The organism is Cellulomonas sp. P4_D11, from assembly GCF_056401915.1.
Genome location: NZ_JBFUIK010000019.1, coordinates 1 through 55,243 on the forward strand (window position 1 = coordinate 1; position 55,243 = coordinate 55,243).

At 73.3% G+C, this 55,243-nt stretch carries 55 protein-coding genes (1 of these 55 cut by a window edge); 28 read left to right on the top strand and 27 right to left on the bottom strand.

All coding sequences use genetic code 11. The features are described 5' to 3' along the window. Together AC1DT4_RS13025 and AC1DT4_RS13030 are read right to left on the bottom strand one after the other, a co-directional pair. A partial coding sequence (locus AC1DT4_RS13025) for a DUF222 domain-containing protein (RefSeq protein ID WP_477090217.1) occupies positions 1-752 on the bottom strand: 752 nt, incomplete at its 3' end. Between the two features lie 147 nt (positions 753-899). Continuing rightward, complete coding sequence (locus AC1DT4_RS13030; protein WP_477090218.1) at positions 900-1,856, bottom strand: helix-turn-helix transcriptional regulator; 957 nt, start codon at positions 1,854-1,856, stop codon at positions 900-902. 61 nt (positions 1,857-1,917) lie between these two features. On the opposite strand from AC1DT4_RS13030, the gene AC1DT4_RS13035 reads away from it, so the two are divergent. Beyond that, on the top strand, positions 1,918-2,325 hold the full coding sequence (locus AC1DT4_RS13035; protein ID WP_477090219.1) for a VOC family protein: 408 nt from the start codon (positions 1,918-1,920) through the stop codon (positions 2,323-2,325). Here AC1DT4_RS13035 and AC1DT4_RS13040 read toward each other — a convergent pair. The 3 genes from AC1DT4_RS13040 to AC1DT4_RS13050 form a co-directional block, all read right to left on the bottom strand. Continuing rightward, on the bottom strand, positions 2,311-3,789 hold the full coding sequence (locus AC1DT4_RS13040) for a putative protein N(5)-glutamine methyltransferase (protein ID WP_477090220.1): 1,479 nt from the start codon (positions 3,787-3,789) through the stop codon (positions 2,311-2,313). The genes AC1DT4_RS13035 and AC1DT4_RS13040 overlap by 15 nt on opposite strands. 19 nt (positions 3,790-3,808) lie before the next feature. After that, a complete protein-coding gene (locus AC1DT4_RS13045) occupies positions 3,809-4,198 on the bottom strand; it encodes a PPOX class F420-dependent oxidoreductase (protein WP_477090221.1) in 390 nt (129 codons plus the stop codon). A 69-nt stretch (positions 4,199-4,267) separates the two neighbouring features. Then, a complete protein-coding gene (locus AC1DT4_RS13050) occupies positions 4,268-4,684 on the bottom strand; it encodes a DUF5684 domain-containing protein (protein ID WP_477090222.1) in 417 nt (138 codons plus the stop codon). Positions 4,685-4,886: 202 nt separating this feature from the next. Here AC1DT4_RS13050 and AC1DT4_RS13055 point away from each other — a divergent pair, with 202 nt between their 5' ends. From AC1DT4_RS13055 to AC1DT4_RS13070, 4 genes are read left to right on the top strand one after another with little or no spacing between them, the layout of a single operon-like run. Continuing rightward, positions 4,887-6,347: an APC family permease gene (locus AC1DT4_RS13055; protein ID WP_477090223.1), complete on the top strand. Its 1,461-nt coding sequence runs from the start codon at positions 4,887-4,889 to the stop codon at positions 6,345-6,347. Then, complete coding sequence (locus AC1DT4_RS13060; RefSeq protein WP_477090224.1) at positions 6,344-7,264, top strand: universal stress protein; 921 nt, start codon at positions 6,344-6,346, stop codon at positions 7,262-7,264. Before AC1DT4_RS13055 ends, AC1DT4_RS13060 begins: the two co-directional genes overlap by 4 nt. After that, positions 7,261-8,055 (top strand): arylamine N-acetyltransferase family protein, encoded by a 795-nt coding sequence (locus tag AC1DT4_RS13065; RefSeq protein ID WP_477090225.1) that lies wholly within the window; start codon positions 7,261-7,263, stop codon positions 8,053-8,055. The genes AC1DT4_RS13060 and AC1DT4_RS13065 overlap by 4 nt, the downstream gene beginning before the upstream one ends. A 17-nt stretch (positions 8,056-8,072) precedes the next feature. Beyond that, complete coding sequence (locus AC1DT4_RS13070) at positions 8,073-8,897, top strand: SDR family oxidoreductase (protein ID WP_477090226.1); 825 nt, start codon at positions 8,073-8,075, stop codon at positions 8,895-8,897. On the opposite strand, the gene AC1DT4_RS13075 is transcribed toward AC1DT4_RS13070, so the two are convergent. Next, the gene (locus tag AC1DT4_RS13075) at positions 8,888-9,862 is read right to left on the bottom strand and encodes a diacylglycerol/lipid kinase family protein (protein WP_477090227.1); all 975 of its coding nucleotides are present in this window, start codon (positions 9,860-9,862) and stop codon (positions 8,888-8,890) included. The genes AC1DT4_RS13070 and AC1DT4_RS13075 overlap by 10 nt on opposite strands. Then, the gene (locus tag AC1DT4_RS13080) at positions 9,859-10,449 is read right to left on the bottom strand and encodes a GNAT family N-acetyltransferase (protein WP_477090228.1); all 591 of its coding nucleotides are present in this window, start codon (positions 10,447-10,449) and stop codon (positions 9,859-9,861) included. The genes AC1DT4_RS13075 and AC1DT4_RS13080 overlap by 4 nt, the downstream gene beginning before the upstream one ends. A 23-nt stretch (positions 10,450-10,472) precedes the next feature. Between AC1DT4_RS13080 and AC1DT4_RS13085 the strand changes: the two genes are divergently transcribed. Further along, the gene (locus AC1DT4_RS13085; RefSeq protein WP_477090229.1) at positions 10,473-11,021 is read left to right on the top strand and encodes an NUDIX hydrolase; all 549 of its coding nucleotides are present in this window, start codon (positions 10,473-10,475) and stop codon (positions 11,019-11,021) included. Positions 11,022-11,025: 4 nt separating this feature from the next. On the opposite strand, the gene AC1DT4_RS13090 is transcribed toward AC1DT4_RS13085, so the two are convergent. Together AC1DT4_RS13090 and AC1DT4_RS13095 are read right to left on the bottom strand one after the other, a co-directional pair. Then, positions 11,026-11,439, bottom strand: coding sequence for a hypothetical protein (locus AC1DT4_RS13090; protein ID WP_477090230.1), 414 nt, complete (start codon positions 11,437-11,439; stop codon positions 11,026-11,028). A 52-nt stretch (positions 11,440-11,491) separates the two neighbouring features. Next, the gene (locus AC1DT4_RS13095) at positions 11,492-11,827 is read right to left on the bottom strand and encodes a hypothetical protein (RefSeq protein WP_477090231.1); all 336 of its coding nucleotides are present in this window, start codon (positions 11,825-11,827) and stop codon (positions 11,492-11,494) included. Between the two features lie 61 nt (positions 11,828-11,888). On the opposite strand from AC1DT4_RS13095, the gene AC1DT4_RS13100 reads away from it, so the two are divergent. Genes AC1DT4_RS13100 through AC1DT4_RS13120 form a run of 5 tightly spaced genes read left to right on the top strand, consistent with a single transcriptional unit; the run spans position 11,889 to position 15,642 of the window. Next, positions 11,889-12,224 carry an ArsR/SmtB family transcription factor gene (locus AC1DT4_RS13100; RefSeq protein WP_456826165.1) on the top strand — a complete coding sequence of 112 codons (336 nt, stop codon included), beginning with the start codon at positions 11,889-11,891 and terminating at the stop codon, positions 12,222-12,224. Continuing rightward, a complete protein-coding gene (locus AC1DT4_RS13105) occupies positions 12,221-12,676 on the top strand; it encodes an SRPBCC family protein (protein ID WP_477090232.1) in 456 nt (151 codons plus the stop codon). Before AC1DT4_RS13100 ends, AC1DT4_RS13105 begins: the two co-directional genes overlap by 4 nt. Positions 12,677-12,729: 53 nt before the next feature. Continuing rightward, complete coding sequence (locus AC1DT4_RS13110) at positions 12,730-13,797, top strand: GNAT family N-acetyltransferase (protein ID WP_477090233.1); 1,068 nt, start codon at positions 12,730-12,732, stop codon at positions 13,795-13,797. Between the two features lie 31 nt (positions 13,798-13,828). Continuing rightward, the gene (locus tag AC1DT4_RS13115; protein WP_477090234.1) at positions 13,829-15,016 is read left to right on the top strand and encodes an MFS transporter; all 1,188 of its coding nucleotides are present in this window, start codon (positions 13,829-13,831) and stop codon (positions 15,014-15,016) included. After that, positions 15,013-15,642 (top strand): LysE family translocator, encoded by a 630-nt coding sequence (locus AC1DT4_RS13120; RefSeq protein ID WP_477090235.1) that lies wholly within the window; start codon positions 15,013-15,015, stop codon positions 15,640-15,642. The genes AC1DT4_RS13115 and AC1DT4_RS13120 overlap by 4 nt, the downstream gene beginning before the upstream one ends. Positions 15,643-15,648: 6 nt before the next feature. Here the strand turns inward: AC1DT4_RS13120 and AC1DT4_RS13125 are convergent, their stop codons facing one another. Genes AC1DT4_RS13125 through AC1DT4_RS13135 form a run of 3 tightly spaced genes read right to left on the bottom strand, consistent with a single transcriptional unit; the run spans position 15,649 to position 18,640 of the window. Continuing rightward, complete coding sequence (locus AC1DT4_RS13125; protein ID WP_477090236.1) at positions 15,649-16,509, bottom strand: DNA-3-methyladenine glycosylase family protein; 861 nt, start codon at positions 16,507-16,509, stop codon at positions 15,649-15,651. A gap of 39 nt (positions 16,510-16,548) precedes the next feature. Then, on the bottom strand, positions 16,549-17,634 hold the full coding sequence (locus AC1DT4_RS13130; RefSeq protein ID WP_477090237.1) for an AI-2E family transporter: 1,086 nt from the start codon (positions 17,632-17,634) through the stop codon (positions 16,549-16,551). Positions 17,635-17,686: 52 nt separating this feature from the next. Further along, the gene (locus tag AC1DT4_RS13135; RefSeq protein WP_477090238.1) at positions 17,687-18,640 is read right to left on the bottom strand and encodes a helix-turn-helix domain-containing protein; all 954 of its coding nucleotides are present in this window, start codon (positions 18,638-18,640) and stop codon (positions 17,687-17,689) included. 158 nt (positions 18,641-18,798) lie between these two features. On the opposite strand from AC1DT4_RS13135, the gene AC1DT4_RS13140 reads away from it, so the two are divergent. Next, positions 18,799-19,515 carry an alpha/beta fold hydrolase gene (locus tag AC1DT4_RS13140; RefSeq protein WP_477090239.1) on the top strand — a complete coding sequence of 239 codons (717 nt, stop codon included), beginning with the start codon at positions 18,799-18,801 and terminating at the stop codon, positions 19,513-19,515. Between the two features lie 39 nt (positions 19,516-19,554). Here the strand turns inward: AC1DT4_RS13140 and AC1DT4_RS13145 are convergent, their stop codons facing one another. After that, on the bottom strand, positions 19,555-20,151 hold the full coding sequence (locus AC1DT4_RS13145; RefSeq protein ID WP_477090299.1) for a DNA glycosylase AlkZ-like family protein: 597 nt from the start codon (positions 20,149-20,151) through the stop codon (positions 19,555-19,557). A 69-nt stretch (positions 20,152-20,220) separates the two neighbouring features. On the opposite strand from AC1DT4_RS13145, the gene AC1DT4_RS13150 reads away from it, so the two are divergent. The 4 genes from AC1DT4_RS13150 to AC1DT4_RS13165 are packed head-to-tail and all read left to right on the top strand — an operon-like array spanning position 20,221 to position 22,991. Then, a complete protein-coding gene (locus tag AC1DT4_RS13150; RefSeq protein WP_477090240.1) occupies positions 20,221-21,072 on the top strand; it encodes an alpha/beta fold hydrolase in 852 nt (283 codons plus the stop codon). After that, a complete protein-coding gene (locus tag AC1DT4_RS13155) occupies positions 21,069-21,410 on the top strand; it encodes a DUF488 domain-containing protein (protein WP_477090241.1) in 342 nt (113 codons plus the stop codon). The genes AC1DT4_RS13150 and AC1DT4_RS13155 overlap by 4 nt, the downstream gene beginning before the upstream one ends. A gap of 24 nt (positions 21,411-21,434) precedes the next feature. After that, positions 21,435-22,703 carry a low temperature requirement protein A gene (locus AC1DT4_RS13160; protein WP_477090242.1) on the top strand — a complete coding sequence of 423 codons (1,269 nt, stop codon included), beginning with the start codon at positions 21,435-21,437 and terminating at the stop codon, positions 22,701-22,703. Between the two features lie 18 nt (positions 22,704-22,721). After that, entirely contained in the window at positions 22,722-22,991 is a 270-nt protein-coding gene (locus tag AC1DT4_RS13165) for a DUF1905 domain-containing protein (protein ID WP_477090243.1), read from the top strand. 36 nt (positions 22,992-23,027) lie between these two features. Here the strand turns inward: AC1DT4_RS13165 and AC1DT4_RS13170 are convergent, their stop codons facing one another. Continuing rightward, positions 23,028-27,491: a CARDB domain-containing protein gene (locus AC1DT4_RS13170; protein ID WP_477090244.1), complete on the bottom strand. Its 4,464-nt coding sequence runs from the start codon at positions 27,489-27,491 to the stop codon at positions 23,028-23,030. Between the two features lie 262 nt (positions 27,492-27,753). Here AC1DT4_RS13170 and AC1DT4_RS13175 point away from each other — a divergent pair, with 262 nt between their 5' ends. Beyond that, positions 27,754-28,110, top strand: a complete 357-nt coding sequence (locus AC1DT4_RS13175) for an iron chaperone (protein ID WP_477090245.1) — start codon at positions 27,754-27,756, stop codon at positions 28,108-28,110. A 7-nt stretch (positions 28,111-28,117) separates the two neighbouring features. On the opposite strand, the gene AC1DT4_RS13180 is transcribed toward AC1DT4_RS13175, so the two are convergent. Next, complete coding sequence (locus tag AC1DT4_RS13180) at positions 28,118-28,996, bottom strand: RNA polymerase subunit sigma-70 (protein WP_477090246.1); 879 nt, start codon at positions 28,994-28,996, stop codon at positions 28,118-28,120. An 88-nt stretch (positions 28,997-29,084) separates the two neighbouring features. On the opposite strand from AC1DT4_RS13180, the gene AC1DT4_RS13185 reads away from it, so the two are divergent. The 5 genes from AC1DT4_RS13185 (at position 29,085) to AC1DT4_RS13205 (ending at position 33,018) form a co-directional block, all read left to right on the top strand. Beyond that, complete coding sequence (locus AC1DT4_RS13185) at positions 29,085-29,795, top strand: DUF899 family protein (RefSeq protein ID WP_477090247.1); 711 nt, start codon at positions 29,085-29,087, stop codon at positions 29,793-29,795. 78 nt (positions 29,796-29,873) lie between these two features. Then, positions 29,874-30,119, top strand: coding sequence for a BatC protein (locus AC1DT4_RS13190; protein WP_477090248.1), 246 nt, complete (start codon positions 29,874-29,876; stop codon positions 30,117-30,119). Next, the gene (locus AC1DT4_RS13195; protein ID WP_477090249.1) at positions 30,119-31,357 is read left to right on the top strand and encodes a cupin domain-containing protein; all 1,239 of its coding nucleotides are present in this window, start codon (positions 30,119-30,121) and stop codon (positions 31,355-31,357) included. Before AC1DT4_RS13190 ends, AC1DT4_RS13195 begins: the two co-directional genes overlap by 1 nt. Continuing rightward, on the top strand, positions 31,354-32,229 hold the full coding sequence (locus tag AC1DT4_RS13200; RefSeq protein WP_477090250.1) for a sucrase ferredoxin: 876 nt from the start codon (positions 31,354-31,356) through the stop codon (positions 32,227-32,229). Before AC1DT4_RS13195 ends, AC1DT4_RS13200 begins: the two co-directional genes overlap by 4 nt. A gap of 54 nt (positions 32,230-32,283) precedes the next feature. Continuing rightward, positions 32,284-33,018: a metallophosphoesterase gene (locus tag AC1DT4_RS13205; RefSeq protein WP_477090251.1), complete on the top strand. Its 735-nt coding sequence runs from the start codon at positions 32,284-32,286 to the stop codon at positions 33,016-33,018. An 8-nt stretch (positions 33,019-33,026) separates the two neighbouring features. On the opposite strand, the gene AC1DT4_RS13210 is transcribed toward AC1DT4_RS13205, so the two are convergent. From AC1DT4_RS13210 to AC1DT4_RS13220, 3 genes are all read right to left on the bottom strand, one after another. Further along, complete coding sequence (locus tag AC1DT4_RS13210) at positions 33,027-33,956, bottom strand: aldo/keto reductase (protein ID WP_477090252.1); 930 nt, start codon at positions 33,954-33,956, stop codon at positions 33,027-33,029. 77 nt (positions 33,957-34,033) lie between these two features. Beyond that, on the bottom strand, positions 34,034-34,501 hold the full coding sequence (locus AC1DT4_RS13215) for a hypothetical protein (protein ID WP_477090253.1): 468 nt from the start codon (positions 34,499-34,501) through the stop codon (positions 34,034-34,036). Positions 34,502-34,503: 2 nt separating this feature from the next. Further along, entirely contained in the window at positions 34,504-36,741 is a 2,238-nt protein-coding gene (locus AC1DT4_RS13220) for an exo-beta-d-1,3/1,6-glucosidase (RefSeq protein WP_477090254.1), read from the bottom strand. A 63-nt stretch (positions 36,742-36,804) separates the two neighbouring features. On the opposite strand from AC1DT4_RS13220, the gene AC1DT4_RS13225 reads away from it, so the two are divergent. Next, positions 36,805-37,428, top strand: coding sequence for a sugar O-acetyltransferase (locus AC1DT4_RS13225; protein WP_477090255.1), 624 nt, complete (start codon positions 36,805-36,807; stop codon positions 37,426-37,428). A 521-nt stretch (positions 37,429-37,949) separates the two neighbouring features. Beyond that, positions 37,950-39,371, top strand: coding sequence for an HNH endonuclease signature motif containing protein (locus AC1DT4_RS13230; protein WP_477090256.1), 1,422 nt, complete (start codon positions 37,950-37,952; stop codon positions 39,369-39,371). Between the two features lie 45 nt (positions 39,372-39,416). Here AC1DT4_RS13230 and AC1DT4_RS13235 read toward each other — a convergent pair whose 3' ends face one another. The 5 genes from AC1DT4_RS13235 to AC1DT4_RS13255 form a co-directional block, all read right to left on the bottom strand. Then, positions 39,417-39,719: a hypothetical protein gene (locus AC1DT4_RS13235; RefSeq protein ID WP_477090257.1), complete on the bottom strand. Its 303-nt coding sequence runs from the start codon at positions 39,717-39,719 to the stop codon at positions 39,417-39,419. Between the two features lie 205 nt (positions 39,720-39,924). Further along, the gene (locus AC1DT4_RS13240; protein WP_477090258.1) at positions 39,925-40,650 is read right to left on the bottom strand and encodes an SAM-dependent methyltransferase; all 726 of its coding nucleotides are present in this window, start codon (positions 40,648-40,650) and stop codon (positions 39,925-39,927) included. Then, entirely contained in the window at positions 40,643-45,751 is a 5,109-nt protein-coding gene (locus AC1DT4_RS13245) for an AAA domain-containing protein (protein ID WP_477090259.1), read from the bottom strand. The genes AC1DT4_RS13240 and AC1DT4_RS13245 overlap by 8 nt, the downstream gene beginning before the upstream one ends. After that, entirely contained in the window at positions 45,751-46,875 is a 1,125-nt protein-coding gene (locus AC1DT4_RS13250; protein WP_477090260.1) for a M48 family metalloprotease, read from the bottom strand. Before AC1DT4_RS13250 ends, AC1DT4_RS13245 begins: the two co-directional genes overlap by 1 nt. Positions 46,876-46,950: 75 nt before the next feature. Beyond that, the gene (locus tag AC1DT4_RS13255; protein WP_477090261.1) at positions 46,951-47,613 is read right to left on the bottom strand and encodes a DUF2306 domain-containing protein; all 663 of its coding nucleotides are present in this window, start codon (positions 47,611-47,613) and stop codon (positions 46,951-46,953) included. 169 nt (positions 47,614-47,782) lie between these two features. On the opposite strand from AC1DT4_RS13255, the gene AC1DT4_RS13260 reads away from it, so the two are divergent. Beyond that, complete coding sequence (locus AC1DT4_RS13260; RefSeq protein WP_477090262.1) at positions 47,783-48,016, top strand: TFIIB-type zinc ribbon-containing protein; 234 nt, start codon at positions 47,783-47,785, stop codon at positions 48,014-48,016. Between the two features lie 6 nt (positions 48,017-48,022). On the opposite strand, the gene AC1DT4_RS13265 is transcribed toward AC1DT4_RS13260, so the two are convergent. Beyond that, positions 48,023-49,765, bottom strand: coding sequence for a lipase family protein (locus tag AC1DT4_RS13265; protein ID WP_477090263.1), 1,743 nt, complete (start codon positions 49,763-49,765; stop codon positions 48,023-48,025). 60 nt (positions 49,766-49,825) lie between these two features. Here AC1DT4_RS13265 and AC1DT4_RS13270 point away from each other — a divergent pair, with 60 nt between their 5' ends. Then, positions 49,826-50,908 (top strand): serine hydrolase domain-containing protein, encoded by a 1,083-nt coding sequence (locus tag AC1DT4_RS13270; protein ID WP_477090264.1) that lies wholly within the window; start codon positions 49,826-49,828, stop codon positions 50,906-50,908. Here the strand turns inward: AC1DT4_RS13270 and AC1DT4_RS13275 are convergent, their stop codons facing one another. Beyond that, positions 50,909-51,211 carry a hypothetical protein gene (locus tag AC1DT4_RS13275; RefSeq protein WP_477090265.1) on the bottom strand — a complete coding sequence of 101 codons (303 nt, stop codon included), beginning with the start codon at positions 51,209-51,211 and terminating at the stop codon, positions 50,909-50,911. It abuts the gene before it with no gap. Positions 51,212-51,243: 32 nt separating this feature from the next. On the opposite strand from AC1DT4_RS13275, the gene AC1DT4_RS13280 reads away from it, so the two are divergent. Continuing rightward, positions 51,244-52,011, top strand: coding sequence for an isocitrate lyase/PEP mutase family protein (locus AC1DT4_RS13280; protein WP_477090266.1), 768 nt, complete (start codon positions 51,244-51,246; stop codon positions 52,009-52,011). Positions 52,012-52,018: 7 nt separating this feature from the next. Here AC1DT4_RS13280 and AC1DT4_RS13285 read toward each other — a convergent pair whose 3' ends face one another. Together AC1DT4_RS13285 and AC1DT4_RS13290 are read right to left on the bottom strand one after the other, a co-directional pair. Next, the gene (locus tag AC1DT4_RS13285) at positions 52,019-53,941 is read right to left on the bottom strand and encodes a M3 family metallopeptidase (protein ID WP_477090267.1); all 1,923 of its coding nucleotides are present in this window, start codon (positions 53,939-53,941) and stop codon (positions 52,019-52,021) included. A gap of 113 nt (positions 53,942-54,054) precedes the next feature. After that, a complete protein-coding gene (locus tag AC1DT4_RS13290; RefSeq protein ID WP_477090268.1) occupies positions 54,055-54,348 on the bottom strand; it encodes a DUF1905 domain-containing protein in 294 nt (97 codons plus the stop codon). Positions 54,349-54,438: 90 nt separating this feature from the next. On the opposite strand from AC1DT4_RS13290, the gene AC1DT4_RS13295 reads away from it, so the two are divergent. Beyond that, positions 54,439-55,243 carry the 5' portion of an aminoglycoside phosphotransferase family protein gene (locus AC1DT4_RS13295; RefSeq protein ID WP_477090269.1) on the top strand. It continues 77 nt past the right edge of the window, so 805 of the gene's 882 nt are visible here — the first part of the coding sequence; the start codon lies at positions 54,439-54,441; the stop codon falls past the right edge of the window.

A 55,243-nucleotide genomic window follows, 5' to 3' on the forward strand; every position in this document is an offset into this window, starting at 1 on the left:
AGCAGCATCGCGCGCACGTGCCGAGTGAGCTGAGGGGCGGTCAGGTCCCCGGCCCGCACCACCGCATCCGCGACCACCTCGTCCAGGACCTCACGGCCCAGACCGGCGCCCCCGGTGTGGATCTCGGCCAGGATCACGTCGATCTTGCGCGCCTCGATCCGACCGGCCGCCCACGCGTCACCCAGCACCGGGTACGTGCTGGTGTGGGTGGCACGCAGGACCAGGTCCTGACCCAGGCGCCGGGTGCAGACCAGGGCGCAGGCGACCTCGTCGGAGACCCGTTCCAGGGTGTCCATCGGGGTGCGGTCCGCCAGCTCACGCACGAACCCGCCCTGCAGAGCCTGCAGCATCGCGACCGCCTGCTGCGACGCCGCGATGGCGTTCACCAGCGCCGCACCCGAGACGTCCGCGACCGGCACCGAGACCAGCATCGACACCAGGTCATCGACCCGCACACCCGGCAGCGGGACCTCCGCGGCGGCCAGGTCCACCACCCGGGCACCCGGACCGGGCGCCGGCGCGCCACCCGGGCGCGAGCCGTGCCCCGAGTCCGCCCACACCAACGATGAGCCGAGAGCCGTCCCCGCAGAGGCCGGAGCGGCGGAGGTCTCGGACGTGACGCGCGGCGCAGGCCCGGAGGTAGGGGCGCCGGACGTCGCCAACGGCGCGACACCCGTGGGTCCGTCGACACGTGTCCCCAGCGGCCGCGCGACGACCTCGTCGCGCACGGGAGCATCCAGCACCGCCGTCATCGTCGCCACCTCCCACCACCGGAACTCAACCGATCCGTCTTCGAACAAGTGTACGACCAGCCACTGACATTCACCCCTGACCAGGGCGAATACGCCGCGCTCGGGAGATGAGCCAGGCGGCACGCGCGACGGCGACAATCCCGAGCCTCAAGGCCCAGGCGCGTACCGCGCCACCAGCTCCGCCCCGATCGCCGCCAGCTCGGCCCGCACGGACGCGGGCTCGACCACCTCCGCGGCACCGCCAAGACCGGCCAGATGCTCGGCTACCGACCGCGCGGTGTGCGAGGCGACGGCGACCCGCACACGGAGGTCGTCGTCGGCACCGACGACGCTGACGTGCCGACCGAACTGCCCCCGCAGGACGGACACGAGGAACGGCGCGACCAGGACGGTCGCGGACACGCGGGACCGCCGCTCCTCGACGTCGTCGACCACGGACGACCAGATGCCGGCCACGTCGAGGTCGTCGGGGCGCGCGGCGGCCGCGTCGAGGACCGTGAGCGCGAGGATCCGATCGAGCCGGAAGGTGCGCCGGCCCGACGGGGTACCGGCGACGAGGTACCAGGCCGCGTCCTTGTCGACGAGCGCCCATGGGTCGACGGTCCGCGACGAGACCCCCCGGGACCGCCCGTCGTAGGTCAGGGACACCTGCCTGCGACGGACGACGGCGCCCTGCAGGTCGTCGACCCACGGCGGCCGCTCGCGGGTGGACCCGCCCCAGCCGACGGGGTCGACGACGACCGCGCGGCCGGCGGCCTCGGCGTCCGCTCGGAACGTGGCCGGCAGGGCGCGCACCAGCTTGCGCAGCGCGGACGTCGCCTCGACGGACGAGCCCGACGCCGAGGAGCGCCCGATCAGCAGGAACAGCGCCTGGGCCTCGGACGAGGTCAGCCCAGTGAGGTCGGTCCGCGCGCCACCGACCAGCGACCACCCACCCCCGCGCCCGGGCTGCGGGTAGACGGGGATGCCGGCGGTGGACAGCGCCGAGAGGTCGCGCCGGGCCGTCGCGACCGACACCTCGAGCTCGGACGCCACCTCGGCGGCCGTCACGCGCCCGCGCGCCTGCATCAGCAGGAGCGTGGCAACCAACCGGTCTGCGCGCACGCAAGAACAGTGTCAGACAAAGTGCTCAGAAGGTGAGCACTTAGCGGTGGAGAGTGGAGTCATGACCACCACAGAGAGCACCTTCCGCGGCCTGGCCAACGTCTCGATCTTCGCCGACGACCTCGCCGCCGCCCGCACCTGGTACACGGACCTGCTCGGCCTGGAGCCGTACTTCGTCCGCGACGGCTACATCGAGTTCCGCCTCGGCGACCACCACGACGAGCTCGGCATCGTCGACCGCCGCTTCGCCCCCGCGTCCGGCGGCCCGTCCGGCGCGATCGTCTACTGGCACGTCGACGACCTCGAGGGCACCTGGCAGCGCCTCCTCGCCCTCGGCGCCACCGCGCAGGACGGCCCGCGCGAGCGCGGCAGCGGCTTCGTCACCGCGTCCGCCATCGACCCCTTCGGCAATGTCGTCGGCATCATGACCAACCCGAACTGGCTGGAGCGCGCCTCAGCGCAGGGCTGACCGGGCCGCCATGTAGTGCGCGCGCTGCGCCGGCGACAGCCGCTCCAGCGAGTACCGCAGAGCCGTCCGGGGCAGGGTCGCGGCGTGCTCGTCGAGGAAGGCGAGCAGCCGGGCCTCGTCCTTCTTCCCGGCCTCGCGCAGCAGCCACCCGACCGCCTTGTGCATGAGGTCGTGCTGGTCGCCCTCGAGCAGGGCGGCCAGCGCGAACGTGTGGTCGAGCGACCCGGCGCGGACCAGGGGCAGGGTCGCGACGATGGAGATCCGCCGCTCCCAGAGCGAGTCCGACCCGGCAAGGCGGTAGAGGACGGACGCGGGCGTCCCGCCCAGCACCGCGCGCCCGAGGACGTCCGGCGCGCTCGCGTCGACCAGGTCCCAGTTGTTCACGCGGTCGGTCCGCCGCAGGTAGAGCTCCAGCAGGTCGCGACGACGGTCCGCCGACGAACGCCGCGACGCGCACTCGAGCGTCATCACCTTGAGCGCGAGCAGCCGCACCTCGTGCCGCTCGTCCTCGAGCAACTCCTCCAACGACCCGACGGGCAGCCCGACGGCGGTCCGGGCCACCGAGACCACCTGCGGCACGGTCAACCCGAGGAACACGTCGCCCTCGCCGTACTCGCCGGCGCCGGTCTTGAAGAACCGCGCCATCCCGGCGGCGCGCTCCGGGTCCGCGAGCGCGACGAGCCGGTGGACCGGAGAAGCGAGCAGGGTCCCGACGACGACGGTGCCGCCCGACTCCTCGTCGCTCACCACGCGCGCCGCCAGCCCGGCGGCCTCGAACGCGTCGGACGCGGCCGGTACCTGGGCCTCGCTCGTCTCGACCAGCAGGTGTCCGCCCGGCGCCAACCACCGCGGTGCGGCCGACGCCACGCGCCGCAGCACGTCGAGTCCGTCCGCCCCACCGTCGAGCGTGACCAGCGGCTCGTGCAGCCGCGCCTCCGGCGGCATCGTGCCGATCGCGCCGGACGGCACGTAGGGAACGTTGGCCAGCAGCAGGTCCACGCGTCCGCGCAGCGCGTCCGGCAGTGGCGCGTCGAGGTCCCCCTCGAACACCTGCCCGCCGACGCGCGCCACGTTCCGGCGTGCGCACCCCACCGCGGCGGGTTCGATGTCGGCCGAGTACAGCGACGCCGACGGCAGCCCGGACGCGACCGCCACGCCCAGCGCGCCCGAGCCGCAGCACAGGTCCATGACCACGACCGGCCCCGCGGGCGCGATCCGCAGAGCCTCCTGCACCAGGAGCTCGGTGCGGCGCCGCGGCACGAACACCCCGGGGTCGATCTCGATGCGCAGCCCGCAGAACGACGCCCACCCGACGACGACCTCGAGGGGCTCGCCGGCGACGCGGCGCGCGACCATCGAGTCGAGATCGCCCGCGGCGTCGAGAAGGACGGTCGCCTCGTCCTCCGCGAACACGCACCCGGCGGCCCGCAGGGTCGCGGTGAGCTCGGCGTGGGTCGGGGTCACGCCGGAACGCTACCCGCGGTCAGCGCGGCGTGATCCGCAGGATCACCCGGTTGTCGTCGCCCTTGCGCCCCAGCTTCTCGATGCCCATCATCACGCGGTACTCCAGGCCGTACTTCTCGACCATCACCGCGTTGCACCGCTCGCGCGCAGCGTCGTCGTCGAGGATCTCGCCGAGACCGCTCACCGAGGGGGCGTCGTCGTCGACCTTCCCGAACCGGCTGCTGGGCGCCATCTCGACGCGCGCGTCGCGGCGGAGCCGCTTGACCTTGCCGCTCCCCCGCGGCGTGGTGACCAGCAGCGCGTCCCCGTCCTGGCCCACCCATACCGTCGTCGGGACGCCCTCCCCGGACTTGCGGAACGTGGTCAGCGAGATGAACCCCTCGTCGGCGAGGGCGTCGAAAGTCGTCATGCGCGATGGTCACCCACGCAGGAGGCGGCCGCACCCCGGAGGGGGTACGGCCGCCTCGAGGACGACGGGTCAGGCGGTCGCGTAGCCGCCGATGGGCTGGCCACCGGTCGCGCCCCGGTAGGGCTTGGAGTCGTAGCCGAGGATGTACAGGAAGATGATCGACAGGAAGAAGAGGCCCACGGTGAAGCCCGCCCCGTGTCCGAACGAGGTGGACAGGCCGTGCAGGATGACGATCCAGGCCACGATGTTCACGATGGGGATGATCAGCAGGATGATCCACCAGATGGGGCGGCCCGAGATCTTGATCAGGACGATCGTGTTCCAGATCGGGATGAAGGCCTGCCAGATCGGCTCGTCGGCCTTCTTGAAGACCCCCACCAGCGCGAACACGGTGATGAGGTAGCCGATGATGCCGCCGACCCAGGCGCCGGCGCCGACATTGGCGGAAGTCGTGGTGGCCACCTCGGTGGCGAGTGATGTGATCATGCGCGGAATGTAGCGATCAACGCCCGTCGTCGTCCCGGGATTCGCGCGTCATCTCACGACGAGTTTCCTGAGCGGCTCCGATGAGTCGCCTGTGCTCACCCGCGGCGGTCCGCCCGATTGCTCCGGACACGTCCTGCTCCTACCGTTGCGAGGACACACGGCGTCGGCCCGGGGGGATGGGCCCTCTCGGAGAGGCCCGCCCATGACGGTTCCGCAGGTGTCCCTGAAAGCCCAGCTCTGGCGCAAGAAGCCGATCACCGCGGCCACGGTGAGGTCGAGCGAGGGCCTCGAGCGGTCGCTCGGCACGTTCACGCTCATGATGTTCGGCGTCGGCTCGACCGTCGGCACGGGCGTCTTCTTCGTGATGCACGAGGCGGTCCCCGACGCGGGACCGGCGGTGATCATCTCGTTCCTGCTCGCCGGTCTGGCGGCCGGCCTCTCCGCGCTGTCCTACGCGGAGATGGCGTCGGCGGTCCCCGTCTCCGGCTCGACCTACTCGTACGCGTACGCGACGCTCGGCGAGGTGGTGGCCATGGGCGTCGCGGCGTGCCTGCTGCTCGAGTACGGCGTCTCGACCGCGGCGGTCGCGGTCGGGTGGAGCGGCTACCTCAACCAGCTGCTGCACAACCTCGTCGGGTGGCAGATCCCGAACGTCCTGTCGGCCGCGCCGTGGGACACCGACCCGGGGATCATCAACCTGCCGGCCCTGTTCCTGGTGGCGATGTGCGCGCTGCTGCTGATCAGGGGCGCGTCCGAGTCCGCCAAGGTCAACGCCACGATGGTCGTGATCAAGCTGGCGGTCCTGCTGATGTTCGTGGCGATCGCGTTCACGGGCTTCAACGCCGACAACTTCGCGGACTTCGCCCCCAAGGGCGTCGCCGGGATCACCGCGGCGGCGGGCACGATCTTCTTCACGTTCATCGGCCTCGACGCCGTCTCGACGGCCGGCGACGAGGTGCGCGACCCGCAGAAGACGATGCCGCGCGCGATCCTCGGGGCCCTCGCGATCGTCACCACCATCTATGTCCTCGTCGCCGTCTCCGCCCTGGGCACGCAGCCCTGGCAGGAGTTCGGCGACGCCGCGCAGGGCGAGGCCGGGCTGGCCAAGATCCTGCAGGACGTGGTCGGCGCGAGCTGGCCGGGCACGATCCTGTCCGCCGGCGCGGTCATCTCGATCTTCTCGGTGACCCTGGTGACGATGTACGGGCAGACGCGCATCCTCTTCGCGATCGGCCGCGACGGGCTCCTGCCGCGCGCGTTCGCGAAGGTCAACCCCCGCACCCACACGCCGGTCAACAACACGGTGATCGTGGCGATCGTCGTCGGGGCGCTCGCCGCGTTCATCCCGCTCGACTACCTGTGGGACCTCGTGTCCATCGGCACCCTGGCCGCGTTCATCGTGGTGTCCCTCGGCGTGCTTATCCTGCGCCGGACGCGCCCCGACCTGCCCCGCGGGTTCAAGGTGCCCGGCTACCCGGTGACGCCGGTGCTCGCCATCGCCGCATGCCTCTACATCCTGTCCGGCCTGCACTGGTACACCTACGCGTGGTTCCTGCTGTGGCTCAGCGTCGTGCTGGCGTTCTACTTCCTGTGGGGCCGGCGGCACTCCGTGCTGGAACGCGCGATCGAGGCGGGAATCCTGCAGGACGAGGACCTGCGGTGACGATCGTCGTCGGCGCCAACCCGTTCGGGGACGCCCATGGCGCGATCGACCTGGGCGTCACGCTGGCGCGCACGCTGCCCGAGGCGACGGGGGCGAACGTCCTCGTCATCGCGACCGTGGTGCCGCCCGGGTGGGTCGTCCCGTCCATGGCCAAGGTGGACGGCGAGATGCAGGAGTGGGTCCAGGCGCGTGCCGACGAGGCCGAGGCCGCAGCGCTGGACTTCCTCGAGGGCCGCGCGGACGGGCTCACGATCGAGTTCGTCCGGCTCCACGAGCGCTCGACCCCGCGGGCGCTCGCGGCGCTCGCGCAGGCGCGGGACGCCACCGCGCTGGTGCTGGGCTCGTCGCCGGACGGCCGCGAGGGCCGGGTGGTCGTCGGCTCGACCGCCGACTACCTGCTCCACTCGTCGCCGGTGCCGCTGGCCATCGCGCCCAAGTCGTACCGCTGCGCGCCCGGACCCACGGGGGTCGCGGCCCACCGGCTCACCTGCTCGTTCAGCGGCTCCGACCTCGCGGCGTCGGCCGTCCGGTGGGCGGCCCGCCTCACGCGCGAGATCGACGTCCGGCTGCGGATCTGCAGCTTCGGGGTCCGGTCCGCGACGATGTACCCGCCCGAGATCGGCACCGACATCGAGTCGGAGGTGACCGAGCAGTGGCGCGCCCAGATGGTCGAGGCGCAGGCGGCGTTGCGGGCGCGGCTGGGCGACGCGCTCGACGACGACGTCGAGCTGGTCGTCGCCACCGGCAGCAGCTGGTGGCAGGCTCTCGCGTCCGTCGACTGGCTGCCCAACGAGCTGCTCATCCTCGGGTCCTCCAGCGCCGGAGCCCTGCGGCGCGTGTTCCTCGGCACCAACGCGACGAAGATCATCCGGCACTCGCCGGTGCCGGTCCTCGTGGTGCCGCACGACGAGCTGTGACCGACGAGTGGGGGGTCGACCGGCTCGACCTCGACGCCTACCTCGCGCGGACCGGCGCCCGACCCGACGACTCCCTGGCCGCGATCCACCGCGCGCACGTCGCCACCATCCCGTTCGAGAACCTCGACGTCCAGCTCGGCGTCGGGGTCTCGGTCGACCTGCCCGACATCGAGGCCAAGCTTGTCCGCGCCCGCCGCGGCGGCTACTGCTACGAGCACGGGCTGCTGCTGGCCGCGGCCCTGGAGCGGCTCGGCCGGACCGTCGAGAGGCGGCTCGCCCGCATCGGGGACCCCGCGGTGCTCCCGAGGCCGCGCTCGCACCTCGTCCTGTTCGTGGACGGGCGATGGCTCGCCGACACGGGGTTCGGTTCCGGGCTCCTCGAGCCGGTCCCGCTGGAGGACGGCCTCGTGTCCCACCAGGGCGGCTGGACCTTCCGGACCGTCCGGCTCGACGACGGCGCGTGGCAGCTGCACGAGCTGCGCGGCGACCGGTGGCTGACGCACTACACGATCCCGGTGGAGTCGACCTACCTGCCGGACATCGAGGTCGCCAACTTCGCCACGGCGCACAGCCCGACGTCCCGGTTCGTGGTCCAGGTCGTGGTGCAGCGCAAGGACGACGAGCTCCTGCGGTGCCTCACCGGCCGCCGGCTCACCGTCGACACCCCGGCGGCCCGCGTCGAGGACCGCCTCGTGGCCGACGACGACCTGGGCGACGTGCTGAGCGACCTCGGTCTCACCCTCACCGCCGGGCAGGTGCACGAGCTCCTGTTGCGTTCGAGCGCGCTCTAAGTCCTAGCGTCATGGGCATGACACAGAAGACCTGGTTCCTCACCGGCACCTCCCGTGGCTTCGGCCTGGAGTGGGCGACCGCGGCCCTCGAGCGCGGCGACCGGGTCGCCGCGACCGCGCGCGACGTCTCGTCCCTGGACGGTCTGGTCGAGCGCTTCGGCGACGCCGTCCTGCCCCTCGCCCTCGACGTCACCGACCGCGCGGCCGACTTCGCGGCCGTGGCGCGGGCCCACGACCACTTCGGACGCCTCGACGTCGTCGTCAACAACGCCGGCTACGGCCAGTTCGGCTTCACCGAGGAGCTGTCCGAGGCCGAGCTGCGCGACCAGATGGAGACCAACCTCTTCGGTGCGTTCTGGGTGACGCAAGCCGCCCTGCCGTTCCTCCGGGCCCAGGGCAGCGGTCACATCGTTCAGGTGTCGTCGATCGGCGGGATCTCCGCGTTCCCGAACATCGGCGCGTACCACGCCTCCAAGTGGGCGCTCGAAGGGTTCAGCCAGGCGCTGGCCCAGGAGGTGGCCGGCTTCGGCATCCACGTCACCATCGTGGAGCCGGGCGGTTTCTCGACGGACTGGGGCGGCTCGTCGGCCCGCCACGCGACCCCGATCGCGGCGTACGACGAGGCCCGGGCGCAGATGGCCGAGGCCCGCGCCAAGCGCATCGGGACCCCCGGCAACCCGTCGAGCTCGGCGGAGGCCATCCTGCGCGTGGTCGACGCGGAGGAGCCGCCGCTGCGCGTGTTCTTCGGCGCCTCGCCCCTCGGCACCGCCAAGGCCGACTACGCCTCGCGGATCGCCACCTGGGAGCAGTGGGACGACGTGGCGCAGCTGGCTCAGGGCTGATCCGGGGAGCCCTCGGTCAGGTCCTCCGACTCGTCGGGCTGGTACACGCAGACCCAGAGGGCGTCGGCGCGGACGGTCACCTCGAGGGTGTCGGACGGGTCGATGACATCGCCGTCCAGCTGGCGGGGCTGCGGGCGGTCGCTGGTCACGGTGATCCGCGAACCCCGCAGCACCTCCATGTTGGGCACGCGGTGGCGGCCCGGGCGCAGGACGCCGAACGCGAGCTGGATCCAGTGGCCGAGGTTCCGCGGCGCGAGCACGGCGACGTCCATCTGGCCGTTGTCGGGCTCGGCGTCGGGCAGCAGGTTGACGCCGCCCTGCAGGCGTCCGACGTTGCCGATCAGGACGGTGCGGGCCCGGCGGCGCAGGACGGGGTAGTCGTCGACCTGGACCTCGACCTTCATCTCGGCGTCGTTCAGGTGCTTGAGCGCCGAGTAGACGTAGGCGACCGAGCCGAGCACGGCCTTGAGCTTGGTCGGGGCGTCGTCGACCATCGCCGCGTCCAGGCCCATGCCGGCCATGACCGCAAAGGCCTGGTCGCCGACGTAGCCCAGGTCGAGCTGCCGACGGCCGCGCTCCAACGCCAGCCGGACGCCCTCGATCGTGTCCGTGGGGATGCCGAGGTTCGTCGCCAGCAGGTTGCCGGTGCCGCCGGGCAGGATCGCGAGCGCGGACTCGCTGCCGGACAGGCCCTCGATGCAGGCGCGGACCGTGCCGTCGCCGCCGGCGACGAACACCACGTCGGCGCCGTCGGCCACCGCCTGCCGTGCCTGGCCGGTACCCGGGTCCTCGGCGGTCGTCTCGAGCCACGCCGGCTCGGGCCAGCCGGCGTCGGCCAGCTGCTCCGTGATGCTGGCGCGCAGCTCGTCGAGGCCCTCGACGCGGTTCGGGTTGACGATCACCGCTGACGTGAGCGGGGCGTGGTCGAGCCGTTGCTCGGCGGGCGTCTCGCGGGGGATCGTCACGTCGGCGAGTATGTCCCGGGCTCCTCCGACCGGCCACTCAGGAGCCAGTCCCGTCGGCGCAGCCGGTAGAGGACGCTGCGCCGCAGCGGGTGGCCCTCGGCGATCGTCGGGTAGTCGAAGTCGTCGGCGGGGTCCCGCGTCATCCCGAGCCGCCGCATGACCGCCTGCGAGCGCAGGTTCGTCGGGACCGTGAACGAGACGATCTCCTCGAGCCCGACCTCGTCGAAACCCACCCGCACCGCCTCGCGCGCAGCCTCCGTCGCGTACCCGTGGCCCCACGCCCAGCGCGGCAGCCGCCAGCCGACCTCGGTCAGCGAGGGGTCCCACGTCGGGCGCGCGAGGCCCGTGAACCCCGCGAACCGGCCGGCGTGCTCACCGGTGGTGACCTCGAGCGCCCACAGCCCCCAGCCGTTCTCCCGCATCCGGCGCTCGATCCGCGTGACCATCGCGTCGCTCTCGCCGCGGCTCAGGGTGGACGGGAAGTACTCCATCACCTCGGGGTCGGTGTTGAGCTCGGCGAACGGCTCGCGGTCCGCCTCCCGCCACGGGCGCAGCAGCAGGCGAGCTGTCCGGTGTTCGAGCGTCACCCCAGGCACCGTACGCTGCCGCCGTGATCTCCGACGCCCTCGACGCCTGGTCGCCTGCCGACCCGGAGCAGGCGCGGCTCCTCGGCGAGTACCGCGCCCTCGTGGCCGCGCAGGGCGTCGCCGCCGTCGACCGGTCGCTCGCGCCCGAGCACCTCACCGCCAGCTGCTTCGTCCTGACGCCCGACCACTCCCGCGTGCTGCTCTGCTTCCACCGCAAGGGCCAGTTCTGGGTCCAGCTGGGCGGCCATCTCGAAGCCGGCGACACGTCGTTGGCCGACGCCGCGCTGCGCGAGGCGCGCGAGGAGGGCGGGATCGCGGACCTGCGGCTCGAGAGCGCCCTGCCCGCTGACGTGCACCGCCACGAGCTCTCCGCCGCCTTCGGTCGGTGCCGGGTGCACTGGGACGTCGGGTTCGTCGCCTACGCGCCCGCGTCGGCGGTGCCCGTGGTCAGCGACGAGAGCGAGCGCGTCGAGTGGTTCTCCGTCGACGACCTCCCGACGGGAACCCCCGACGACCTTGCCGCCCGGCTGCGCGTCGTGCTCGACGAGGTCCGGTCCAGGGCGGTGCGCTGAGCGCCTAGAGACCGCCGGCCCGTGCCCCGGCGAGGCTGAACATCAGGCACACGAACAGGATGCCCACGAAGACCCCGATGTGGGCGAACCAGCCCCGCGTCCTCTTCTGGAAGAACACGAGCAGCGACGTGACGAGGTACGGGAACACGAACTGCCCGGTCAGGTACCCGGCGCGGTAGGACGACATCCCGGAGCCCGCAGCCGCGAGCGCGATGGTGACCACCAGCGCGGCGATGGCGATGATGCCGGTCCGGACGAACGCGTCCCGGTTCGGTCGGACCGGGAGGGTCGGCTCGGCCACCCAGAACTGCCAGCCGTCGGGGACCGGCCCCCAGGACGGGTCGGGCTGCCACCCGGGCGGCGGCGTCCACCCCTCGGGCGGGCGGGGCCAGCTCGGGGGCGTGTGGAAGCGCTGCACGGCAGGCAATCTAGGGCGCGCGAGGTGCACGGGTGGACCGGATCGGCCCGGTTCACCTGGCTGCCGTAGCAATCTCGATCGTGCCGCCGCTCATGGAGTCGGAGAGGCAGCCCACGACCCGGCGCACGTCGTCCGCGGTGGCTGCGGGCGCGGACGGGACGGACACGCGCGACACCGGCAGGTCGGCGGTCATCTGCCCCTCGCCGAGCGCCGGGTCGTCGAGGCACGCTTCCCAGCCCCCGTCCGGGTGACTGAGCGTGATCACCCAGGGGCCGTCGCCCGGCACGCCGACCGGCCGGGTCGCCAGGCCGGCGAGGGCGGACAGGGCCAGCGCGATCGCCGCCACCAGCGCGGCGACGATCCCGACCCGGCCTCGGATGGCTCGCACGCGTCCCACTCTAGGGATCAGGTCATTGCACCATTCGGTTCAGTGTCGTATGGTGAACCACATGGTTCAGCATGAGACTCTCGACCGGATCTACTCGGCCCTGGCCGACGCGACCCGGCGCGACATCCTCACCCGGCTCGGGGAGGGGCCCGCCACAATCGGCGAGCTCGCCGAGCCGCACGGGATGAGCCTCACCGGCATGAAGAAGCACGTGCAGGTCCTCGAGGACGCCGGCCTGGTCAGCACCGAGAAGGTCGGCCGCTCCCGGCAGTGCCGACTCGGCGAGGAGCGACTGGACGACGCCATGGCGTGGATCTCCTTCTACCAGCGGCTCTGGGAGCGTCGGCTCGACGGTCTCGAGGCCTACTTCACCCTCCAGAAAGGGCTCGACTCATGACCAGCACCGACACCATCGAGATGCGCATGACCCGCGTGCTGCCCGCGGCGCCGGACGAGGTGTTCGACGCCTACACCGACGCGGAGAAGCAGAAGATCTGGTTCTCGATCCTGGACACCAAGCCGGGGATCGTCGAGATCGAGGTCGATCTGCGGGTCGGCGGGCAGCAGACCGCCGTGTGGGGCCCGGACGCCGACACCCTGTTCCGCGAGACGCAGACGTTCCTGGTCATCGACCGGCCGCACCGCCTGGTCACGGAGTCGTCCGGCAGCAGCCCGGACGGGATGACGATGACCACGCACATCGAGATGACCTTCGAGGCCGTCGACGGGGGCACCCTGGTGACCGTCGTGCAGAGCGGCTTCCCGGCCGTCGAGGTGCGTGACTTCTTCAGCGAGATGGTCTGGGTCGGCGCGTTCGACCGCATCGAGGCGTTCCTGGCCCGTGCCTGATCGCACGACGGATTGACGTTGCCGTCCGGCGGGCGCGACGCGAGGCTGTCCCGGTGATCGACCTCGTGCACGTCCCCGCCGACCCGGACCACCCCGACGCCTGGACGGTCGAGGGCGTGGTCCGGGTCAGCGAGGCGATCGACCGGCCGACGCACGGCACCGACTTCTCGCTCGACGTCCCGACGACGCGGGCGACCCTGCAGGAGCCGCACCGCAAGGTGCACCGGCTCGTCGCGGTCCCCCGCGGCTCCACGGACCCGGCGGACGTCGTCGGCTGCGCGATGGTCGGCCTTCCGCTCGTCGGCAACACGCACCTCTCCGTCGTGTACGTCGGGGTCCGGCCCGACATGAGGCGGCAGGGCATCGGCGCGGCCCTGTTCGACGCCGGCCTGCAGATCGCCCGCGACGCGGGCCGTCGTGTGGTCATGTCGGACTCGGCGTTCGCCGTCGAACCACCGCCCGGTCCTGACGCGCTCGAGTCGCCCACCGGCAGCGGTCGCATCCCGGCCGACCATGACGCGACCCGGTTCGCGCTCGCCCGCGGGTTCGCCCTGGAGCAGGTCGTCCGGCACTCGGTGCTCGACGTCCCCGTCCCCGACGCGGTCCTCGACCCGCTGCGGCCCGAGCCCGGCCCCGACTACCGCGTCCACCTCATGCAGGACGGGTACGACGAGGCGTGGCTCGACCAGCTCGCCGTCCTCAAGACGCGGATGAGCACCGACGTCCCGCTCGGCGGGCTCGAGCTGGCGGAGGACCCGTGGGACGCCGACCGCGTCCGCACCCGCGCCGCAGACCTGCGCCGCCGCGGGCAGGGGATCCTCACCGCCGTCGTCGAGCACACCCCCACCGGCACGCTCGCCGGCTACTCGGGCGTCGAGTACCCGCTGGACAAGCCGGCCGTCGTGTTCCAGGGCGACACGCTCGTCCTGCGCGAGCACCGCGGCCACGGCCTCGGGATGCTCGCCAAGATCGCCGTCCTCGACGCTCTGCACGACGCGCGGCCGCACGCCGAGCGGATCCACACGTGGAACGCCCAGGAGAACGCGCACATGCTGGCGATCAACGTCGCACTCGGGTTCCGGCAGGCGAGCGTCGACGCCGAGTGGCAGCGGCCGCTCTGACCGTGTCGGGAGCTCGTGCGAGCATGCCGTCGTGACGCGGACCGAGCAGGCCACCTGGCGCCCGGGCTCCGTCCGGGACGCCGCCGGTGGCCTCGCGGCCCTCACGCTGGCCACCTTCGTCGCGATCAGCACCGAGCTGGTGCCCGTCGGGCTGCTGCCGCAGATCAGCACCGACCTCGACGTCACCGAGTCGATCGCCGGCCTGCTGGTCACGGTCTACGCGTTCATGGTGGCGACGCTGGCCATCCCGCTGACGCTCGGCACGCGCCGGCTGCCCCGCAAGGGCCTGCTGCTGATCACGCTCGTCGCCTACACCGTGAGCAACGCGCTGGTCGGCATCGCCCCGACGTTCGGCGTCGTCGCGGCCGGGCGGGCGGTCGGCGGCATCGCGCACGCGCTGTTCTTCTCGCTGAGCATCGGCTACGCCTCGCGCCTGGTCGCGCCGCAGGTGACCGGCCGGGCGCTCGCCCTGGTGACCGCAGGAGCATCGGCGGGGCTCGTGCTCGGCGTGCCGCTGACCACGACGCTGGGCACCGCGATCGGCTGGCGCAACGGGTTCCTGGTCCTCGCCGCCTGCTGCGCGCTCGCGACCGTCCTCGTGGCGACCCTGCTGCCCCCGGTCTCGTCCGACGACGCCCCGCACGCCGACGACACGCAGACCGACCGACGGCGGCGCCTCGGGATCGTGTCGACGACGAACACGCTCACCTACCTCGCGCAGTACACCGTCTACACCTACGTCTCCGTGATCCTGCTGGCCACCGGGCTCCGGGAGACCGCCGTCGGGCCGGTGCTGCTCGGCCTCGGCGCCGTGGGTCTGCTGGGCACCGCGTACGCGGCCGCGTCGCTCGACCGGCACCCGCGGCGCGGCACCGTCGTCGTCCACGCGCTCATGGCGCTCGGCCTGCTCGGCCTCGGTGCCGCCTTCCCGACGACGGCGGGGATCCTGGTCGCGGCCGCCGTCTGGTGCGGCGCGTTCGGCGCGATGGCGTCGGTGTTCCAGACCGCCGCCATCCGCACGCGCGGCGCCTCGCCCGACGTCATCGGCGCGCTGGTGAACTCGACCGCGAACATCGGCATCGGCGGCGGCGCGGCCGTCGGCGCCCTGGTGCTGGTCGGCCCCGGCCTGGACACCTTGCCGTACGTCGGCGCCGGGCTGGTCGCGGCCAGCCTGGTCGTCATCGTCGTTGCCCGACGCGCGTTCCCGGACACGCCGTGACCGTGGATCAGGCGGTCCTGTCGTTCGTCCTGGTGGCGGGCCTGCTCACGATCATCCCCGGCATCGACACCGCGCTCGTGCTGCGCTGCGCCCTGAGCCGCGGGCGGGCGTACGCGTTCGCGGCGGCGGCCGGCATCGTCGTCGGCTGCTTCGCCTGGGGCATCGCCGCCGCGGTCGGCGCGTCCGCGCTGCTGGCGGCCTCGGAGGTGGCCTACCGGATCCTGACCCTGGCCGGCGCTGCGTACCTCGTCGGGCTGGGCGTCCGTCTGGTGTGGACGAGCTTCCAGCACCGCGAGTCCCCGGAGGCCGACCCGGTCACGCCGTCCTCCCCGTGGCGCGGGTTCGCGACGGGGGTGTGGACCAACCTGCTCAACCCGAAGATCGGCGTCTTCTACCTCGCGACGATCCCCCAGCTCGTGCCCGAGGGCATCGCGCCGCTGCTCATGGGCGTGCTGCTGGCCGCCATGCACGGCGTGCTCGGGATCGCCTGGTTCACGCTCGTCATCCTGGCCACGGGGTTCGCCGCCCGCTGGCTCGCCCGCGACGCCGTCGCCAAGATCACGGACCGGATCACCGGCACCGTCCTGGTCGCGTTCGGCGCGAAGCTGGCCCTCGACGCCCGCTAGCTCGGCTCACATCGCCGCCCCCGCGCGCATCGCCACCGCCACCCACGTGCGCCACGGCCGCCACGCCTCCGCGACCTCGGCCAGGCGGTCGGGCTCCAGCGGCTCGTCCTCGCCGAGCGCCCGGGCCACCACCGACCGCACCATGGGCTCGTTCACCGGGAGCAGGTCCGTGTGCCCGAGGGCCCGGACGGTGACCAGCTCGGAGTAGAACGGCCCGATCCCGTCGAGGCGCTGCAGCTCGGTCGCGGCAGCCGCCGGGTCCATGCTCCGCAGTGTCGCGGTGTCGAGCCTCCCGTCCAGCGCCGCCCGGGCGATGCCGTGCAGCCGGGGGATCTTCGCGTCCAGGATTCCCGGGAACTCGGTGACCGCCAGGAGGTCGGCGGGCAGGGGCACGGCCGCCAGCTCGGCGCCCGCGACGTCGAACACCCGGCCGTGCGCCCGAGCCAGCGCGGTCCGGACCGCGGCCATCTGCCGCGCCGGGCGCCGGGCGGAGAGCACCGACCAGAGCAGCGCCTCGTAGGCCGAGTAGAACAGCGGCGGGCGCAGTCCCGGGCGTCGGGACTGCGCCGCACCGACGACGGGATCCCGACGGCCCAGCTCGTCGTACCCCGAGCCGTCGACGTCCACCGAGAGGACGCGGGCGACGTGCGCCGCGACGAGCTGCGGCTCGGCCTCCCCCTGGACCTCGCACCGCAGCAGGTCCGGCGACGGCTGCGTGACGGCCGCCGCGACCTGCGTGCCGTACCCGTCGAGGCAGAACGCCAGCCGCATCACCGCCCCGTCGGCGGCGTCGCGCTGCCCGAAGCCGAACCCGATGCTCTGGGAGAGGTCGAACCGACCACGGACGGGAATCTCGACGACGGGCACGCGCCCGACGCTAGGCCCCGCCACCCACAGCCCCGACCGTCAGTCCGCGGCGGGCTCGTGCTCCGGGGTCGGCGTGGGTTCGACGGCCTTCGGCAGGTCCTCGCCCGACAGCCAGGTGTACCAGGCGGTCTGCGGGCCACCCTGCAGCAGCACCGCCCGGGTCAGGAGCGTGAGCGGTACGGCGAGGATCGCGCCCAGCGGCCCGATGACGAAGGTCCAGAAGATGACCGACACGAAGCTGAGCGTCAGCGTGATGTTGACGGCGTCCGCGACGAACTTCGGCTGGATCAGCACCTGCAGCGTCACGTTGACCGCGCTGTAGATCGCGATCACCGCCAGCGCGAGCGGCCAGCCGCCCACCACGAGCGCGAGCAGCGTGGGCGGGATCACGCCGATGACGAACCCGATGTTCGGGATGAAGTTGGTGACGAACGCGAGGATCGCCCACACGGCAGGGGCCGGGACGCCGAGCGCCCAGAGCGCGAGCCCGTCGACGATCGCGACGACCGCACCGAACGACGCGCTGACCACGAAGTAGCGGCGCACCCCGATGTTGAACGTGGTCGCCCGCCCCAGCACGTTGGCCTGCGTCTGGCCGAACTGCACGTGCGCGCTGTCGTACCGCGCGGCGTCGACGGACATGAAGATCACGTAGGTGACCACGACGAACAGCGTGGTGAGAACCCCCATCACCGCCCCGCCCAGGGACGCGGCGAAGCCCACCAGCTGCGACGGCTGCAGGGCGTCGGTGATCGAGTCGATCGAGCTCTGGTCCACGCCGATCGACGCCAGCCACGCCGTGGCGTCGCCGATCGACTGCTGGAGCTCGGTGAGGTAGTCCTGGACCAGCCCCCCGAACTGGATGCCCGCGAACACCAGCATCGCGATGAGGGCGAGCAGGATCAGGTAGACGACGACGATGACGACCGTCGTGGCGGCCGACCGGCGCCAGCCACGCGCCTCCAGCGGGTGCCGGATCGGGTGCACGATGATGACGAGCACCGCCGCGAGGAACAGCGGCGCGAGCACCTCGCGCGCCGCGTGCATGCCCGTGAGGACCACGACGGCGGTCGCGAGGAACAAGAGTGTGCGGGTGGAGGGCGCGAGTCCCTGGGGCGATGCCATCGAGCGCACGTGCTCCTTCGACGAGGGGGTGCACGCAAGATAGCGCGGCGGATCAGCCCCCAGCCCGCCAACCGCGCGGAGTCGTCCCGTAGGCATCGCGGAAGGCGCGGCCGAAGTGGGACGCCTCGGTGAACCCCCAACGGGCGCCCACCGCGCCGGTGGTCAGGTGGGCGTACGCCGGGTCGCGCAGCTCTCGTCGGCACTGCTCGAGGCGCTGCTCGCGGATGGTCGCCTGCAGGGCGACGCCGGCCCGGGCGAGCGACGCGTACAGGTGCCGGACCGAGACGTGGTGCGCGGCGGCGATCGTCGCCGCGGACAGTTCCGGGTCGGCCAGGTGCGTGCGGACGTACTCCTGCACGCGCAGGACCAGCGAGCCGGCCAGCGGCTGCCGCGCGCCGTCGTCGTCGGCGACGTGCAGCGAGATGAGGGCGCGGAGCAGGTCGATGCTCGGCCCGGCCACCAGGGTCGCGGCGTCCGGGTGGTCGAGGACGTCGGTGCTGCCCAGCCGGTCGAAGAACGGCGCGACGACGGCCGCGAGCGCGTTGTTGTCCGGGCCGATCCGCAGGCCGGCGACGGCGTCGATGGACTCCTGCGACAGGGCGAGGGCACTGCGGGGCACCTGGAAGTAGTGCAGCGCGGTGCGGTCGGCGTTGAGCACGGTGTACGGCCGGGTGCTGTCGTAGACCACCATCTCGCCGGCGCGCAGCACGGCCTGGTGCTCGCCCTGCGCGACCATCGTCGTGCCCGACACCTGCACCGCGAGGAAGACCGTCGGCTCGTGGTCCTGCCGCGCCAGCCCGGGCGTGCGCGTCAGCATCGACGGAGTGGACCGCGCGGACGAGAAGTTCACCGGTCCGGCCTCGGCCACCCGGCAGAGCACCTCGATCTGCGGGCCGGGCCGGTCGTAGTCGATCTCGACCGGCAGCACGCCGGCCCAGATGGCCTCGCGGATGATCTCGATGCGGTCGTCGGGCGGCAGGTCGTCCGAGCGCAGGACCAGGCTCATGTCGGAACGCTAGGCGCGTCGCGCCGCCTGCGTCATCCGTCATCTGACGACGAATCGTGCACGGACGGACCAGAAGAGTGCACGCAGCGGCCACCCTGGCGTCGCCCGCGGTCCCGAGACTGGGTCGACACGTGCCGTCGTCCGAAGGGAACCGACCCATGAGCCCCACCGTCGTCCTGATCCACGGAGCATTTGCCGACGCCTCCGGCTGGGGCGGTGTCATCACTCGCCTGAGTGCCGCCGGGCACGCGACGCTGGCCCCTTCCAACCCGCTGCGCAGCCTCTCGGGCGACGCCGACTACGTCCGCTCGGTCCTGGCGACCATCGAGGGCGAGGTCGTGCTCGTCGGCCACTCGTACGGCGGCGCGGTCATCACCAACGCGGCCGTCGGCGCGCCGAACGTCAAGGCACTCGTGTACATCGCCGCGTTCGCGCTCGACGAGGGCGAGCCCGCCGGCGCCGCCACCGCGCTGGGCTCCGACGGCCCGCCGCCGGACTTCCTGCAGCTGGTGGACCTGCGCCCGTTCCCCGGCGCCGGCGAGGGCAACGCCGACGCGTACCTCAAGCTGCCGATCTTCCACCAGGGCTTCTGCCAGGACCTCGACGACGAGCTCGCCGCGATCATGGCCGTCACCCAGCGACCCGCCGCCCTGGCCACCCTCGGGGAGCCGTCCGGCCCGCCCGCGTGGAAGACGGTCCCTTCCTGGTACCTGGTCGCGTCGTCGGACCGGGTCATCCCGCCGGCGGCGGAGCGCGTCATGGCCGAGCGGGCCGGCGCCACGACCGTGGAGATCGAGAGCTCGCACGTCGCGATGATCAGCCACCCCGACGAGGTCACGGCCCTCATCCAGCAGGCGATCGACGCGGTGGCCTGACCACCGGCGCCGGATACCGCGGCACGACCGGCGCACCGCTCAGCCAGGCGGTGAGCCGGTCCACGAGCCGAGGTTGCCCGCGCGCACCACGGTCCCGGCGGCCTGCAGGCAGGTGAGCACGCGGGAGACCACCGCGAACGACCCCGCCCACGACCTCCCGTGGCCGTACGCGATCGAGCCGTCGAGCACGGGCACCCGCTCACGCAGCCGGGTCGCGCTGAGCGGCCCGTCGGCCAGCCCGGCGACGGCCGCCGCCGTCACGGTGTCGAACCAGCGCTCGGCGTCGTCGGCGAACCCGGCCTCGCGGACCTCCTTCTCCAGCCGCCGGCGCTCGACCCCGGCGACGCGATCGCTCGATGCGGCCTGGACGATCGGGAGGAGGTCGCGCGTCACCGCGAAGAGGGTCCGCCGCATCGCGAGGTGCTTGACCAGGGTGCGGTCCTCGTAGAGGGCCCGGTCCAGATCGGCGACGGTGAACCCGTCGACCCGCGCCCACGCCGAGAGGTAGAGGCCGCTCGGGTCGGTCCCGTGCAGGCAGACCATCGCGTCCGCGGCGGCCTCGACACTCGTGACGCGGTGCGGCGGGGCCACCGCGTGCCGACGGGCGAGCCGGGCCCGGCGCTCGTCCACGCCCATCGCGATCACCCCGTGATCGTGTCGGGCTCGCGGGGGCGCGCACAACACCAGGTCCCTAGGCTCGGGCAGGTGACCACGTCGCCCACGGTGCACCTCGTCCCGCTCCCCGACGGCCGGACGCTGCGCGCGTACGACGCCCCGGCCGACGAGACCCGGCTGACCGTCTTCTGGCACCACGGGACCCCGAACGTCGGCACCCCGCCCGAGCCGCTGATCCCCATGAGCCGCGAGATCCGCTGGGTCTCCTACGACCGGCCCGGCTACGGCGGCTCGACCCCGCACCCCGGCCGCGACGTGGCCTCGGCGGCCGGGGACGTCGCCGCGATCGCCGACGCGCTCGGCATCGCCCGGTTCGCCGTGCTCGGCCACTCCGGCGGCAGCCCGCACGCCCTGGCCTGCGCGGCGCTGCTGGGCGACCGGGTGCTCGCCGCGGTCGCCGGGTCCGGGACGGCCCCGTTCGGCGCCGACGGCCTCGACTGGTTCGCCGGCATCAACGCCGCCGGCACCGCCGAGCTGCGCGCCGCCGTCGCGGGCCGGGCAGCCCTCGAGCGTGTGCTGACCGAGAGCGAGTACGACCCCGAGATGTTCACACCCGCGGACCATGCCGCGCTCGCGGGCCCGTGGGGCTGGCTCGGGCGGATCGCGGGCGAGGCGCTCGAGGGCGGCATCGGCGGGATGGTCGACGACGACCTCGCCTACGTCGCGCCCTGGGGTTTCGACCCGGCCGACACCACGGTGCCCGTGCTCGTGCTGCACGGCGACGACGACCGCGTGGTGCCGCCGGCCCACGGGCGGTGGCTGGCCGCACGGATCCCGTCGGCCGAGCTGTGGCTGCGCCCCGGCGAGGGGCACGTGTCGGTGCTCGGCGCCGCGCCCGCCGCTCTCGACTGGTTGCTCGCGCACGGCGGCGGACCGGAATGACGGTCCAGCTCCGACGGGTCTACGACGAGCCGTCCGACGACGACGGCTTCCGGGTGCTGGTCGACCGGCTCTGGCCGCGGGGGCTCACCAGGGAGCGGGCCCGCGTCGACCTCTGGCTCAAGGAGGTGGCGCCGAGCACGGAGCTCCGGCGGTGGTTCCACCACGACGAGCAGTCGTTCGACGAGTTCGCGCGCCGCTACCGGGCCGAGCTCGCGGCCAACCCGGCGGTCGCGCGGCTGCGGGAGGTCGTCGCCGAGCACGCCGTCGTCACGCTGGTCTACGGCGCCACGGACCCTGTCCACAACCAGGCCGCCGTGCTGAGTGACCTGCTGAACTGACGTGTGGTGCGGTCTACTGGCCGCATGGCATCCGAGCCCGTCGCAGCCGTCGAGCGCCACGCCACCTGGAAGGAGCTGTTCTTCGACCTGGTCGTCGTCGCCGGCATCGGGCAGCTCGCCCACCTGCTGCACGAGGACATGGGCTCGACCACGCTCGGCCTCTACGCGGTCCTGTACCTCGCGTTCTGGATCTCGTGGGCGGGCTTCGCGGTCTACGGGAACGTGGCGGGCGAGAGCGCCAAGACGCACGTCCTGATCACCGCCATGCTCGGCCTGGCCGTCATGGCGGCCTCCGTCCCGGGCATCCACGGCGCGCGGGCCAGCGCCTTCGTCATCGCGTACGTGGCGCTGCGCTGGTACGCCGGCGCCGTCATCTCGCGCGGGAAGGTGCTGCTCGACTGGCCGCTCGCGCAGTTCGGGCTCGGCGCGCTCCCGTGGCTGATCTCGTTGTGGGTCGACGCGCCCGCGCGGTACTGGCTGTGGGGCGTCGGCATCGTCATCGACGTCGCCGTGCTGCTCACCTCGTCCGGCGAGCGCGCGATGCAGGAGGCCGAGGAGCGCCTCGAGCGCGTGAAGTCGTCGCGCCGCCGCGGAGGGCCGGCGGCCGGGCTCATGACCATCGAGGGGACGCCGGTCGAGGAGGAGCACCTGGCGGAGCGGCTCGGCCTGTTCGTCATCATCGTGCTGGGCGAGGGGCTCATCCAGATCATCGACGCGGCCGCGGACACCGAGTCGTGGGACCGGTCCACCGCCGTCGTGTCGCTCGGCGCGTTCGCGTTGCTGGCCTCGGTCTGGACCGCCGGCCTGCTGCACGGCACGGCCGGCATCCCGCAGCTCCAGCCGCGCCTCGTCGCTCCGCGCATCGTCATGCTCCTGCACGCGCTGCTCACGGGTGCCCTGGCCGCCCTGGCCGCCGCGCTGGGCGTCGCGGTCGCCCACACGCACGGCGCGCTCGCCTTCGACGCCCGGACCCTGCTCTGCGGCGCCGTCGCGACCTACTGCGCGATCGGCGTGGTCACGGCGCTCCTGGTCGGCAAGGGCCGCGGGTGGCTGCTGGTCCGTGGGATCCCGAGCGTCGTCGTACCCGTCGTGCTGCTGCTGCTCGCGCCGCAGCTGTCGGTCGGCGCGCTCGTCTGGCTGCTGGTGCTCGTCGTGGTCTGGCTCGCGCTGGAGCCACCCGCCGAACGACGGTCCCGGGGCCGGTCACGCCGCCGGGGGCGCGCGTCGCTCGCGGGCGCGAGCCAGCAGGGCGATCCCCGTCCGGACGGCGGCGGCGACGCGGACCACGGATGACACGGCGATGATGGGCGCATGGACCTCGACGCGCTCTTCACCGCGCCCATCCGCAAGGACGGCGCCTTCGCCACCTACCTCGAGCTGGACGGCTCCGCGGAGCTGCTCGGCACCCGGAAGGCGGTCAAGGTCACCGGCGCGCTCGACGGGCACGACTTCGCGGCGACCCTGATGCCGTCGGGCACCGGCCCGCACTGGCTGCCGCTGCGCAAGGCGCTGTGCACGGCGATCGGCAAGAGCGAGGCCGGTGAGCTGGTGGAGGTGCGTCTGCTGGAGCGCCTGACCTGAGGGTCCCCGGCGACCCCGGGGACCCTCAGGCGGTGCTCAGCTACCGGTGATGACGAACTGCGACCCCGGCTGCGTGACCACGTTGCCGTCCGCGTTCCCGGACATCGTCACGTTCGACAGGATCGCGTTGCCGCGGATCCCGCTCATCGCCAGGATGCCGGCACCGTTGCGGGAGTTGGTGATCCGCACGTTCGTGACCCGGACGTCGGGCACGTTGCCGCCGCCGTTCTTGAACTGGATGCCGTCGTAGGTCGAGTCGTCGATGTCCGTGTCCCGGATGGTGACGCCCGTGATGTCCAGGGTGGACGGGAAGATCGTGATCGCCCCGAACTCCTGGTCCTCGTTCCAGAACGCCCCGCCGGTCCGGTACAGCCCGTTGTTGGCGATCAGCGTGGTCCCGCCGAACGGCAGCGGGCTGTGGTCCGTCGCCAGCATGATGCCGGGGTAGTTCATGGTGTCGAGCACGAGGTTGTTCTCGATCGAGTTGTTGAAGCCTCCGTAGATCGCGATGCCGTTGGCGCGCCAGGGCAGCTGGATCGTGTTGTTGACGAAGTGGTTGTCGTGCTCGTTGTCGACCGTGCGGTCCTTGACGTAGGGGTTGGCCCACATCGCGAGCGCGTCGTCACCGGTGGTGCGGAACGACGAGTTGAACACCCGGGAGTTGCGCGTGCCGTTGGAGAAGTTGATCCCGTCGGCGTACGTGTCCCGGATCCTCATGCCGGTGAGCTCCAGACCGTCGGCAGGTCCCCAGAGCTCGGGGATGTTGTCGTAGTCCCGGCCCACCCAGACACCCACGTTGGCGTGCTCGATCCACACGTTGCTGATCTTGGTGCCCGTGCCGAACCGGCCGTTGAGGCCGACGCCGCCCTCGTCGTTCCCGTCGCCGCCACGGATCCGGCCGGAGCCGAAGATCGCGATGTCGGAGATCTGGACGCCCTTGTCGATGTCGAACCCGAAGTTGCCCTCGTGCGGGTGGTTGAGGGTGTTCGCGTCCTGCGGCTCGATCAGCGAGTACAGCTGCGAGCGCCACATGCCCGCCCCGCGGATCGTGACGTTCGAGATGCCCACCTGGTTGTACATCCCGCGGTTGAGCGGGTCGTCGGTGAGGATCTTCTTCTCCTGGCGCCACTGGCCCTCGGGGATCCAGACGCAGCTGATGACGCCGTTCTGGTCGTCCGTCACGGCCGCCTGGATGGCCGCCGTGTCGTCGAGGCCGTCGTTCGGCACCGCGCCGTACGACGTGATCGACGTGCACTCCGCCGGCTTGGGCAGCGCCGGGGCAACCTGCTCCAGGTCGACCAGGTCGATGACGTAGAACGCCGCCGTGTCGCCCGCGTCGCGCTGGAGCCTGAACACCGTGCCCGCCGGGTAGGACTGCGCGAGCAGCGCGTGGGACTCGTCGAACAGCCGCCGGGCGTCGCCGCCCGGGGTGTTGGTGAGCCCCTCGGGCTGGTCGGTCGTCCCGTACAGCCAGCTGTACCTGCTGGTCAGCGTCACCTTCTGCACGAACGTGCCGTTGGCGTACAGGCTGATCGTGGCGTCCTGCCCGCCGCCGCCCGCCGCGTCCGGGATCGAGTTCCGGATGACGATCGAGTTGGTGGCGTTGGTCGACGTGAACTGCACGTACTGGCCCTGGCTGGTCAGGCGCACCGACTTGCGGCCCGAGGACTCGGTGCCGACGTTGGTGTGCCCGAACGTCCGGAGCGCGTCGGTCTCGACCAGGGTGCCGGTGTAGGTGCCGGCCTCGGCCTCGTAGGACGTGTACGGCACGGCGGCCCCGCGGCCGACGACGATCGACTGCGCGAGGGTGTTGTTGTTCTCGTTGGTCTCCGCGACGGCGTTCGTCGCGTCGGCCGTGGCGGTCAGCGTGGCTCCACCGGCGGCGGCGGTCCAGCTGCCGTTGATGGTCACCGTGGCGCTCGCTTGAGACGCCAGGGCACCCGTGGCGCCGTTCAGCGTCGTGCTGCCGACGACGAGGCGCGTGGTGCTCGCGCCCGCGGCCTGCGAGCCGCGGTTCCGCACGGTGACCGTGAAGGAGACCGACGAGCCGACGGCCGGGTTGGCCGGGGTCGAGGCGATGGCGAGGACCTGCAGGTCCGGGCCGGGCGCCTCGGTCACGACGACCTTGGTCGGGTTGCTGTAGGCGTTGTTGGCCTCGTTCTGCTCGACGACCGTGTTGGCGGGGTCGACGACCGCGCCGACCGTGTACGAGCCGGCGGGCTTGGTGCCGATCGACGCGGACACGGTGGTGGACTGCCCGGCGACGATGGTCGGGACGTTCACCGACCCGACCTTGGCGCCGTCGACCGTGAGGTCCAGGGTCGTGGCGGCGGACGCGAGGTTCCCGCCGTTCCGCACGGTGGCGGACAGGGTGATCGCCGCCGTCTCCACGGGTGCGGCCGGCGTGGCCGTGACCGCGGTGACCGTGAGGTCGGGGTTGGGCGCCGGGATGCCGATCACCTGGAACACCGACACCTGCCCGTTGCCCGCGCCGGTGTTCGCCGTGAACACGAGGCGGACCTCGGTCGCCGAACCGCTGACGGGAACCGTGACCTTGTTGCCCGACGCCGGGTCGAACGCGTACGCGGCGGACGCCTTGAGCGGCTGCCACGGCCCGCTGCCGACGCGGCCCTCGATCGAGAAGGTCTGCGTCCGGGGGCCCCAGGCCGCGACCGGCGGCACGCCCACGACCACCTGCTGAATGGTCGACTGCGAGGCCAGCGTCACGGCGAGGGTGCTCGGGTACTGACCGCCGGCGCCCTCCCAGTACGTGCCGGCGTCGGCGTCGACCGCGTTGCCCGCGACGAACGTGAACTCGGTCGACGACGCGCTCGCCGGGCGCCCGGCCGCGAGGTCGGACCCCGTCCCGCCGGGCGTCGTCACGACGAGCGACGCCGTGGCCGTGTTGTTCGACTCGTTGGACTCCGCGACGGAGCCCGCCGGGTCGACCGTCGCCACGAGCGCGTAGGTGCCCGCCGCGCGGGTGCCGATGCTCACCGACACGCTCTGCTGCGCGCCCGCGGCGAGCGAGCCGACGTTCGCGGTGCCGACGGCGGCCCCGTTGAGCGTCAGCGCAACCGTGGTCGCCGCGGCCGTGGCGGTGCCCGTGTTCCGGGCGGTGGCGGTGACCGTGATGGCGTCGGTCGGGGTGGGCGCCGACGGCGTCGTGCCCGTGAGGCTGACCTGCAGGTCCGCGGTGGTGGGCTCCGGGCCGGTCGAGACGACGACCGAGCCGCTGGCCACGTTGTTGGCCTCGTTCGACTCCGCGACCGTGTTGGCCGGGTCGACCGTCACGGTCAGCGGGTACGTGCCCGTGGCCCGGGTCCCCGCGTTCACGGTGATCGTGGTCTGCGCGCCGGCCGCGAGCGCCGGGACGTTCGCCGTGCCGACCGCGGCGCCGTTCAGCGCGACGACCGCCGTGGTCGCCGCCGAGGCGCCGGTGCCGGAGTTGCGGACCGTGGCGCCGACGGAGATCGCCTGGGTCGGCGTGACCGCGATCGGGTTCGTCGTCAGCGCGACCTGGAGGTCGGGGCTCGTCGGCACCGGCGTGCTGCTGCCGAACACCTGCAGCTCCGCCACCTGCGCGTTGGACGAACCCGTGTTTGCCGTGAACACGAGCCGGACGTCGGTCGCGGTGCCGGTCACCGGGACGGTCACCGTGTTGCCGCTGGACGGGCTGAACACGTAGGCCGCCGACCCAGTGAGCGGGGACCACGAGCGGCTCCCGACCCGGCCCTCGACCGAGAACGTCTGCGTCCGGTTCCCCCACGCGGGGTCGGGGTTCACCTTCACGACGACGCCCGTGAGGGTGGACTGCGCCGCGAGCGAGACGGTGAGGTTCGAGGGGTACGCGCCCGGCGCGCCCTCCCAGTACGTGCCGGTGGAGCCGTCGACCGCGTTGGCGGCGACGTAGGTCTGCTGCACGGAGGTCGCCGTGATCGGCCGGCCCTGCGCGAGGTTGCTTCCGGCGGGCGGGTCGACCGGGGGCGTCGACGACGTGCCGTAGACCTCGACCTCGGCCAGCTGCGCCGCCGGCCAGCCGGTGTTCGCGCTCACGGAGGCGCGCACGTACCGCGCGCTGGTGTCGGTGACGTCGATCGCGACCGCGTTGCCGCTGGTGAACGCGTACGACGCGGACGCCTTGAGCGTGGTGTAGCTGGACCCGTCGGAGGAGCCCTGGAGCGTGACCGTCTCGTTGCGCGCGCCCCAGCCGCCCGGGATCTTCAGGGTCACGTCCGTGACCGTCGCGGCCGCGCCGAGGTCCACCTGGACCCACTGCGGGAACGCGTTGTTGGCCGACTCCCAGTACGACGCCTGGTTGCCGTCGGTGACGTTACCGGCCACGTAGGTCTGGTTCGAGGTGCTGGCGGTGGCGGGCTTGCCCGCGGAGAGGAGCACGGGGGCCGCGGACGCGCCCTGTGCCACGAGTGCGACGCCCAGGGGCGCGACGAGCGCGACGGTGGCCGTGGCCACGATCGCCTGCTTCAACCGAGATCTCATGGACGTCCTCGTTCTCCCGCGTCGTTGCGGGGTCGGACCCCGGGCGCGCGACGGCGACGGGGCGAGCGGCGGACGGCGAGATGAGTGCGGTTCATCGCGACCGACATGAAGGTGTTGCGTCCGTCGCACGGTTTTGTGCGATCGGACTGTCAACTTCTTGCAGTGGTGAGGTGAGACATTACGAACACACCGCCCGTACCGTCAAGGGTGGGAGTGACCCTGTCACGCTGGGTCTCCGACACGACCCGAGGGAGGAGCCCCGGTGGCAGGTGAGGTCACGACGGTCGACGAGTACGTCGCCACGTTCCCCGACGACGTCCGGCCGATCCTGGGCGAGGTCGCCGCGGTGCTCCGCCGGGCGCTGCCCGGCGCCGAGGAGCGGATCCGCTACGGGATGCCCGCGTTCATGCTCGGCGGCACGCGCGCGCTGCACTTCGCGGGCTGGAAGCACCACGTCGGGCTGTACCCCGTCGGGCGCCTCGATCCCGAGCTCGAGGCGGAGGTCGGCCCGTACCGCTCGCAGAAGGACACGGTGAGGCTCCTGTACCGCGACCCCCTGCCCACCGACCTTCTCGAGCGGGTCGCCGTGGCGCTGCGCGCGGCCCCCACAGACCTCTGAGCGCTGCTCAGACCGTGAGGGGAAGCCCGAGGGCGGCGACGTGGCGCGCGCCGACGAACGCGTTGATCTCCGCGATCCGCCCGTCCACCACCCGCAGCACGTCGACCACCAGGCACTCGGGGTCCGACCCGTCGGGCTGCAGGAGGTAGTTGACGAGCGCCGGCCGCCCGTTGGCGCTGGTCGGGACGGTGCGCCAGTCGAGGGGGCGCGTGAGGAACTCGGCGATCTCGTCGGCGCCGGTCATCGACGCGTCGGGCGGCATGGTGATCCGCACGTCGTCGGCGAGCAGCATCCGCATGGCCTCGGCGTCGGACGCAGCGGCGTACCGGCGCAGGATCTTCTCGTCGTCCGCCGTCAGGGCGGGGCGGCGCCAGTCCGCGGGGTCCGCGGGGGCGTGGCGGCGGACCGTGTCCCGGGCCCGCTGCACCAGGCTGTTCGCTGCGGGGACGGCCACGCCGAGGGCGTCGGCGATCTCCGCGGGCGTCCAGCCGCTCACGTCGCGCAGCACGAAGGCGGCCCGCTGCCGCGGCGGGAGGTGCATGAGCGCGGCGATCAGCGCGAGCTCGACCAGCTCGTCGGCCTCGGCGTCGGAGTCGGGATACGGCCCGATCTCGGTGCTCCACTCCAGGACGTCCCCGACCGGGACCGTGCCCCGCGCGGCCGACTTCCGGGTGTCGAGGAAGACGTTGGTCGCGATCCGGTAGAGCCACGTCCGGGCCGAGGCGCGGCCCTCGAACCGGTCGCGCGCGCGCCACGCGCGCAGGTACGTCTCCTGCACCAGGTCGTCGGCGTCGGCGACGTTGCCGGTCAGCCGGTAGCCGTGCGCCCGCAGCTCGCGGCGGTGGGCGTCGAACGCGTCCTCGAGCCGCGCGTCCTGCTCGGTCATCTCGCTCCCCGGCCCGGCCCGACCGATGACGATCGGCCGCCGGCTCGTCGGTACACCTACAGACACGCCATCGTGAAGGAGCCCACCCATGACCGCAACGCCGCCGATCGTCGACCGCGAGACCTGGCTGCGCGAGCGCGCCGAGCTGCTCGTGCGGGAGAAGGCCCACACGCGGGCCGGCAGCGCGCTCGCCGCGGACCGGCGCCGCCTGCCCATGGTCGAGGTGGACGGCACGGTGTCGCTGGTCGGGCCGCACGGCCCGACCCGGGTGCTCGACATGTTCGAGGGCCGCGACCAGCTGCTCGTCTGCAAGCACATGTGGCACCAGGGCAAGAGCTTCGCGGACCAGTGCCGCGGCTGCACCGCGACCGTGTGGAACTTCCAGGACGCCACCTACCTCGAGGCCCGCGGCGTGACATTCGCGATCTGGTGCGAGGGGCCGTACGACGAGTTCGCGCCCTACCGGGAGTTCATGGGCTACCGCGCGCCGTGGTACTCGGTGCAGGGCGTCGACTCCCCCGGCATCTCCGACGGCTGGCTCAACGCCTACCTGCGGGTAGGCGACCGGGTGTTCCAGACCTTCGAGACGGACGGCCGCGGGGTCGAGGTGATGATGCCGGCGCTCCAGCTGCTCGACCTCACCGTCTACGGCCGGCAGGAGGAGTGGGAGGACTCGCCGGAGGGCTGGCCGCAGGACCCGACGCAGAGCTGGTTCCGCCGCGACGGCCGCCCGATCCCCCAGTGGACCCGGCCAGGCGTCACGCGGGCCGGGGCCACCGCGGGCGACTGCTGCGACTAGCGGGCGCGACATGCGCGGCGTGGATACGCTCGCGAAGGCGGCGACGCCGCCGCACGGCTGCGAGACGAGGGAGTGTCCATGAGCATCAACGACGACGACATCACCAGCGAGCCGGCACCCGCAGGGGAGGGCGTGGCGGACGGCGGCGCGAACCCGGGTGGGCACGACGGCGGGGCCGACGGCTCCGCGGGCGAAGGCCCGGCGGACGGCGGGGCCAACCCCGGCGGGCACGACGGCGGCGCGGACGGCTCGGCCGGCGAAGGGCCGGCGGACGGCGGCGCGAACCCTGACGGGCACGACGGCGGGGCGGACGGCTCCGCGTAGTGCCGGAGGACACCCTCACGAGGCGCGGACCGGTCACCCGGTCCGCGCTCTCGCGCTGCGTCGACGTCCCCGACGAGCAGTTCGCCGCGGAGTACTGGGGCCGCGCGCCCCTGCTCTCGCCGGGGCACGACGACTTCTCCGACCTGTTCTCTCCCGCGGCCGTCGACGAGCTCGTGGGCCGCCGCGGCCTGCGGACCCCGTTCATCCGGCTCGCGCACGAGGGCGACGTCCTCGCGCCGGCCCGGTTCACCGCGTCCGGCGGCTTCGGCGCCGAGGTCTCCGACCAGGTGTCCAGCGACAAGGTGCTGGCCGAGTTCGCCGCGGGCGCCACGATCGTGCTGCAGGGCCTGCACCGGATGTGGCCGCCGCTGGTCGACTTCACGCGACGCCTGGTGGAGGAGCTGGGCCACCCGGCGCAGGTCAACGCGTACGTCACGCCGCCGTCGTCGCAGGGGTTCGCCCCGCACTACGACACCCACGACGTGTTCGTCCTGCAGGTCTCGGGCGAGAAGCGCTGGGTCATCCACGCCCCGGTGCACCCCGACCCGCTCAAGGACCAGGTCTGGACCGACCACCGGGCCGCGGTCGCCGCGGCCGGCGCCGGCGAGCCTGTGATCGACCGCGTCCTGCGGCCCGGCGACGCCCTCTACCTGCCGCGCGGCTGGATCCACTCGGCCACCGCGCTGGGCGACACCTCCATCCACCTCACCGTCGGCATGGCGGCATACACCCGGGCGGATCTGGTCGACACCCTGCTCAGCCTGGTCGGTGACACCGCGTCGCTCCGCGCGTCGCTGCCGTTCGGGATCGACGTGTCCGACCCCGACCAGCTGCGGCCGGTCGTCGAGGAGACGGTCGCGTCGCTGGTCACCGCGCTGACGGCGTCGGACCACGCGGACCTCGCGGCCCGGCGGCTGGGCGCACGCTTCGGCCGGGACACCCGCCCGGAACCCGTCGCCCCGCTGGCGACGCTGAGCGCGATCACCGGCCTGACCGAGCTCACCCGGGTCCGGTGGCGGGCCTCCTTCGGCGGCACCCTCGCGACCGCCGACGACCGCGTCCGGCTCACCGCCCGCGGCACCGTGCTCTCGCTCCCCGCGGAGGCCGAGTCCGCGCTGCGCCTCCTGCGCTCGGGCGAGCCCGTCGCCGTGGGCGAGCTGCCCGGTCTCGACCTGGCCAGCGCGCTCGTGGTCGTCCGGCGCCTGCTGCGCGAGGGTGTGGTGGTGACGTCGGAGTGACCGACTGGGTGCCATGCAGCGACGGCGCCCGCGCCCGCCAGGACTCTCTCGTCGGCACCGGCTCCCACGGCGACCGCTGGTTCCTCGTCGAGAACCAGGCCGGCTGGGGTCGGCACGCGCTGCTCGACCCGCCGTTCGACCCCGCCCTCGGTCGCGCGCTGGTGCACCGCATCGAGGGTGCCGGCATCCGCCCGCTCGCCATCCGCCGCCCGGGCCGTCGCGAGCCGCAGTCCGGGACGCGCTGGGCGCTCGTCGACTCCCGGCCGGGGCGCGAGAGCGTGCGGTGGGGGTTCGTCGACGACCCGGCTGAGCTGCTGGACGTGCCGCTCGACGGGTCCGCCGGTGAGCCGTCGGACCGGCCGGTCTTCGCGGTGTGCGCCCACGGACGACACGACCAGTGCTGCGCCGTGCGGGGTCGCGTCGTGGCGGCTCGCCTGGCGCTGGCGTACCCCGAGGAGACGTGGGAGTGCTCGCACCTGGGCGGAGACCGCTTCGCGGGGACCATGGTGCTGCTCCCGCACGGCCTCTACTACGGGTGGGCCGACGACGCCGACGTGGTCGCGGTGGCCGACGCCTACCTCCGCGGGCGCGTGGTCCCGGCGTCCCTGCGCGGGCGCAGCTCGTACTCCCACCCGGTCCAGGCCGCGCAGCACTTCGCCCGGTCCGCGCTCGGCGACGACACCCTCGACGCCTACCCGCCGCTGCGCGAGGACCGGACGGTCGACGGCTGGACGGTCGGGCTCGCCACCCCCGACGGCTCGGTGTCCGTCAGGCTCGTCGAGACCTCGTCGGCACCCCTGCTCTCCACGTGCGCCGCGACCCAGGCGCTGCCGGTCCGGCAGTGGGCGCTCGCGAGCCTCACGCGGTCGTGATGGCCGCCGACGCGCGTCAGCGCTCTACAGTCCAACCGTGAGGGGTGCATGCCCGTGACCGTCCTTGCCCACCTGAGCGACCCGCACATCGGCGCCGTCCCCGACGGCCTCGATCGGCTGCGCCGCGTGCTCGCGGAGCTCGAGCGGCTCCCGCGGCTCGACGCCCTGCTCGTCACCGGCGACCTGGCGGACCACGGCGCACCCGACGAGTACGCCGCATTCTTCGACGCCCTGCCCGCGGACGTCCCGACGATCGTCGTGCCCGGCAACCACGACGTACGCGACGCGCTGCGGCCCTTCCGCCCCGATGCGCCGCGACAGGGACCGGTCAACGGTCTCCTCGACGTCGGCGACGTCCGGGTCGTCGGGCTCGACTCATCGATCCCCGGACGCGACGAGGGACTCCTCGAGGAGGCGACGCTGGCCTTCGCGCGGACCGCCATCGACGAGGCGCCCGGACATGTGCTCCTCGCGATGCACCACCCGTCGATCGACGTCGGCAACGCGTTCATGGACGGGATGGGCCTGACCAATCCCGACGAGCTGGCGGCACTGGTCACCTCGTCGCCCGCCGTCATCGGGTGCCTGACCGGGCACGTGCACAGCGCACTGGCGGGGACGTTCGCGGGGCGGCCGATCCTCGGCGCGGTCGGGATCGTCTCGACCCTGCGGATCGGCGGCCGCGCCGACCCGCTCGACGACACGTCAGCCATGCCGGGGCTCGCGCTCCACACGATCGATCACGCCGGCGGCATCGTCACGGTCTTCCACACCCTCGCGCCGGGGTGACGTGCCCGCTACGGGACGATGTGGCCCGCCGCGCGGAACAGCTCGTACCACTCGGCCCGGGTCAGCGGGACGTCCGACCCCTCGGCCGCGCCGGCCACCCGCTCCGGGCTCGTGGTGCCCAGGACCACCTGCATCCGCGCCGGGTGCCGGGTGATCCACGCGGTCGCGATGGCGATCGGCGGGACCTCGTACTTGTGCGCGAGCCGGTCGATCACCACGTTGAGCTCGACGTAGTCCGGGGATCCCAGGAAGACGCCCGTGAAGAACCCCGCCTGGAACGGGGACCACGCCTGGATGGTGATGTCGTGCAGCCGGCAGTAGTCGAGGATGCCGCCGTCGCGGTCGATCGACTGGTCCTCGGCCTCCATGTTCGCCGCGACGCCGCGGGCGATGATCGACGAGTGCGTGATCGACAGCTGCAGCTGGTTGGCGACGATCGGCTGCCGCACGAACTTCTTCAGCAGCGCGATCTGGCCCGGTGTCTGGTTGGAGACGCCGAACGCGCGGACCTTGCCCGCGGCCTCGAGCTCGTCGAACGCCCGCGCCACCTCCTCCGGCTCCACCAGGGCGTCCGGGCGGTGCAGCAGCAGGATGTCGAGGTAGTCGGTGTCGAGCGCCGCGAGCGAGCCGTCCACCGACTCGATGATGTGCTCGTAGGAGAAGTCGAAGCCGTCCGGCGGACGGATCCCGCACTTGGTCTGGATGACGATCTCCGCGCGGTCGGCCGGCGTCAGCCGCATCGCCTCGGCGAACCGTCGCTCGCACGCGTGCATGGTGCCGCCGTAGATGTCGGCGTGGTCGACCATCGTGATCCCGGCGTCGCGGCCCGCGCCGACCAGCGCCCGGATCTCGTCGTCGGACTTGTCCGCGATGCGCATGAGCCCGAGCACGACGTTGGGCACGACGATGTCCGTGCCCGGCAGGGTGAAGGTCTTCACGTCAGGAGTCCTCTCGATACGGCGTCCACCGGGGCCATGCTCCGCCGGGTCACGGGGGTCCGCGAGCCGGGTGGCGTCTACACGGGGATGGAGACGGTGAACCCGCCCTCACCCACCGTGGCCAGCACTCCTCGATCCTCCTGCAGCTCGACCGCCGCGCACCCCTCGACGGAGGCGTCGGAGAGCGTCCCGGTCAGCCGGCAGACCAGCGTCGGCCCCGCCGGGACGTCGAGCGTGAAGAGCCCGCCGGACCCGACGGGGACCACGACTCCTCCGGCCTCGGTCACCGCGGCGGTGTCGAGACGCTCGTGGAAGTAGCGCAGCTGGTCGTCCGGCACGGGCTCGTCGAGGTCGGGCCACAGCCGGTCGACTCCGCCCGGGCCGGGCAGCGCCGCGATCCAGCCGTCCTCGACCGGCACGTCGTCGAGCCCGGTGTCGTCGACGGCCACGAGCGAACCCTGGATGCCGTCGTCGCCGGTCGGGGCGCACGCGGCGCAGAGCACGGCGATCGCGAGGACGGCGGTCCACCGGCGGGCGAGCGGCATGGTCAGGCGGTCACCAGGAAGCCGGCGCGCAGCAGCGCCTCGTCGCGCGAGGACGGGCCGACCAGCAGCTCGAACTGGCCCGGCTCGACGATGCGGTGGCCGGCGGCGTCGACGATCGTGCAGTCTGCGACCGGCAGCGTGAGGCCGACCGTGACCCGCGAGCCTGGCGCGACCTCGATCTGCCGGTAGGTCTTGAGCTCCTTCTCGGCCCACGTCACCGTGGTGACCGTGTCCCGGACGTACACCTGGACGGTCTCGAGGGCCGGCCGGTCGCCCGTGTTGTGCAGGGTGACCTGGGCGCGGACCGTGCCGCCGGCGCCGAGGACCGGCTCGACCACCCGCAGGTCCTCGTAGGTGACCGTCGTGTAGGAGAGGCCCTCGCCGAACGCGAACGGCGGCCGCTGCGTGAGGTCCGCGTAGCGCGTGCCGTGCTGCGCCGGCAGCTGGTTGTAGTAGATCGGCAGCTGGCCGACGTGCTCCACGAACGAGATCGGCAGGCGGCCGGACGGCTCGATCTGGCCCAGCACCAGCTCGGCGATCGCGCGCCCGCCGCGCATGCCCGGGTTCGCGGCCCAGACGATGGCCGACGCATTCATGGCGCTCGGCGGCAGGACGTGCGGCTTGCTCGCGATGACGACGACGACGAGCGGCTTGCCCGTCGCGGCCAGGGCGTCGAGCAGCGCGACCTGCCCGCCGACCAGCTCGAGCGTGGCCGTCGACCGGCCCTCGCCGACGAGCTCGATGCGGTCGCCCACCACCGCGACGACCACGTCGGCGGTCTCGGCGGCGGCCACCGCCTCCGCGATGAGCGCCTCGTCCGGCTCGACGGGGATGACCACCTGCGGTCGCGGCTGGCCGTCGGGGAAGAACTCGCCCTCGGGGTCGGCGCCGAGCGTGAGGATGTCGGCGCCGCGCGCGTGCGTGACCGTCCAGCCTTCGGGGACCTGGTCGCGGAAGCCGTCGAGGACCGTCTGCGTCATCTCGCGCGGGTGGCCGTCGGGGAGCCAGTCCGCCTGGCCGGAGGCGCCGGCCCAGTCGCCCAGCTGCGTGTGCTGGTCGTCCGCGTTGGGTCCGACGACGGCGATCGCCTTCTTCTCGGCGCTCAGCGGGAGCGTCCCGTCGTTGGTGAGCAGGACGAGCGAGCGGCGGGCGACCTCGAGGTTGAGCTCGACGTGCTCCGCGGACCCGATGACTGCCTGCTGCCGCTCGACGTCCGGGTGCCGGGCGTCCTCGAACAGCCCGAGCTCGAACTTCAGCGTGAGGATCCGGCCGACGGCGGCGTCGAGCGCGGACTCGTCGAGCATGCCGCTGCGCACGGCCTCCTGCGCACCCTCGAAGAAGCCGGGCGTGGTCATGACCATGTCGTTGCCCGCGCGGATCGCGGCCGCCGAGGCGTGCGCGTAGTCGGGCTGGATGTGCTGCTCCCAGACCATGCGGCCGACGTTGTCCCAGTCGGTGATGAGCGTGCCGGTGTAGCCCCACTCGCCGCGCAGCACCTCGTTGAGCAGCCAGTCGTTGATGGTGATCGGGACGCCGTCCATCGACTGGTAGCCGAGCATGAAGGTCCGGCAGCCCTCTTTCGCGACCCGCTCGAACGGCGGGAGGAACCAGGAGCGCAGCTTGCGGCGGCTGAGGTCGGCCTCGCTGGCGTCGCGCCCGCCCTGCGTCTCGGAGTAGCCCGCGAAGTGCTTCGCCGTCGCCAGGATCGCGGTCGGGTCGTCGAGTCCGGCACCCTGGTAGCCGCGGACCATGGCCGACGACAGCTCGCCGATGAGGAACGGGTCCTCGCCGAACGTCTCGCTCACGCGGCCCCAGCGCAGGTCGCGGGCGATGCAGAGCACCGGCGAGAACGTCCAGTGGATGCCCGTGGCCGCCACCTCGACGGCGGTCGCCCGGGCCGCCCGCTCGAGCAGTCCGGCGTCCCAGGTGGCCGCCATGCCGAGCTGCGTCGGGAAGATCGTCGCGCCCTCCCAGAAGGAGTGCCCGTGGATGCAGTCCTCGGCGATCAGGAGCGGGATCTGCAGCCGTGTCTGCGCGGTGAGCTCGTGCGCCTGGCGGACCCGCTCGGGCGACGTGTGCAGGATCGAGCCGACGTGCAGGTGGAGGACCAGGTCCTCGACGCCGTCCTTGGCGTTGAGCTGCATCATCTGCCCGACCTTCTCCTCGAGCGTCATGCGCCCGACGAGGTCGGCGACGCGCTCGGCGACGGGAAGGGACGGGTCCTGGTAAGGCGCGGTCATGAGGCGTCCTGATCGGATCGTTTCGAGCATGATGGGCTGCGGAACACCCTAGAGGAGCGTGTGATGACCGACGAGTACGACGCCGTCCGTGCCGTGATGAACGACGGCGGGCTCTACGTGGACTTCGGGCCGGGCCTGGAGGCCCTCGAGGCCGAGCGGGTGGCCGGCAAGGAGCTGACGTACGACTTCAACCACTCGCGCCCGGGCGAGGCTGCCCGCCGGACGTCGATCCTGCAGGAGCTGCTCGGCTCCGTGGGCCCCGACGCCTGGATCGAGCCGCCGCTCCACGTCTCCTACGGCTCGCACGTGCACGTCGGCTCGCAGTTCTACGCCAACTTCAACCTCGTGCTCGTGGACGACGCCGACATCCACATCGGCGACCGCGTGATGCTCGCGCCGAACGTCACGATCTCGACCGCCGGCCACCCGACCGTCCCCGAGGAGCGTGCCGGCGGGAAGCAGTTCTCACTGCCGGTGCGGATCGAGGACGACGTGTGGATCGGGTCGAACGTCACGATCCTGCCCGGCGTCACCGTCGGCGCCGGCTCCGTGATCGGCGCCGGCAGCGTGGTCACGCAGGACATCCCGCCCCGCGTGGTCGCCGTCGGCGTGCCGTGCCGCGTGCTGCGGTCGGTGGACGCGAGCGACGTGGATCGTCGCCGATCGGTGAACGGGAACGGCCGCTGAAGCGCGCCCGGTCGCTGAACGGGAACGGTCGCTGAGGAACACCCGGTGGCTGAACGAGAACGGTCGCTGAAGAACACCCGGTCGCTGAACAACATTGGTCGCTGAACGGGACCGGGTCGCCGAACAGCATCGGTCGCTGAACGCCGCTGTCGAGCGCAACGCCAGCGCGGGGTCGCCGACCACGCGACACCAGCGGCGTTGCCGACCAGCTGCGCTCACGAGATGCGGGAACCCCTTGCGATCCAGCTGGGTCTGGGCGCTCCGCGATAGCAACTCGACGCGTAAGAGTCGGCGGTCGCGTACCCCGTCTTTCCACGAGCCTCTTTCCACAGGCCACCCGCCGGTGCGTCAGTGGTCAGTCGTACACTTGTTCGATAGCCGCAGGGAGCGGTGGTCGCAGGTGAGCGGAGGTAGCGGTGATGACAGCGATCCTCGACGAGCCTCGCGCACACATGACGCCGCCTTATGCCGTGGCCGCTGGCTCCGCTACGCCGCCCACCGTTCCTGCTCCCCCTCCAACCGTGTCCCCGCTGATGGTGTGGGCGGACTCGGGGCACGGGTCGCGTCCGGGTGCCGCGCCGGTGCCTGGTCCGGGTGTGCGGGTCGTGGACCTGGCCGCCGCGGAGGTGCCGGTGCCGGGTGTGCGGGTCGATGACCTGGTCGCGATGCTGGTCTCGGTGCCGGTCGCGGACGTCTCGGATGTCGCACTGGTGAGCACGGTGGCCGCGATGACGCAGGCGGTCAACATGCTGCAGGCCGCCCAGGCGGCGGTGATCCGGGAGATCGAGGCGCGCACCGTGGACGCGTTGCGGCACGTCCCCGACGAGCTCGCGTGCGCCCTGGTCTGCACCCGCCGGTTGGCCGAGACCCTGTTCCTGCGCGCGGACGCGGTCGCGGACCACCCGGTGCTGGCCGACGCGTGGGCGGCCGGTGCTCTGGAGGCGCGCAAGATCGACGTGATCCTGGCCGAGATCCACACGGGCGGTGCCGGTCTGGACCGCGACGTCATCGACCGGGTGGTCGCCGACGCCGTGAACCACGCCGCCGAGCTGACCGCCCCGCAGCTGACCCGGCACGTACGGGCCGTGCTGCTCGCGGTCAACCCCGACGTCCCCGAGAAGCGGCGCCGCGCCGAACGCGAGCGGCGCGGGGTGTTCCTGGAGCTGGCCCCCGATGCGATGGCCCGCCTGATCGCCTACCTGCCCGCCGCGGAGGCGACGGCGGCGTTCACCGCGATCGACGCCCTGGCCGGGAACAGTGCCGTCGACGGTGACCAGCGGAGCGTGGATCAGCGGCGCGCGGACGCATTCAGTGACATCTTCACCGGGATCCTGGACCGGCAGGCCACCCCGGACGGCACCCCACTACCCACCCGGCACGGGCAACGCGCCGCCCTGCAGGTCTCTGTGGCCGCGTCCACCCTGCTCGGCCTCGACGACAACCCCGGGTACCTCGGCTCCTACGGGCCCATCCCGGCCCAGGTCGCCCGCGAGCTCGCCCAGGACGCCACCTGGCGGCGGGTGCTGACCGACCCGGCCACCGGGCAGGTGTGTTCGGTCGGCACCCAGTCCTACCGGCCGGGTGCGGACCTGACCCGCACCGTCCAGGCGCGGGATGTCACGTGCACCTTCCCCGGCTGCCGCCAGCCGGCCACCCGGTGCGAGCTCGACCACCGCATCCCCTACGACCACAACCGCACCACGACCGACCAGGGTCACGAGACCCAAACGTGCGAGGCGAACCTCCACGCCCTCTGCAAACACCACCACCAAGCCAAGACCAAGGGCTGGTGGCAGGTCACCTACAACCCCACCACTGGGGTCTCGACCTGGACCGACCGGCACGGGCTGACCTACGCGCGCAGCCCGGTCCTGGTCCTGGTCTCACCCGACGCGCTCGAGCACCGACCACCACCACCCGACATCGGCGACCCACCCTTCTGACCTGCGGACGGCACCCTCGGTGCCCGTCCTCCGCCCTCCGACGGTTCACCACAGGCTGCCGAGGAGCGTCAGCGTCAGGGCGACAGCCAGACAGGAGCCCAGCAGCACGGCAGTCGTGCGGGCGGCGCGGGCGCCGAGCTCCTGCCGGGCGACCACGACGGGGAGACCCCACAGAAGGACCGCGATGACGCGGACCACGACCCCTCCGACGACTGCCCCTTGGCTCGGCGTCGACGCCATGAAGCCCGATCCGCCGATCAGGCCGATGACCCAGAGGAACGCCGAGACCAGGACGGTGACGATGCTGACGAAGACAACTGCAGCGAGGCCCCAGCGCCGTGTTGTCATCCGGGCACCGTAGGGGCGTTGTTGCTCCAGGAAGTCCACCGCCCGATGCGATCACCCGGTCGGGCGAGCGGCGGTCAGGGCTCGCCGCGGTCAGAGCGCGACGCGGTCAGGGCGAGCGGATGGGCAGAGCGAGCGACGGTCAGGGCGAGCGGATGGGCAGCGCGAACGACGGTCAGCATGAGCGGGTGGTCGGCGCGAGCGACCTTCAGAGCGAGCGGCGGACCGCCATCACGTTGTCGGTGACCTCCGCGACCTCGCCCGCTGGGCCGGTCGCCATCCGCTGAGGGGCGTCCAGGCGTTCCACGTCCCAGCCGTCGCTCAGGTGGAACGAGGCAAGCGACTCGGCGGGCGTCGGGAAGGTGGCGTCCTTCTTCCACGACCACGGCGAGACGGACGCGTGCTCGACCACCAGCAGGAGGCCGCCGGGCGTCACGAGCTGGGCGGCGCGGTGCAGGACCGCGCTGCGCGGGAACTCCGCCGGGCCGTGGAGGTAGGTCGCCGACACCAGGTCGAAGGGTCCGGCGGGCATCGACTCGCGAAGGTCGTGCTGCTCGGTGGTCACGAGGTCGGTCAGGCCGGCGTCGGCGGCGGTCTGCGCGACGCGCGTCAGGGCGACGGACGACGCGTCGACCGCGGTGACCTGCCATCCGAGCGACGCCAGCCAGAGGGCATCGCCGCCGTGACCGCAACCAAGGTCGGCGGCCCGGCCGGGCTTCGGGAGCAGGGCTGTCACCACGTCGACGACGACCGCGTTCGGGCGAGTACCCCACGAGGGGTCGACGGTGGCGTAGCGCTCCTCCCAGTAGTTCTCGCCGTGGGTGTGCCGGTGGGTGGGCTCGGCGTTCGGAGGAGAAGCGAGCACGGGGTCGGCGGTCGCGGCGTCCCTCCGGCGGTTCTCGGTGTGCGTGTGGGCGTGGGTGCGCTCAGTCATGGCTCTCAGCGTCGACGGCGGTCGCCGTAGAAGGCAACGTGGTTTGCCGGTCCGGCAAGCCCACGGCGGCTGCGAGACGGCGCACGACCTGGTCGGGGTCCGACTCCCACTCGGCGGCCAGCACCTGGATCACGCGCCAGCCGCCGGACCGCAGGGCGGTGGGCTGCGTGATGCGGCGCTCGTCGAGGGACAGGTCGGCGAGGCGCGACGACTGGTCGACCAGGACGCCGACGGTGTGCACCGGCGACCCCGGCGGGCGCAGCGCCAGGTCACACCGGAACGCCGACTGCCCGACGCCCTCGACGACAGCGACGCCGACCGCGCGCAGGGCGTCGGCGATCTGCTCCACGATCGGTCCCGGCGCCGGGGCGACGGGACGCCCGGCCCGCTCCCGCAGCCCCGCCAGCACCCCGTCGGCCGCGGCGGCGTCGCCGTTGGAGACCGCGTCGGCGTAGTGCAGGAACCCGCGCAGCGTGTTGGCGCCGTCGTTGTACACGTTGGTGATCGCGGTGTGGTCGATGCTGCTGACCAACACCATGTGCCGGCGGGCGCGGCTGAAGATGACGTTGAGCCGCTTCTCGCCGCCCGCATTGTTGATCGGGCCGAAGTTCATGCGCATGCGCCCATCGGGCCCGGCGGCGTAGCAGACGCTCATGAGGATGATGTCGCGCTCGTCGCCCTGGACGTTCTCGAGGTTCTTCACGAACAGCCCGACCACCTGGCCGTCCTCCTCGCGCGCGACCTCGGCGTCGTATCGCCTGTCGAACTCCGGGTCGTCGCGGGCGAGCCGGTCGAGCGCGCGCTCGATCTCCGACTGCTGCGCCTCCGAGAACGCGACGATCCCGAGCGTCTGCCCGGTCTCTCGCGCCAGCAGCTCGCGGACCAGGTGCGCGATCCACACCGCCTCCTGCGCGTTGGTCCGCTGGGCGTAGACGCCGTCGAGCACGCGCATCGCGCTGATGCTCCGCTCGAGCAGCCCGTCGACGGCGCTCGTGACGTCCGACGGTGCGGGCGACGACCCGACCGTCAGCTCGAGCGGGCGCGCGCGCACGTGGGTGAGGGTCCGGTCCGGGATCGTGGTGAGCCGGCCCTCGTAGAACGCCGCGTTGCTGAACTGGATGAGGGCCTCGTACTGGCTGCGGTAGTGCCAGGTGAGCATCGTCGACGGCAGCCGCACCGACCCGACCGCGAGGAAGCTGTCCGAGTCGAGGACGGAGCCCACCGGGGCGTCGTCGACGTCGTCGTCCGCCGGCGCTTCGGCCGCGCCGCCGCCCGCCTGGAAGTACCGGGTGGGCGGGAGCTGCATCCGGTCGCCGACGACGATCACCTGCGCGCCCCGGAACAGCGCGGGGACAGCCTCCTCGACGGGGATCTGGCTGGCCTCGTCGAAGATCACGACGTCGAACGAGCCCTCGAGCGGCAACGTGTCCGACAGCGACGACGGGCTCATCAGCCACACGGGCCGCATCGCCGCGACGACAGCCCCCGGGTCCGCCGACGCGAGATACCGGATCGACTTGTACGCCCGGACCTTGCCGAACTCGTGCTCGAGCTCGCGACGCCCGGCCATCCAGACCGCCTTGGCGGCGCGCGCCTCGAGGTCCATCCCGCTGACGCTGCGCTGCGAGTGCGCGACCGCGGCGGCGAACCGGGCGCGCAGCCGGGCCGTGATGACCTCGGCGTTGGCGCGCTGGAGCGCCGGTGCCTGCTCCGCCACCCGGTCGAGCAGGTCGGCGAGGCGGTCGCCGTCGAGCCGGCTGAGCGCGGGCAGCTGGGCGCGGGCCTCGCCCATCGAGGCCGCGACGACCGCGTACTCGAGCTGGTCGGGCGACGCGTCGAGGGCCCGCAGCGCGCGCAGCGTCGACGGGCTGGACGCGAGGTCGCGCAGCGGGGCCGCGACGGCGCGGACGAGCGCCTGCCCGTCCGGCCCGGTCAGCCCGCGCAGCTCGTCGCGGAGGGCGGCCATCGGCAGGTCGTCGGCGCCCGCGACCAGACCGTCGAGCGCGGGCCGGACCGCCTCCACCAGCTCCGGCAGGCGGTCGAGCACGTCGTCGGGCTGCTCGTCGGCGAGGCGCGCGCGCCACACCGCGAGGGTCCCGGTGTACCGCCGGATCGCCGCGACCCGCTCGGTCAGCACCGCGAGGTCGGCGTGGCCCCAGTCGCGCGCCAGCTGCTGGGACAGGGCGTCCGCACGCGCGGCCGTGTCGTACCGCGCGACCAGCAGCTCGAGGGCTTGGACGGCCGACGGCCGCACCTGCCGGTCGGCGGCGTCGAACCCGGACTCGACGAGCCGCCGCACGCGCCGCCAGCCCCCGTCGAGGAACTTCCAGAACGAGGCCTCCCGGCGCCGGGCGATCTCGAGGGCGGCGACCGCGTCGGCTGCCGACAGCGGCTGGCGCCAGCCCGCCGCGGCCCGGTCCGCCGCGTCGGCTGCCGCCTCGACGTCGCGCCAGGCCACCGCCGACTCCTCGAGGCGCCGGGCCTCGGGGGTGCGCGGCGTCACCGCCGACCCCAGCCCTCGCTGGACCAGCGGCGCGAGGACGGCGTGCATCTGGCCGACGGCGTCGGCGTCGTCGACCGTCAGGCCGTCGCCGTCCGTCGACGCCCCACCAGCGACGAGGACGGCGAGCACGGCGTCGAGCGTCCCCACGGCATCGGCGGCGCGCTGCGCCACCACGGCGTCCGCGCGGGGTTGGTCGAGCACGGCCGGGTCGACCAGCCGGACGGGCGTGCGCGCGAGCACGGGCGCTGCGCCGGCGCGCGCCAGAGCGCCCGTGAGCGCGTCGACCAGCGGTCGGACCGGCACCCACGCGCCCGGCTCGGGGAGCAGAGCCTGCTCGCCAGGCGTGAGCTCGGCGCCCCAGCGGGACGCGCGCAGCGCGACCAGCCGCTCGAGCACCTCGTGCACGGGCACGCCGCCGCCGTCGGACCCGAGGGCCTCCTCGTACCGCCCGACCTCCGCCAGCGCCGCCGTCGTCGCCTCGATCAGGGCCGTCCGTCGCGCCTCGACCGCGTCGAGCGGCTCGGCGTCGAGGAGCCACCGCTCGTACGTGGCGCGCAGGCCGTGCACGAACTCCTTCTTGTCCTCCTGGCTGTCGTGCACCAGCGTGCAGATCTCGTCGAGCCCCTGCGCCCGCAGCCGGGCGTGCACGACGTCGAGCGCCGCGCGCTTCTGGCACACGAAGAGCACGCGCTTGCCGTGCGCGACGAAGTCGGCGACCAGGTTGGTGATCGTCTGCGACTTGCCCGTGCCCGGCGGCCCCTGGATCACGAAGTTGTCGCCGGTCCGGGCCTGCGCGACCGCCGCGACCTGCGACGCGTCTGCGGGGACCACCAGGTAGCGGTCGGTCGTCGGGATCGATGCGCCGGTGGGGGCGACGTCGCGCGGCGCGGTCGAGAACAGCTCGTCGAACGCGGCGTTCGGCATCGGCTCGGCCAGCAGGGAGTCGTAGTCGCGGACCAGGCTGAGCGTCCGGTAGTTGAAGTTGGCGAGCGTGACCATGGTGAGGTCGACGTCCCACGTGTACGGGTTCTCGTCGCCGTGCGCCTGCACGGAGAAGGTGTCGACCTCGGTCACGTGCTGGGCGACGGGCCGATCACCCAGCTCGACGGACATCGGGATCGGCTGCCGCTCGATCCGGTCGCGGAAGATCTGCACGCCGAGCGGCGCCCACCCGGGCCGGCGGTAGGAGTACGCGTACTGCCGGTGCCCGACCGCGGGGCTGGACGACGGCCGGCGCCGGCGGTAGGCCTGCAGGGCCACCTGGGCGCGGTGCCGGACCAGCTCGATGCGCGGCTTGTCGACGAGGCCGACCACGACCGCGGGCTGCGTCCTGCGGGCCTGCTGCTCGATGCTCGCGCGGAGCTGCTCGACCGCGCCGTCGTCGGCCAGGTCGACCGTCTCCGGCAGCCGCAGCCCGAAGAGCTCGTCCAGCTGGTGGCGCACCACGGGGTTGACCTCGGCGACCGTGCCCGTCAGCTGTAGGCGGTAGGCGTCGCGGACCCCCCGCTGCTTGGTGAGCGTGACCGGCGCCAGCACCAGCGGCGACTCGATCGGGGTGCCGGGGTCGTTCTTCACGTCGTGCCAGCGCAGGAACGCGACGACGAGCCGCAGCTGGTCGTGCCCGTACTCGGCCCGGTCCCGGCGGGCCGACGAGATGATCGCGTCGAGCGACGCCGCGGCGTACGGGGCGTCGTCCCACCGGACCAGCGAGCCCACGTCGACGGCCTTGCCGTCCACCAGCCGCGCGGACGCCGGGCCGCCCCACGTGAACAGCTGCGACGCCCGGACGTGCCGGACGTCGAGCACCAGCGGCACCGACGCCTCGGTGAGGTTGACGGTCCGGCCGGTCGGGCGGAAGTACAGCAGCGGGTTGCGGCGGGAGGCGTCGAAGAGCCGGTCGCGGAGGTGCTCCAGCACGGCCGCCCGCGGGTCCGGACGGGAGCCGAGCACGCGCTCCAGGTCGAAGTCCTCGGGCTGGTCGCGGTACGTGTCGAGCCGGGCGATCACGTCGGCCAGGTCCTGGGCGCGCCGACGCCGGTCCGGCGCGATCATCGAGGCGGCGACCGTGGCCAGCACCGGGTGCAGGGCCGGAGCCAGGGCGAAGAGGTTGTTCCGCCGCTCCTGCAGCAGGTCGGCGTCGCCCTGGTCGGCCAGGTCCAGCCCGCACAGCAGCGCGACCAGCAGCTCGCCCAGGCTGGCGATGTCGGTCAGCTCGTCGTGGTGGCCGACCAGGTGCTCCCACCGCTGCCACCCGGCCACGATGCGCATCCCGCCCTCGTCCAGCATCAGGTCGTCCGCGCCGGTCCCCGACAGGTCGTGCTCGACGATCCCGCGGCGGTCCACCTCGACCGCGGCCGACGCGCCGCGCTCCACGGCCGCGAGCGCAGCCCGGTTGCGCACCGGCGGGCCGGCGCGCGTGACGTCGATGGTCACCGGCTCGTCGTCGGCGTGCGCGAGCGCGTCCAGCCCGCGCAGCGGGGCCACCCGGCCGGTCTCGTGGAGGCTCTGCACGGTGCGGAACATGGGCAGCAGGAGCCCGAGGACGTCGTCCGCCGGCAGCCCGCCGCGCGCGACGGCACGGCCGATCAGGTGGCGCATCAGCCGGCCGCCAGCGTGGCGGTCGCGCGCGCGCCCAGGTCCAGCTCCGCGGCGACCAGCGCCAGCAGGTCCGGCCCGAGGCCGACCCGGCGCGCCAGCGCGACGACGGCGGCGAGGTCGTCGAGGCCCCCGTCGTCGTCGGCGGTCGCGAAGTCCAGCAGCACCGCCGCGAGGTAGGTGCGGGTGTCGGCCGGCAGGCCGCCCGGCATGTCCGTGAGCGCGGGGCTCTGGGTGCCGACGAGCACGCCGTAGCCGGCGGCCAGGGCGACGGCCTCGTCGCTGCGCACCGCGTCGTCGGCCACCAGCATCCACACCAGTGACCGCGTGACCTCGGAAAGCCGGTCCTGGCCCAGGACGTCGAGCGTGGCGAGGTCGAGCTGGGGACCGAGGGCAGCCGCCACCGCGGGCTCGGCCCCTGCGCCCCGCTCCTTCCACTCCTGCAGCGCCCACGCGCGCAGCACCGTCTCGGGGTGCGTGGTGCCCGCGCTCGGCACGCTGTAATCGACCTCGGCGGCCTGCCGCAGGTACGCCGCGGGGTCGACCTTCGCCAGCCCCGTCGACACCTTGACCAGGCCGCTCACCGTCGTGATCAACGAGCCGCAGGCCAGCACCGCACCGCGGTCGGCGTACAGCTCCGTGGCCAGCCGGAATCGCCGGGCGGTCTCCAGGTACTCCGACGGGGTGCGGGCGTCCGACTCGGCGGCGTCCAGCAGTCGCGCCGCGGCCAGGTACCGGCCGCCCTCGGCGGACCACAGGACGTGGTGGGCCAGCTCGTGCCCGGCGACCGCGCACAGCTCGTCGGCGTCGAGCAGGTTGAGCGTCCCGCCGCCGAGCACGAGGACCGCGCGGTCCGGCACGTAGAGCAGCTCGGCCGTGGTGCTGGGCCCGCCCTCGTCGACGTAGACCTCGAGAGGGACGATCACGCCGAGCGCCTCGGCGGCGCGCTGCACCGCCGCGTGGACCTCGAGATGGGCCGTCGCGTCCACCCGGTAGGTCTGGCGCAGCAGCAGCTGGCCCAGCTCCGGACCCGGCGCCGGCCGCAGCGAGCCGATCGCCACCGGGTTCTCCCGCTCGAGGAGCGCCGTGACGTCGCGGTGGTACGGCAGCGGTCGCCAGTCCGTCACTGCGCCTCCCGTCGTCGACCCGGCCCCGGCGACGATAGCCGCCGCCGACGACATCGCGCCGGACGGCGCCGCCCGTCAGGTCGCGACGAGCGCGCCGGGCCGGGACGCGCGGACGGCGGACCTGCGGCGCCGGCGGATGATCCACTCGGCGACGGCCAGGTTGATCAGCCATGCCGCGGCCATGAGCAGCGCCTTCCCCGTCACGCCGGGGGCACCCAGGGCCAGCGTCCAGGGCGCGAAGATCACGGCCTGCGTCCCGGCGCCCTGGCCGATCGCGTAGCCGCGGGTCATCCAGGCACTGTGCGTGACGACGTCCCCGCGCCGGATGTGCACCACGCCGAGCACGAGGAAAGCGACCATCGCCGAGCCGAAGACCCAGCGGAACACCTCGAGCAGCGCGCCGTCCGACGCCGGGAGGTCGGAGAACGACGCCATCCAGAGGCCCGCGAGCGCCGCGAGGATCCCGGCGGGCGCGACGACGCGGCCGGCCCGACGGTGCCACGCGGGCCGGCGCCGGCGCAGCCCCGGGTGGAACTGGAACGCCCCGAGCAGCAGGAACACGGTGGCGCAGACGATGTGCACCACGACCGGGAGCGGCATCGAGACGAACCGCTCGTTGTCCGGCGTCACGGCCGGGTCGCTGCTCAGCTCCGCCAGCCGGATCGACCCCGCGAGCATCGGCACGAGGCTGAGCAGGATCAGGCCGGCGGGAATGCGCCACGCGTGCTTCGGAACCATCGGACTCCCTCTCGTCGGGCCGCGTCTCGTCCTGACGAGAGCCTCTCGACTACCGGCGCGCGGGACATCGGTCGTTCGCCCGCCCGCCGGCTCGGCCGATCGGCCGAGGAAACCCTCGGCCGGGGTCGGTCGTTGGCCCCCCGACGGCACCCCATCGGACGGAGACCACATGAACCCGCTCGTCTGCCCCAAGTGCGGCTCGGACATGCGCGCCTACGAGCGCAACGGCGTGACCATCGACCAGTGCACCGGCTGCCGCGGGATCTTCCTCGACCGCGGCGAGCTCGAGCACCTCACCGACGCGGAGTCGGCCTACTACGGCTCCCGCGGTGACCGCGACGACTACTACGGCGGCACGAAGAAGCGCCGCTCCAGCAGCTTCCTGGGCGAGCTCTTCGACTGAGCCGGCTCAGGCGCAGGTATCGGCGGCGGGCGCACCCGCGAACCGGTCCCGGGTCCACGCCAGCAGGTCGGGGACCAGCGGCGAGTCCGGCTCCACGAACGGGACGTGACCGCGACCGGCGTACGTGCGGTAGTCGACGGCGTACCCGTCGGCGCACCGCGCGGCGACGTAAGCGTCCTGCGCGGACGGGCTCACCAGGCCGTCGTCGGCGCCCTGCCCGACCAGCAGCGGCGCCGGGATCGGCCCCGCCGGGACGTTCTCCTCGAGGCGGGCGAGGAACGGGCCGCTGCTCGGGTCGCCCGACCAGATCGGCTTGTCGAACGAGAGCGCGGTCAGCACCGAGACCAGGATCCCCGGCTCGGCGAGGCAGCGCTGGGCCATCTCCCGCACGATGATCCGAGCGCTCGGGCGCACGAGGTCCTCGTACCGCACGTCGGGGTAGGCCGTGGTGTACGCGTCGACGACGTAGGACGCGAAGAGCTCGCCGCCGGTCACGCTCTCCAGCGTGTCGACGAGTCCCGGCAGGTTGCTCGCGGGCGCGAGCGCGGCGACGCCGTCGATCTCGAGCTCGGGCGCGTAGGTCGGCGCGAGCATCCCGGCCCAGAGCGCGGCGTGCCCGCCCTGCGAGTGGCCCCAGACGACGGTCTCGTCGGCCAGGTCGGCATCGGCAAGCTGGTGGGCCGCCCGGACGGCGTCGAGGACGGACCGGCCCTCGCCCTGCCCGATGAGGTACGGGTGCGGTCCCGCCGTACCGAGCCCGACGTAGTCGGTGGCGACCATCGCCCAGCCGGCGTCGATCACCTGGTCCTGCAGGTACATCGCCCCCGCGGCGAGCCCGTCGTCCAGCACGGACGGCGCGCAGCCCGGCACGGCGCCGGTGGTCCCGTGCGCCCACGCGACGACGGGGCTCGGCGTCGCCGCGGTCGGCGCGATGACCAGGCCGCTCGCGACCGCGGGCTCTCCCTCGTCGCGGGTGGTCGTGTAGAGGATCCGCCACGCGGTCGCGCCGTGGGGGATCTCGTCGCTGTCGAACGGCTCGCTGCGCAGGAGCTGGCCGGGCGCGGCCGGCACGTCGTCGGGCGGGTCGTAGAACGCGTCGGGCGTCGGCACCCTGCTCTGCAGGACGAGGCTCACCGCGACGAGCACGAGGGCGACGACCGCGCCCAGCACGGTCCCGGCCAGCTGCCACCCGCCGGTGCGCGGGGTGCCGGGGCGCGGGACGGGCAGGGCGAGCCGCTCGTGCCGCCCGCGGAAGAACCCGACGATCTCCGTCACCCCGACGATCACGAGCCACGCGCCGAACAGGACGGCGACCACCAGCACCGTGACGTCGGGCCACGAGAGCGCGAGGACGCCGAACAGGATCGACGTCATGCCGCCGAGGACCGCGCTCGCCCGGGCCGCCCCGTGGACGTGCGGGGCATGGGCGAGGTCGATGCCGCCGGCGACGACGAGCGTCACGCCCAGCACGACGGTCGCGACGACGATGGAGGCGCCCGGCCAGACGAGGATCGCGAGCGCGGCGGCGAGGTAGACGATGCCGCGCAGGACCGTCGAGAGCACGCCGTGCCGCACCACCAGCCCCGAGATGCCCGCGACCGTGAGGCCGACGACGAGCACCACCATGAGCACCGCGAGCGACGCGAACGGTCGCACCGCCAGCAGGGCGCCGACCAGCACCGACGCGATCCCGAGGATCAGCCGCAGGCCGTGCGACTCCCGCGGTGCCGGGTCGCCGGGAGACTCCATGCTGCTGAACCTAGGTCACCTCCGAGGGTGGATGTCAGAGCATCGGGGCAGGGTGGTCGCATGGACGTGGAGCAGGTGGTCGGAGAGCGGGTGGCGTCGGGCGAGGTGCACGGGGCGGCATGGCTCGTGGACCGCGGCGGGTCGGTGACCAGCGGCGTCGCGGGTGCCGCTGGACCGGACTCGATCTTCCGGATCTCGTCGGTGACCAAGCCGGTGGTCGCGGCGCTGGCGATGGCCCTGATCGACGACGAGGTGCTGCGTCTCGACGACCCGGTCGACCAGTGGCTGCCCGAGCTCGCGGACCGCCGCGTGCTGCGCGACCCGCAGGGCCCCCTCGAGGACACCGTGCCCGCCAAGCGCCCGATCACCGTCCGGGACGTGCTCGAGTTCCGGCTCGGCATCGGGATGGACTTCACCCGACCGTTCCCGGGCGCGGTGCTCGGGGCTCTCGCCGAGCGCGGCCTGGCCGTCGGGCCGCCCGCCCCTCAGCAGTCCCCGCCACCGGACGAGTGGATGCGGATCCTCGGCGGTGTCCCCCTCTCCGCGCAGCCCGGCGCGCGCTGGCTCTACAACACGAGCGCGCAGGTGCTCGGCGTCCTGCTGGCCCGCGCCGCGGGGACGCCGCTGCCGCAGCTGCTGGCCGAGCGGCTGCTCGACCCGCTGGGGATGCCGGACACCGGGTTCCACGTCCCGGCCGAGACGCTCGCGCGGTTCGGGCCGCACTGGCTGGGTGAGGTCTACGACGAGGTCGACGGCCAGTGGGCCCGGCCGCCGGCCTTCCCCGACGCGGCCGGCGGCCTCGTGTCGACGGTGGCGGACCTGCACGCGTTCGCGACGATGCTCCGCGCCCGCGGCGCGGCGGTCCTCACGCCGCAGTCCGTGACGGCGATGACCTCCGCGCACGTCGGCGCCCACGACCCGGACGGGCGGGAGGGGTGGGGCCTCGGGATCGGGGTGTTCCTGTCGGACACCCCCGACGGGCGCCACGCGGGCACCTACGGGTGGGACGGCGGGCTCGGGCAGACGTGGTGGACGGACCCGGTCACCGACACGATCGCGATCCTGCTCACCACGGACGCGTGGACGTCGCCGCAGCCGACGCCGGTCTTCACCGAGTTCTGGCGGGCCGCGTTCGGCGGGTAGTCAGGCGAGGCGCTCGACCAGCGCGATGACCACCGAGTCGTTCCAGCCGTCGATGCCCGCGAACACCTCGGCGCGCTCGGGCGAGGCCATCCAGACCTGCTCGAGCCGCGCGAACTCCTCCGCGTCCCCCTCGGCGCTCACCGCCCACGTGAACTCCGCCACGGCGCGGTTCAGGTAGGCCGACTCGACCGTGAAGCCGAAGGCCGCCCGCGCGGGGACGAGGCGGGTGGGCCACCACGCGAGGAACTCCTCGAGCAGGTGGGGCTTCACGTTGTAGCGACGCAGCTGCACGGTCCGGGTCACGGAAGCCATCCTGCACGCTCTACGGTCGGTGGGTGACCTTTCACGAGCTGCACGCCGGACCGCTCCCGCTGCTGCTGCCCAACGCCTGGGACGTCGGCTCGGCTCTCGCGTTCGTCGAGGCGGGGTTCCCGGCGGTCGGGACGACGAGCTTCGGCATCCACGCGGCGGCCGGCAGCCCCGACGGCGGCCGGTCCGCGCGGGACGCCACCCGCGAGCTGGCGCTGCGGCTCGCGCGCCTGCCGGTGCCCGTCTCGGTCGACGTGGAGGACGGGTACCACGACGACCCCGAGGCCGTCGCCGAGTACGTCGCCGGCCTAGCGGTCGCGGGGATCAACCTCGAGGACAGCGCGGACGGCGCGCTGGTCGACCCGGCCGCGGTGGCCGAGAAGGTGTCGGCGGTCGCGGGCCGCTGCCCGGACGTGTTCGTCAACGCCCGGGTCGACACCTACTGGTTCGGCCAGGACGCGACGGTCCGGGCGACGGTCGGCCGGGCGCTCGCCTACGTCGCCGCGGGCGCCGACGGCATCTTCGTGCCCGGGGCGGCCGACCGGGACCTGCTGCGCGACCTCGCGCGCGAGATCCCGGTGCCGGTGAACGTACTGGTGGTGCCCGGTCTGAGCCTGCAGGAGCTGGCGGACCTGGGGATCCGCCGCGTCAGCACGGGCTCGCTGCCGTACCGGGCCGCGATCGACACCGCCGTGGCGGTCGCGACGAGCGTCCGGGACGGGCGGGCCGTGCCGACCGCGACCGCCTACGGCGAGGTCCAGGACCGGCTGCGCCGCTACGCCCAGGAGGAGTGATCGCCGGTCAGGCCGTGCCCTCCGCCAGCCACGCCTCGAAGGCCTCGAACGACGACGGCCGGCCGAGGAAGCTCTCGACCAGGTCGGCCGCGTCGGCCGAGCCGCCGGGCGCCAGGATCGCCTCGCGGTAGCGGCGGCCGACCGCGGGATCCATGAGGCCGGCCGTGAACGCGGTGCGCAGGTCCTTGGCGATGACCAGGCTCCAGAGATACGTGTAGTACGCCGACCCGTAGCCCTCGAGGTGCCCGAACCCCGCGTACTGGTGGGTGTCCGGGATCGGCGTGTACGGGCCGAAGCGGGCGTCGACCTGGGCGGTGTACGCGGCGAGGTCGGCGGGCGGGTCGGCGTGCAAGCCGTAGGAGAGGGCCGTGTAGTTGAGCTGCCGCCGGGTCCACGCGCCGCGCGCGAAGCCGTCGGCCCGACGCATCGCGGCGACGAGGTCGGCGGGGATGGGCTCCCCGGCGGCGTTCGTCGCGAATGACCCGAGCACGCCCGCGTCCCAGCCCCACTCCTCGAGCAGCTGGCTGGGCGCCTCGACGAAGTCCCACTCGGTGGCGACACCCGTGAACATCGCCCACCGCTGGTGGCCGCCGAGCACCTCGTGCACCAGGTGCCCGAGCTCGTGGAAGAACGTCAGCACGTCGTCGTGCTCCATGAGGCCCGTGGGGAAGTTGCAGACGAGCACGCCCTCGGGCAGCGACCGCCCGGCGATGCCCGGCACCAGGCCGAACTGCGCGGCGTGGTTGAACTTCCCCGCCCGCGGGTGCATGTCGAGGTACACGCGACCGATCGGCGCGCCGTCGGCGGCGACGTCGTAGACCTGGACGTCCTCGTGCCAGGTCGGCGCGACCACCGGCTGCAGCGCGATGTCGAACAGCCGGGACACCACGTCGAGCACGCCAGGCAGCACGGCGTCGTAGCGGAAGTACTCCCGCACCTCGAGCGCGTCGACGTCGTACTGCTCGGTCCGGATGACCCGCTCGTAGAAGAGGTTGTCGGCCGGGGTGACGGCCGCCGCGTCCGGCACGTCCTGCCGGTAGCGCGCGAGCATGAGGTCGACGTCGCGGGCTGCGGGGACCGCGGTGAGGGCGTCGAGCCGCTCGATGAGGTCGCTGATGGCCCGGCCGGAGCCGATCATCTTGGTCTCGGCGTCGTAGGTCGGCCAGTCGGGGTAGCCCAGCAGGGTCGCGCGCTCGGCCCGCAGCCGCAGCAGCTCCGCCAGCAGCGGCTCGTTCGCCGGCCAGCCGAGCGACTGGTGCTCGCGCGTCAGGGCGAGCCGGACGTCGGGATCGGTCGCGTACGTGCGGACGGGCAGCAGGTCCGGGTACTCGGTGGTCAGCGTGACCAGGCCCTCCTCGTCGGCGGGGTGCTCCGCGCGGAAGTCCTCGGGCAGCCCGTCGAGCTGCTCGGGCCGCACCCGGATGCTGCGCACGCCGTCACGGATGTTGCGCGAGAACTCCAGGCCGATCTCGGTGCAGCGCTGGGCCAGCGCGCGCAGGCGGTCGCGGTCCTCGGGCGACCGGTCGACGCCGGTGCGGCGGAAGTCGCGCAGCACGTGCTCGCGCACGCGGGCGGCGCCGGGCTCCAGGCCGTCGCCCGACGTCGCCGCGAGCACCTGCCACAGCTCGTGGTCCAGGCCGCGCTCGGTGGCGAGGTCCTCGGCTGCCTGCGCCCGCTCCTCGGCGGCCGCCCGCAGGTCCGCGTCGGGGTGCACCTCGGCCAGCAGGTGGGCCGCGGCCGATGCCGACCCGAGCGCGATGTCCGCGTCGTTCCAGAGGTCGAGCACCTCGGTGGTCGTGCGCGGTGCGCCGTCCTTCAGCTGCGCGACGAGGGCGCGCGCCTGGTCGAGCGACGCGTCGACCGTCGTCGCGAGGAAGGCCGGCCAGGCGGCGGGGTCGGTCGGGAAGGCGGTGGGCGGCTGCGCAGGCATGCGGCCGACCATAACGGCCCGGCGGGCCAGGCTCAGCCGGGATTTCCGGCCGTGTCGGCGGTGTACACGAGGAACTCGTCGTCGCGGACGAACGACTGCGCGCGGTCACCAGGTCAGCGGGGGCCGCCGAGGATCAGCCGGACCGTGACCGTGTCGCCGACGTCGAGGTACTCCGCCTTGCGCACCATCGCCTTCACCGGGACCAGGTACCGGCCGTCCTTCGGGAAGAGCGACGTCTCCCACTCCGTGTCGTCGATGCGCGCGAGCACGGGGATCACGCCCCAGCCGTAGGTGACCATGGACGAGACGGCGTTGATGCTGGCGCTCTCCGCCTCCGGCACCGGGACGTAGTGGAACGGAGACGGCCCGCGCCAATAGATGATCTCGCCGCTGAACTCCAGCTCCATGGGCCCAGGATCGCGCACGCGCACGCCGAGGCGCAGCCCCGTACGACTATCTCGTTGTCCGGGCGGAGGTTCCCTGCTCGACTGGTCCGGATGGCCACCACCGGGATGCACGCCGACGAGCTCGACCTGCCCGTCGACCTCGTCCGCGGGCTGCTCGCCGCGCAGCTGCCGCGCTGGTCCGACCTCCCGGTCCGGCGCGTGACCTCCAGCGGCACGGACAACGCGATGTTCCGGCTGGGCGACGAGCTCGTCGTGCGCCTGCCCCGCATCCACTGGGCGAGCGGCGGCGTCGACCACGAGGCGCACTGGCTCCCGCTCGTCGACGGGCTGCTGCCCGTGACGATCCCGCGGGTGCAGGCCGTCGGGCACCCCAGCCCGGAGTACCCGTGGACCTGGTCCGTCCTGACCTGGGTGCCCGGCACGAACCCGAAGGTGGGCACCCTGCGCGAGCCCGTGGCGCTGGCCCGCGACCTTGCCGCGCTCGTGCGGGCCGTGCGGGCCATCGACCTGGACGGCGGCGTCGTCAAGGCCGGTCCGCTGGCCGACCGCGACGAGCAGGTCCGGCGGGACATCGCCGCGCTCACGGACGAGATCGACACGGCCGCCGTGACGGCGATCTGGGACGACGCCCTCGCGACCGCCGAGTGGGACGGGCAGCGCACCTGGGTGCACTCGGACATCGCGCCCGGCAACCTCCTGCTCGTCGACGACCGGCTCACCGGGCTGATCGACTTCGCCGGCATCGGCGTCGGCGACCCCACGCTCGACCTCGGCGTCGCCTGGAACCTGCTGCCGCCGGCGGCCCGGGCGGTGTTCCGGCAGGAGCTGGAGGTCGACGACGAGACCTGGGCGAGGGCCCGCGCCCGGGCGCTCGCGCAGGCCCTCGTCCAGCTGC

What these genes read in the sequence shown, in the direction of transcription:
- AC1DT4_RS13035 (WP_477090219.1), top strand. Translation starts at nt 1,918, where the DNA reads ATGACCACCACAGAGAGCACCTTCCGCGGCCTGGCCAACGTCTCGATC.
- AC1DT4_RS13045 (WP_477090221.1), bottom strand. Translation starts at nt 4,198, where the DNA reads ATGACGACTTTCGACGCCCTCGCCGACGAGGGGTTCATCTCGCTGACC.
- AC1DT4_RS13050 (WP_477090222.1), bottom strand. Translation starts at nt 4,684, where the DNA reads ATGATCACATCACTCGCCACCGAGGTGGCCACCACGACTTCCGCCAAT.
- AC1DT4_RS13055 (WP_477090223.1), top strand. Translation starts at nt 4,887, where the DNA reads ATGACGGTTCCGCAGGTGTCCCTGAAAGCCCAGCTCTGGCGCAAGAAG.
- AC1DT4_RS13070 (WP_477090226.1), top strand. Translation starts at nt 8,073, where the DNA reads ATGACACAGAAGACCTGGTTCCTCACCGGCACCTCCCGTGGCTTCGGC.
- AC1DT4_RS13100 (WP_456826165.1), top strand. Translation starts at nt 11,889, where the DNA reads ATGGTTCAGCATGAGACTCTCGACCGGATCTACTCGGCCCTGGCCGAC.
- AC1DT4_RS13105 (WP_477090232.1), top strand. Translation starts at nt 12,221, where the DNA reads ATGACCAGCACCGACACCATCGAGATGCGCATGACCCGCGTGCTGCCC.
- AC1DT4_RS13130 (WP_477090237.1), bottom strand. Translation starts at nt 17,634, where the DNA reads ATGGCATCGCCCCAGGGACTCGCGCCCTCCACCCGCACACTCTTGTTC.
- AC1DT4_RS13135 (WP_477090238.1), bottom strand. Translation starts at nt 18,640, where the DNA reads ATGAGCCTGGTCCTGCGCTCGGACGACCTGCCGCCCGACGACCGCATC.
- AC1DT4_RS13140 (WP_477090239.1), top strand. Translation starts at nt 18,799, where the DNA reads ATGAGCCCCACCGTCGTCCTGATCCACGGAGCATTTGCCGACGCCTCC.
- AC1DT4_RS13145 (WP_477090299.1), bottom strand. Translation starts at nt 20,151, where the DNA reads ATGGGCGTGGACGAGCGCCGGGCCCGGCTCGCCCGTCGGCACGCGGTG.
- AC1DT4_RS13155 (WP_477090241.1), top strand. Translation starts at nt 21,069, where the DNA reads ATGACGGTCCAGCTCCGACGGGTCTACGACGAGCCGTCCGACGACGAC.
- AC1DT4_RS13160 (WP_477090242.1), top strand. Translation starts at nt 21,435, where the DNA reads ATGGCATCCGAGCCCGTCGCAGCCGTCGAGCGCCACGCCACCTGGAAG.
- AC1DT4_RS13165 (WP_477090243.1), top strand. Translation starts at nt 22,722, where the DNA reads ATGGACCTCGACGCGCTCTTCACCGCGCCCATCCGCAAGGACGGCGCC.
- AC1DT4_RS13170 (WP_477090244.1), bottom strand. Translation starts at nt 27,491, where the DNA reads ATGAGATCTCGGTTGAAGCAGGCGATCGTGGCCACGGCCACCGTCGCG.
- AC1DT4_RS13180 (WP_477090246.1), bottom strand. Translation starts at nt 28,996, where the DNA reads ATGACCGAGCAGGACGCGCGGCTCGAGGACGCGTTCGACGCCCACCGC.
- AC1DT4_RS13185 (WP_477090247.1), top strand. Translation starts at nt 29,085, where the DNA reads ATGACCGCAACGCCGCCGATCGTCGACCGCGAGACCTGGCTGCGCGAG.
- AC1DT4_RS13190 (WP_477090248.1), top strand. Translation starts at nt 29,874, where the DNA reads ATGAGCATCAACGACGACGACATCACCAGCGAGCCGGCACCCGCAGGG.
- AC1DT4_RS13215 (WP_477090253.1), bottom strand. Translation starts at nt 34,501, where the DNA reads ATGCCGCTCGCCCGCCGGTGGACCGCCGTCCTCGCGATCGCCGTGCTC.
- AC1DT4_RS13220 (WP_477090254.1), bottom strand. Translation starts at nt 36,741, where the DNA reads ATGACCGCGCCTTACCAGGACCCGTCCCTTCCCGTCGCCGAGCGCGTC.
- AC1DT4_RS13225 (WP_477090255.1), top strand. Translation starts at nt 36,805, where the DNA reads ATGACCGACGAGTACGACGCCGTCCGTGCCGTGATGAACGACGGCGGG.
- AC1DT4_RS13235 (WP_477090257.1), bottom strand. Translation starts at nt 39,719, where the DNA reads ATGACAACACGGCGCTGGGGCCTCGCTGCAGTTGTCTTCGTCAGCATC.
- AC1DT4_RS13240 (WP_477090258.1), bottom strand. Translation starts at nt 40,650, where the DNA reads ATGACTGAGCGCACCCACGCCCACACGCACACCGAGAACCGCCGGAGG.
- AC1DT4_RS13245 (WP_477090259.1), bottom strand. Translation starts at nt 45,751, where the DNA reads ATGCGCCACCTGATCGGCCGTGCCGTCGCGCGCGGCGGGCTGCCGGCG.
- AC1DT4_RS13255 (WP_477090261.1), bottom strand. Translation starts at nt 47,613, where the DNA reads ATGGTTCCGAAGCACGCGTGGCGCATTCCCGCCGGCCTGATCCTGCTC.
- AC1DT4_RS13260 (WP_477090262.1), top strand. Translation starts at nt 47,783, where the DNA reads ATGAACCCGCTCGTCTGCCCCAAGTGCGGCTCGGACATGCGCGCCTAC.
- AC1DT4_RS13265 (WP_477090263.1), bottom strand. Translation starts at nt 49,765, where the DNA reads ATGGAGTCTCCCGGCGACCCGGCACCGCGGGAGTCGCACGGCCTGCGG.
- AC1DT4_RS13270 (WP_477090264.1), top strand. Translation starts at nt 49,826, where the DNA reads ATGGACGTGGAGCAGGTGGTCGGAGAGCGGGTGGCGTCGGGCGAGGTG.
- AC1DT4_RS13285 (WP_477090267.1), bottom strand. Translation starts at nt 53,941, where the DNA reads ATGCCTGCGCAGCCGCCCACCGCCTTCCCGACCGACCCCGCCGCCTGG.
- AC1DT4_RS13290 (WP_477090268.1), bottom strand. Translation starts at nt 54,348, where the DNA reads ATGGAGCTGGAGTTCAGCGGCGAGATCATCTATTGGCGCGGGCCGTCT.